Origin of the sequence: Cytobacillus gottheilii (assembly GCF_001636345.1) — a bacterium.
Taxonomy (GTDB): Bacteria; Bacillota; Bacilli; order Bacillales; family Cytobacillaceae; genus Cytobacillus; species Cytobacillus gottheilii.
The window spans coordinates 1,664,006-1,721,676 of the sequence record NZ_KV440945.1 but is presented as its reverse complement, the minus strand read 5'-3'; the positions used below and the strand labels follow the sequence as shown (position 1 = coordinate 1,721,676).

At 39.6% G+C, this 57,671-nt stretch carries 56 protein-coding genes and 1 other annotated feature (1 of these 57 cut by a window edge); of the genes, 9 read left to right on the top strand and 47 right to left on the bottom strand.

What is annotated here, in order from left to right; all coding sequences use genetic code 11:
• The 8 genes from pstB to A6754_RS08225 all read right to left on the bottom strand — a co-directional run.
• A protein-coding gene (gene pstB, locus A6754_RS08260; protein WP_066443609.1) for a phosphate ABC transporter ATP-binding protein PstB crosses the window boundary here: on the bottom strand, window positions 1-217 show its beginning. 605 nt of this gene lie to the left of the window's left edge; 217 of the gene's 822 nt are visible here — the first part of the coding sequence; its start codon is at window positions 215-217; its stop codon lies off the left edge, out of view.
• 19 nt (window positions 218-236) lie between these two features.
• Window positions 237-1,121, bottom strand: a complete 885-nt coding sequence (gene pstA, locus A6754_RS08255) for a phosphate ABC transporter permease PstA (RefSeq protein ID WP_066443607.1) — start codon at window positions 1,119-1,121, stop codon at window positions 237-239.
• A gap of 1 nt (window position 1,122) precedes the next feature.
• Window positions 1,123-2,028 carry a phosphate ABC transporter permease subunit PstC gene (gene pstC, locus A6754_RS08250; RefSeq protein ID WP_066451503.1) on the bottom strand — a complete coding sequence of 302 codons (906 nt, stop codon included), beginning with the start codon at window positions 2,026-2,028 and terminating at the stop codon, window positions 1,123-1,125.
• 159 nt (window positions 2,029-2,187) lie between these two features.
• The gene (locus tag A6754_RS08245; protein ID WP_066443605.1) at window positions 2,188-3,204 is read right to left on the bottom strand and encodes a PstS family phosphate ABC transporter substrate-binding protein; all 1,017 of its coding nucleotides are present in this window, start codon (window positions 3,202-3,204) and stop codon (window positions 2,188-2,190) included.
• 500 nt (window positions 3,205-3,704) lie between these two features.
• Window positions 3,705-5,465: a methyl-accepting chemotaxis protein gene (locus A6754_RS08240; RefSeq protein WP_066443603.1), complete on the bottom strand. Its 1,761-nt coding sequence runs from the start codon at window positions 5,463-5,465 to the stop codon at window positions 3,705-3,707.
• Between the two features lie 173 nt (window positions 5,466-5,638).
• Window positions 5,639-7,777 carry a peptidoglycan D,D-transpeptidase FtsI family protein gene (locus tag A6754_RS08235; protein WP_066443600.1) on the bottom strand — a complete coding sequence of 713 codons (2,139 nt, stop codon included), beginning with the start codon at window positions 7,775-7,777 and terminating at the stop codon, window positions 5,639-5,641.
• Between the two features lie 101 nt (window positions 7,778-7,878).
• Window positions 7,879-9,093, bottom strand: a complete 1,215-nt coding sequence (locus A6754_RS08230; protein ID WP_066443597.1) for an MFS transporter — start codon at window positions 9,091-9,093, stop codon at window positions 7,879-7,881.
• A 119-nt stretch (window positions 9,094-9,212) separates the two neighbouring features.
• The gene (locus A6754_RS08225; protein WP_066443594.1) at window positions 9,213-9,821 is read right to left on the bottom strand and encodes a superoxide dismutase; all 609 of its coding nucleotides are present in this window, start codon (window positions 9,819-9,821) and stop codon (window positions 9,213-9,215) included.
• A 343-nt stretch (window positions 9,822-10,164) separates the two neighbouring features.
• Between A6754_RS08225 and A6754_RS08220 the strand changes: the two genes are divergently transcribed.
• Window positions 10,165-10,860, top strand: coding sequence for a Crp/Fnr family transcriptional regulator (locus tag A6754_RS08220; RefSeq protein WP_066443589.1), 696 nt, complete (start codon window positions 10,165-10,167; stop codon window positions 10,858-10,860).
• Window positions 10,861-10,923: 63 nt separating this feature from the next.
• On the opposite strand, the gene A6754_RS08215 is transcribed toward A6754_RS08220, so the two are convergent.
• Together A6754_RS08215 and A6754_RS08210 are read right to left on the bottom strand one after the other, a co-directional pair.
• Window positions 10,924-11,406 (bottom strand): DUF456 domain-containing protein, encoded by a 483-nt coding sequence (locus A6754_RS08215; RefSeq protein WP_066443587.1) that lies wholly within the window; start codon window positions 11,404-11,406, stop codon window positions 10,924-10,926.
• A gap of 151 nt (window positions 11,407-11,557) precedes the next feature.
• The gene (locus A6754_RS08210; protein ID WP_180320200.1) at window positions 11,558-13,189 is read right to left on the bottom strand and encodes a Na/Pi cotransporter family protein; all 1,632 of its coding nucleotides are present in this window, start codon (window positions 13,187-13,189) and stop codon (window positions 11,558-11,560) included.
• Window positions 13,190-13,434: 245 nt separating this feature from the next.
• Here A6754_RS08210 and A6754_RS08205 point away from each other — a divergent pair, with 245 nt between their 5' ends.
• The 3 genes from A6754_RS08205 (at window position 13,435) to ispG (ending at window position 15,923) form a co-directional block, all read left to right on the top strand.
• A complete protein-coding gene (locus A6754_RS08205) occupies window positions 13,435-14,211 on the top strand; it encodes a DUF1189 domain-containing protein (protein WP_306806920.1) in 777 nt (258 codons plus the stop codon).
• Between the two features lie 116 nt (window positions 14,212-14,327).
• Window positions 14,328-14,651, top strand: coding sequence for a protein YqfZ (yqfZ, locus tag A6754_RS08200; RefSeq protein ID WP_066443584.1), 324 nt, complete (start codon window positions 14,328-14,330; stop codon window positions 14,649-14,651).
• Between the two features lie 150 nt (window positions 14,652-14,801).
• Entirely contained in the window at window positions 14,802-15,923 is a 1,122-nt protein-coding gene (gene ispG / locus A6754_RS08195; RefSeq protein WP_180320278.1) for a flavodoxin-dependent (E)-4-hydroxy-3-methylbut-2-enyl-diphosphate synthase, read from the top strand.
• A 49-nt stretch (window positions 15,924-15,972) separates the two neighbouring features.
• Here the strand turns inward: ispG and A6754_RS08190 are convergent, their stop codons facing one another.
• Window positions 15,973-16,371, bottom strand: coding sequence for a hypothetical protein (locus tag A6754_RS08190; RefSeq protein ID WP_066443579.1), 399 nt, complete (start codon window positions 16,369-16,371; stop codon window positions 15,973-15,975).
• Between the two features lie 255 nt (window positions 16,372-16,626).
• Between A6754_RS08190 and A6754_RS08185 the strand changes: the two genes are divergently transcribed.
• Window positions 16,627-17,208, top strand: coding sequence for a 5' nucleotidase, NT5C type (locus A6754_RS08185; RefSeq protein WP_066443576.1), 582 nt, complete (start codon window positions 16,627-16,629; stop codon window positions 17,206-17,208).
• A 40-nt stretch (window positions 17,209-17,248) separates the two neighbouring features.
• On the opposite strand, the gene A6754_RS08180 is transcribed toward A6754_RS08185, so the two are convergent.
• The 3 genes from A6754_RS08180 to A6754_RS08170 are packed head-to-tail and all read right to left on the bottom strand — an operon-like array spanning window position 17,249 to window position 19,344.
• Window positions 17,249-17,659 carry a Fur family transcriptional regulator gene (locus A6754_RS08180; protein WP_066443572.1) on the bottom strand — a complete coding sequence of 137 codons (411 nt, stop codon included), beginning with the start codon at window positions 17,657-17,659 and terminating at the stop codon, window positions 17,249-17,251.
• 48 nt (window positions 17,660-17,707) lie between these two features.
• Window positions 17,708-18,550: a metal ABC transporter permease gene (locus A6754_RS08175; RefSeq protein ID WP_066443569.1), complete on the bottom strand. Its 843-nt coding sequence runs from the start codon at window positions 18,548-18,550 to the stop codon at window positions 17,708-17,710.
• Window positions 18,547-19,344: a metal ABC transporter ATP-binding protein gene (locus A6754_RS08170; protein ID WP_066443566.1), complete on the bottom strand. Its 798-nt coding sequence runs from the start codon at window positions 19,342-19,344 to the stop codon at window positions 18,547-18,549. Before A6754_RS08170 ends, A6754_RS08175 begins: the two co-directional genes overlap by 4 nt.
• Before the next feature lie 232 nt (window positions 19,345-19,576).
• On the opposite strand from A6754_RS08170, the gene A6754_RS08165 reads away from it, so the two are divergent.
• Window positions 19,577-19,831: a DUF2624 domain-containing protein gene (locus tag A6754_RS08165; RefSeq protein WP_066443564.1), complete on the top strand. Its 255-nt coding sequence runs from the start codon at window positions 19,577-19,579 to the stop codon at window positions 19,829-19,831.
• 147 nt (window positions 19,832-19,978) lie between these two features.
• On the opposite strand, the gene A6754_RS08160 is transcribed toward A6754_RS08165, so the two are convergent.
• Both A6754_RS08160 and A6754_RS08155 read right to left on the bottom strand, forming a co-directional pair.
• Complete coding sequence (locus A6754_RS08160; RefSeq protein WP_066443562.1) at window positions 19,979-20,872, bottom strand: deoxyribonuclease IV; 894 nt, start codon at window positions 20,870-20,872, stop codon at window positions 19,979-19,981.
• 17 nt (window positions 20,873-20,889) lie between these two features.
• On the bottom strand, window positions 20,890-22,200 hold the full coding sequence (locus A6754_RS08155) for a DEAD/DEAH box helicase (protein ID WP_156495731.1): 1,311 nt from the start codon (window positions 22,198-22,200) through the stop codon (window positions 20,890-20,892).
• A gap of 374 nt (window positions 22,201-22,574) precedes the next feature.
• Between A6754_RS08155 and vrrA the strand changes: the two genes are divergently transcribed.
• On the top strand, window positions 22,575-23,141 hold the full coding sequence (vrrA, locus tag A6754_RS08150) for a VrrA/YqfQ family protein (RefSeq protein ID WP_066443555.1): 567 nt from the start codon (window positions 22,575-22,577) through the stop codon (window positions 23,139-23,141).
• 191 nt (window positions 23,142-23,332) lie between these two features.
• Complete coding sequence (locus tag A6754_RS08145) at window positions 23,333-24,277, top strand: 4-hydroxy-3-methylbut-2-enyl diphosphate reductase (protein WP_066443552.1); 945 nt, start codon at window positions 23,333-23,335, stop codon at window positions 24,275-24,277.
• A gap of 34 nt (window positions 24,278-24,311) precedes the next feature.
• Here A6754_RS08145 and A6754_RS08140 read toward each other — a convergent pair whose 3' ends face one another.
• The 28 genes from A6754_RS08140 to rpsU form a co-directional block, all read right to left on the bottom strand.
• Entirely contained in the window at window positions 24,312-25,427 is a 1,116-nt protein-coding gene (locus tag A6754_RS08140) for a Nif3-like dinuclear metal center hexameric protein (protein ID WP_066443549.1), read from the bottom strand.
• On the bottom strand, window positions 25,424-26,131 hold the full coding sequence (locus A6754_RS08135) for a tRNA (adenine(22)-N(1))-methyltransferase (protein ID WP_066443547.1): 708 nt from the start codon (window positions 26,129-26,131) through the stop codon (window positions 25,424-25,426). Before A6754_RS08135 ends, A6754_RS08140 begins: the two co-directional genes overlap by 4 nt.
• Before the next feature lie 212 nt (window positions 26,132-26,343).
• Entirely contained in the window at window positions 26,344-26,709 is a 366-nt protein-coding gene (gene cccA / locus A6754_RS08130) for a cytochrome c550 (protein WP_066443545.1), read from the bottom strand.
• Window positions 26,710-27,028: 319 nt separating this feature from the next.
• Complete coding sequence (locus tag A6754_RS08125) at window positions 27,029-28,168, bottom strand: acyl-CoA dehydrogenase family protein (RefSeq protein WP_066443543.1); 1,140 nt, start codon at window positions 28,166-28,168, stop codon at window positions 27,029-27,031.
• 96 nt (window positions 28,169-28,264) lie between these two features.
• Window positions 28,265-28,792 carry a hypothetical protein gene (locus A6754_RS08120; protein ID WP_066443540.1) on the bottom strand — a complete coding sequence of 176 codons (528 nt, stop codon included), beginning with the start codon at window positions 28,790-28,792 and terminating at the stop codon, window positions 28,265-28,267.
• A gap of 130 nt (window positions 28,793-28,922) precedes the next feature.
• The gene (gene rpoD / locus A6754_RS08115; RefSeq protein ID WP_066443537.1) at window positions 28,923-30,047 is read right to left on the bottom strand and encodes an RNA polymerase sigma factor RpoD; all 1,125 of its coding nucleotides are present in this window, start codon (window positions 30,045-30,047) and stop codon (window positions 28,923-28,925) included.
• Window positions 30,048-30,191: 144 nt separating this feature from the next.
• A complete protein-coding gene (dnaG, locus tag A6754_RS08110; RefSeq protein WP_066443534.1) occupies window positions 30,192-32,009 on the bottom strand; it encodes a DNA primase in 1,818 nt (605 codons plus the stop codon).
• A 41-nt stretch (window positions 32,010-32,050) separates the two neighbouring features.
• Window positions 32,051-32,488 carry a YaiI/YqxD family protein gene (locus A6754_RS08105; protein ID WP_082851645.1) on the bottom strand — a complete coding sequence of 146 codons (438 nt, stop codon included), beginning with the start codon at window positions 32,486-32,488 and terminating at the stop codon, window positions 32,051-32,053.
• A gap of 329 nt (window positions 32,489-32,817) precedes the next feature.
• Window positions 32,818-33,636 (bottom strand): pyruvate, water dikinase regulatory protein, encoded by an 819-nt coding sequence (locus A6754_RS08100; protein ID WP_066443529.1) that lies wholly within the window; start codon window positions 33,634-33,636, stop codon window positions 32,818-32,820.
• 27 nt (window positions 33,637-33,663) lie between these two features.
• Window positions 33,664-34,299, bottom strand: coding sequence for a transcriptional regulator CcpN (gene ccpN, locus A6754_RS08095; RefSeq protein ID WP_066443526.1), 636 nt, complete (start codon window positions 34,297-34,299; stop codon window positions 33,664-33,666).
• A gap of 291 nt (window positions 34,300-34,590) precedes the next feature.
• Window positions 34,591-36,663 (bottom strand): glycine--tRNA ligase subunit beta, encoded by a 2,073-nt coding sequence (gene glyS / locus A6754_RS08090; protein ID WP_066443523.1) that lies wholly within the window; start codon window positions 36,661-36,663, stop codon window positions 34,591-34,593.
• A gap of 1 nt (window position 36,664) precedes the next feature.
• The gene (glyQ, locus tag A6754_RS08085) at window positions 36,665-37,546 is read right to left on the bottom strand and encodes a glycine--tRNA ligase subunit alpha (protein WP_066443520.1); all 882 of its coding nucleotides are present in this window, start codon (window positions 37,544-37,546) and stop codon (window positions 36,665-36,667) included.
• 94 nt (window positions 37,547-37,640) lie between these two features.
• Window positions 37,641-37,821 (bottom strand) — a binding site (T-box leader).
• Window positions 37,822-37,863: 42 nt separating this feature from the next.
• A complete protein-coding gene (gene recO / locus A6754_RS08080) occupies window positions 37,864-38,619 on the bottom strand; it encodes a DNA repair protein RecO (protein ID WP_066443517.1) in 756 nt (251 codons plus the stop codon).
• A 30-nt stretch (window positions 38,620-38,649) separates the two neighbouring features.
• Window positions 38,650-38,793, bottom strand: coding sequence for a YqzL family protein (locus tag A6754_RS08075; protein WP_066443516.1), 144 nt, complete (start codon window positions 38,791-38,793; stop codon window positions 38,650-38,652).
• Window positions 38,794-38,944: 151 nt separating this feature from the next.
• Window positions 38,945-39,856 carry a GTPase Era gene (gene era, locus A6754_RS08070; protein WP_066443514.1) on the bottom strand — a complete coding sequence of 304 codons (912 nt, stop codon included), beginning with the start codon at window positions 39,854-39,856 and terminating at the stop codon, window positions 38,945-38,947.
• Window positions 39,849-40,247, bottom strand: a complete 399-nt coding sequence (locus A6754_RS08065; protein WP_066443508.1) for a cytidine deaminase — start codon at window positions 40,245-40,247, stop codon at window positions 39,849-39,851. Before A6754_RS08065 ends, era begins: the two co-directional genes overlap by 8 nt.
• Window positions 40,248-41,243: 996 nt before the next feature.
• Window positions 41,244-42,677 carry a group II intron reverse transcriptase/maturase gene (gene ltrA / locus A6754_RS08060; RefSeq protein WP_066443505.1) on the bottom strand — a complete coding sequence of 478 codons (1,434 nt, stop codon included), beginning with the start codon at window positions 42,675-42,677 and terminating at the stop codon, window positions 41,244-41,246.
• Window positions 42,678-43,352: 675 nt separating this feature from the next.
• Window positions 43,353-43,751 carry a diacylglycerol kinase family protein gene (locus A6754_RS08055; RefSeq protein ID WP_066443502.1) on the bottom strand — a complete coding sequence of 133 codons (399 nt, stop codon included), beginning with the start codon at window positions 43,749-43,751 and terminating at the stop codon, window positions 43,353-43,355.
• Window positions 43,729-44,199: an rRNA maturation RNase YbeY gene (gene ybeY, locus A6754_RS08050; protein WP_066443498.1), complete on the bottom strand. Its 471-nt coding sequence runs from the start codon at window positions 44,197-44,199 to the stop codon at window positions 43,729-43,731. The genes A6754_RS08055 and ybeY overlap by 23 nt, the downstream gene beginning before the upstream one ends.
• Window positions 44,196-46,391: an HD family phosphohydrolase gene (locus A6754_RS08045; protein WP_066443492.1), complete on the bottom strand. Its 2,196-nt coding sequence runs from the start codon at window positions 46,389-46,391 to the stop codon at window positions 44,196-44,198. The genes ybeY and A6754_RS08045 overlap by 4 nt, the downstream gene beginning before the upstream one ends.
• Before the next feature lie 279 nt (window positions 46,392-46,670).
• On the bottom strand, window positions 46,671-47,633 hold the full coding sequence (locus A6754_RS08040; RefSeq protein ID WP_066443488.1) for a PhoH family protein: 963 nt from the start codon (window positions 47,631-47,633) through the stop codon (window positions 46,671-46,673).
• Window positions 47,630-48,823 carry a sporulation protein YqfD gene (yqfD, locus tag A6754_RS08035; protein ID WP_066443485.1) on the bottom strand — a complete coding sequence of 398 codons (1,194 nt, stop codon included), beginning with the start codon at window positions 48,821-48,823 and terminating at the stop codon, window positions 47,630-47,632. Before yqfD ends, A6754_RS08040 begins: the two co-directional genes overlap by 4 nt.
• Before the next feature lie 54 nt (window positions 48,824-48,877).
• Window positions 48,878-49,162 carry a sporulation protein YqfC gene (yqfC, locus tag A6754_RS08030; protein WP_066443482.1) on the bottom strand — a complete coding sequence of 95 codons (285 nt, stop codon included), beginning with the start codon at window positions 49,160-49,162 and terminating at the stop codon, window positions 48,878-48,880.
• A gap of 76 nt (window positions 49,163-49,238) precedes the next feature.
• On the bottom strand, window positions 49,239-49,715 hold the full coding sequence (locus A6754_RS08025; protein WP_066443479.1) for a YqfB family membrane protein: 477 nt from the start codon (window positions 49,713-49,715) through the stop codon (window positions 49,239-49,241).
• 73 nt (window positions 49,716-49,788) lie between these two features.
• Window positions 49,789-50,799 carry a flotillin-like protein FloA gene (floA, locus tag A6754_RS08020; RefSeq protein ID WP_066443477.1) on the bottom strand — a complete coding sequence of 337 codons (1,011 nt, stop codon included), beginning with the start codon at window positions 50,797-50,799 and terminating at the stop codon, window positions 49,789-49,791.
• Between the two features lie 11 nt (window positions 50,800-50,810).
• Complete coding sequence (locus A6754_RS08015; protein WP_066443475.1) at window positions 50,811-52,142, bottom strand: NfeD family protein; 1,332 nt, start codon at window positions 52,140-52,142, stop codon at window positions 50,811-50,813.
• Window positions 52,143-52,316: 174 nt separating this feature from the next.
• Complete coding sequence (locus A6754_RS08010; RefSeq protein WP_066443472.1) at window positions 52,317-52,760, bottom strand: GatB/YqeY domain-containing protein; 444 nt, start codon at window positions 52,758-52,760, stop codon at window positions 52,317-52,319.
• Between the two features lie 15 nt (window positions 52,761-52,775).
• Complete coding sequence (gene rpsU / locus A6754_RS08005; protein WP_066201342.1) at window positions 52,776-52,949, bottom strand: 30S ribosomal protein S21; 174 nt, start codon at window positions 52,947-52,949, stop codon at window positions 52,776-52,778.
• Between the two features lie 213 nt (window positions 52,950-53,162).
• On the opposite strand from rpsU, the gene A6754_RS08000 reads away from it, so the two are divergent.
• Entirely contained in the window at window positions 53,163-54,095 is a 933-nt protein-coding gene (locus A6754_RS08000; protein ID WP_066451493.1) for a Na/Pi symporter, read from the top strand.
• A gap of 33 nt (window positions 54,096-54,128) precedes the next feature.
• Here A6754_RS08000 and deoC read toward each other — a convergent pair whose 3' ends face one another.
• The 3 genes from deoC to A6754_RS07985 form a co-directional block, all read right to left on the bottom strand.
• Complete coding sequence (gene deoC / locus A6754_RS07995; RefSeq protein ID WP_066443471.1) at window positions 54,129-54,797, bottom strand: deoxyribose-phosphate aldolase; 669 nt, start codon at window positions 54,795-54,797, stop codon at window positions 54,129-54,131.
• 439 nt (window positions 54,798-55,236) lie between these two features.
• Entirely contained in the window at window positions 55,237-56,580 is a 1,344-nt protein-coding gene (mtaB, locus tag A6754_RS07990; protein ID WP_066443470.1) for a tRNA (N(6)-L-threonylcarbamoyladenosine(37)-C(2))-methylthiotransferase MtaB, read from the bottom strand.
• 5 nt (window positions 56,581-56,585) lie between these two features.
• Entirely contained in the window at window positions 56,586-57,335 is a 750-nt protein-coding gene (locus A6754_RS07985; RefSeq protein WP_066443469.1) for a 16S rRNA (uracil(1498)-N(3))-methyltransferase, read from the bottom strand.
• Window positions 57,336-57,671 lie beyond the last annotated feature (336 nt).

The window sequence follows — 57,671 nt, the reverse complement described above, 5'->3', positions numbered from 1 at the left end:
TTAATGTTTTAATATAAGTAGATTTTCCGCATCCGGATGGACCGATAATCGCTGTAACATCATTTTCCTGAATCTCAAGATTAATATTTTTAAGAGCATGTGTTTCTCCGTACCAAAGGTTCAAATCCTTTGTATTATATACCATACCCTTTTTACTTTCTGTTTTATCTTTCACTGTATTAGCAGCACTATTAGCTGTAAAAGTTGAAACTGTCATGTTTGAATCTCTCCCGTCGTTAGAATCTTCTCTGGAATTTATTTCTGATCAAAACTGCTATCGAGTTCATTATGAATAACACAAGTAATAGAATAACGATTGTTCCAGCAGCAAGATTAGCATACTCTGCAACAAGGGCAGAATCTAATGTCCAGTAATATATTTGCATTGGCATTACAGTGAACTTGTCAAAAATACCGTCTGGCAGCGGAATCAGCAATGCAGGAATACCAAGAACTACTAAAGGCGCTGTCTCACCGATAGCACGAGAAAGTGCTAAGATGACTCCAGTTAATATACCCGGTAGCGCAGCTGGCAGAACCACATTTTTTATGGTTTGCCATTTAGTTGCTCCCATACCATAGGATGCTTCCCTTAAAAATTGCGGCACAGCACGAATGGCTTCCTGACTTGCAACAACCACAACTGGTAAAACAAGTAAACTCATTGTAAGCCCACCTGCTAATACTATATTACCTAATCCAAGAGCACGGGCAAAAACAGTTAAACCTAAAATTCCAAATACAATGGAAGGAACACCAGCAAGATTGGAAATATTCGTTTGAATAAAGGCTTGCAAACGGCCCTTTTTCGCATATTCCTCAAGATAAATTGCTGTTCCAACACCTAGGATCATCGTAACAGGTGCAACTACAACCATTAACCATAATGTACCAGATATTGCACCCATGATTCCAGCTTTTTCTGGATCAGTTGACAGCTTGTTTGTTAAGAATTCAAAATCAATCCAGCCAATACTGTCAGCAACCACCCGATAAATCAGGATCACTAATACCAATAGACCGAATAGCGTTGCAGCTAAGAAAACATTTTTTGCAACTGTATTTGTTGTTAATCTAGATCCCATTTTCTTTTCAACTAGTTTTGTATCAATATGTTTCATATTAATATTCCTCCCTAAATCTACGAGAAATATACTGTGCAATTAAGTTCATGATTAACGTGAAGACGAACAATGTCATAGCAACAGCATATAAACTGTAATAAAGGGTAGAGCCAGCAGGAGCATCCCCGCCAGTAACTTCAACTATATAAGCTGTCATCGTTTGCATGGACTGTGTAACGTCAAAGGTGAAATTCTTATTACTTCCGCTGGCGATTGTAACGATCATTGTTTCACCAATCGCTCTTGAAATCCCCAATACAAAAGAAGCGATAATTCCAGACATTGCTGCTGGAACAATTACTCTCCATGTAACTTCTAACTTTGTTGCCCCAAGTGCAAGGGCACCTTCTCGCATAGAATATGGCACTGAACTCATTGCATCTTCTGATAAAGATGCCACCATTGGAATAATCATAATTCCCATCACGATCCCCGGACTGAGGATATTCGTGGGCTCTAAAGAAGGAATGATTGCTCTCAATAGAGGAGTGACAAATGTAAAAGCAAAAAAACCATAAACAATCGTTGGAATACCTGCAAGAATCTCAAGTATTGGTTTCAATGCTCTTCTAACTCTTTCAGAAGCGTATTCGCTTAAGTAAATAGCTGTCATTAAACCGATTGGAATAGCCACAAACATGGCTATTGTAGAAGAAATAATTGTACCGGTTAGCAATGGGAGTACCCCGAATTCCGCATTATCTCCCAATGGCTTTAAGACAGTGCCAGTGAAAAACTCAAAAAAAGGTATAATTTTAAAGAATTCAATTGTTTCGCTTAATAATGTAAATACAATCCCTATCGTTGTTAAGATTGAAATTATAGCGATAACTAATAACACTTTAGGCATTATTTTTTCAAAAATAGCAGAAACGGAACGTGATTGCTTATTCTTCGCAACCATTTCACGTACTGCATTTTTTTCTAACTTGTTATTCAAGTTGTGAAACCCCCTTCACCAAAACCATTCATCCAATTTGGTATTTCATACTTAATCAAACAGATAGGAAGATGAGACTTAAGAGCCCCCATCTTCCTATCACCTTTGTTTAATAGATGTTTATTATTGTAAACCTTCTAAAGCTTCAATGTTAGCTTGGATCTCTTCTTCTGGAATTGGAGCAAAACCAGTTTCAGATGCTACAGTTGCAGCATTTTCCATAGCGTAGATTGCAAAGTCAAGAACTTGTGCTTTTTCTTTTGCCATTTCTGGGTTAAGGTAAGTGAATACCGGGCGAGTAAATGGAGAGTAATCAAACTCTTCGCTTTCACCAATTGTCTCTAAGCTTGGAGCAACCGCGCCATTACCGAAATCAACAGATACAGCAGTTAACTTATCAGTGTTGCTTTCATAGTAACCATAACCAAAGAATGCGATAGCGTTTTTATCTTTTGAAACTAGATCAACTAGAGTAGAGTAATCTTGCTGAAGGTTAACACCTTCTACTAAATCTTGACCTTCAAGAATTTCATCAAAGAAGAACTCATAAGTACCATGGTTTTCGTTAGGTCCCATTGTAACGATTGGCTCATCTGGGAAAGATGGATCAACGTCAGACCAGTTTTTCACGCCAGAGCTTGCAAGGAAAATATCTTTAACTTGTTGCTCAGTAAGTTCAGTAGCCCAGTCATTTTCTTTGTTGATAACAACTGTTAAGCCATCTAAAGCAACTTTTAACTCTAAAGGTTCAAAGCCAACTTCTCCTGCTTTTGCAATTTCTTCGTCTTTGATTGGACGAGAAGCATCATTGAAATCAGTTCCGTCTTCAATTAAGAATTTTTCAAAACCAGCAGATGTACCTGCACGGCTAACTTCAACAGAAACATTTTCTTCTTCGTTAGTCATATAGTTTTCAGCCATTTTAGCCATGAATGGATAAACAGTACCAGAACCGTCGATTACTACGCTTCCTTCTAGTGCAGTTTCTTCGTCAGCAGGAGCTGGATCTTCAGTATTGCCATCTGTTCCGCCTGCATTATCTTCGGCAGGTTCTTCTGTGTCTCCGCCACCGCAAGCAGCAATGATTGTCATTACAGCTGCAAGCAATAGTAACATGCTAAGTTTCTTCAAGCTTTTCATCTTCTTAATTCCCCCTAAGAGTTATCAATGTTTTGTCCTACAAGTAATAGAATAAAGGTGTTCTGTTAATCCCGTTTTAATCAAATGTAAATGTTTTGTAAACTTCGTTGATTGTTGTGTAAATATGTCGAAATCCGGTAATAATATGATATTTAGGCAGTAAATTAAGTCGAAGATTGACCTATTAGCAAAGTTTTTAGTATAAAAGATGGTTGCTAAATTGCTAGAACTGAACCTGGCCTATGTAAAACAAACAAGAATAGTATTCAATTTGATTACTCATATTGTTTTCAGGTTGAATAATTTTATGCATTTCCTCATTTAATCTGCTTAAAAATTATATTCACTAATACATAAGAGCTAATTTCCCAGAAAAAAAGACCCGAAGCCTTAGACAGAAAATCTCCTTTTAAGATATCTGCTAAGTTTACGAGTCTATAAACAATTGTATCACTGATGCCCTGCATCTTTCTGATCCGTAACCATTTTAAACAGTTTTACTATATTTTGAATTTATTAAGTACAATTTGCAGCTGTGCAGCCATGTCATTGAGCTTTCTCGCAGAATTATTTATTTCACCGCTAGAAGCCAGCTGCTCTTCCGCTGATGTTGCAACAGTCTCAGAGTAGGAGGAGTTAATTTTGGCCATTTCGGTCAAAACATTCACATTCTCAGCGACCATTTCTGTACTGTTTGAGAATTCGGCAGTCATATCATTCATGGAAAAGATCGTTTTGTTCATTTCTGTAATGGACTGACTAATATTCTGAAATGAGGCACCAGCTTCATTAACAGCTTTAGTACCATCCAAAACTTCATCTGTACTTTTTTTCATAGCAAGTGATGTTACTCGTATTCCATTTTGAATTTGAGAAATCAGGTCCGTTATTTGATTGCTAGACTCCCGAGATTGTACAGCAAGCTTTCTTACTTCATCAGCAACTACCGCAAAACCTCTGCCATGCTCGCCAGCACGAGCTGCTTCAATGGCTGCATTGAGTGCTAATAAATTGGTTTGTTCTGATATATTCGTAATCACATCTGTAATGGTTCCTATCTTTACAGAGTTCTCCCCCAGTTCATCTATATAAGAGGAAACGTTATGAACTGATTCATTAATTTGCTGCATCTTCGAAATAGAATTTCCGACTACATCATTCCCCAGCCTTGACATGTCAGCTACCTGATCGGCAACAGAATCCAGTGTTTGGACAGATGCAGTTAAGATTTGCAGACGATCTTGCAAGTGTTTTATTGTCTCAATTATTTCATTCACTGTATTAAGCTGCTTGCTTGATGATGCGGCGACTTCTTGGATGGACCCTGTAATTTGCTCTGTGCCTTTCATTGTTTCAGATGAACTTGCTGTCAATTCGTCAGCAGAATCGAGCACATGAGAAGTTGTTAAAGTAGCCTGGTGAATCAGCTGTTTTAAATCAGACACCATCCTATTAATTGAAGATGTTAGATCTCCAAGCTCGTCCTTTGAATAAATCTTAATCTCCGGCTGACTAAAGTCACCCTCTGTAATAGTTTGAATTCTTTCAGAAATACGTTTAATTGATAAATGTATAGACCTTGCAAGTAAAATACCAACTAATATAGAAATAATCGCCATCACAACAGTTAGAATCACTGTCATAAAGGTAACTTTTTTCCCATTTGCCACTATCGTACTGCCCAGCTCAGATACATTGTTTTGCTTTTCATCTGCTAACTGTTTCAAGCTTGCCATTGTATCTTGAGCCTGTTCCTGTTCAGCTCCAAGATTTAATAAAGCTTTATGCTGGTCTCCATCATCATAAACTCCAATGACATTGCTTCGCATAAGATCAGTCCAGCGTGCTCCATAGCTAATCAGCTTATGTATTTCTTCTTCGGTATCTTTCCCTTCCATACGCTGAAGAAGCTCTGTTTCAATCTTTTCACTTTCTGCTGCATTTGCTTCAAAATCTTCAATCGATTGCGGTGAACCCTCGAGCAAATAATTCGTCACAAGGCGCAGTCGCTCGGACATATTAAATCGAATATTTTGCATCAAGTTCAATTCCACAGATTCTGCCAGTATTAATTCTTCCGCAAGTTCATTAGACTTAGCAGTATTAACAATGGAATAAGCGGCAAGACCTCCTGAAATGAGCAGTACTAAACAAAAAGTTAGAATAATTTTTCTTTGGATGGTCATTTTGAATGGAATGGAATATGTCCGATTTCTCGTCTTCTGGTACAAATGTGCTAATTTCTGTTTAATAAATTGCAAAAAGACACGCCCTCTCGCTAAAGTTCCCCTTCCATTATCACAGCTTTTTATTAAGATATTGTAAATTCAATGTGAATTTTATATAAACACAGGCTCTTTGACCTATTTTCTTTTAGGTCTAAAAATCCATATAACAGAAAAAACCGCTCCATAGGCAGGAGCGGCTCTTTCCATTATTCTTCTTCTGTATCTTCTTCAGTAATTTCAGCGTCCTCTGTATCAGAAGCTTTCTTATCATTTGCTTTCAAGTCAAAGTACGCATCCATTACACGGTTTCCAATTTTCAAATTGGCTCTATGATCCACACTTCCCTGATAGGCCCATGGTACCAGAACTGCCATTGCTACTTCAGGATTCTCGGCTGGAGCATAGCTCACAAGACTTAAATTCATAACCTCTGGCGGTTCTTTTCCATAATTACTGCGCAACGGTCCATCATAGAAGGCTTCAGCTGTACCCGTTTTTCCTGCAGGTTTATATGCTTTACTGCCAAAAAAGGAATATGCTGTGCCATCTCTTTCTTGCATAACTCGTCTAAATCCTTCTTGGACTAATTTCATCCATTCTGGCTTAGCATCAATGCGATTTAAAACAACTGGAGAAATTTCTTGAACAAGCGGTCCAAGCTGGTCTTCTTCCATAACAGGTTCACGAATTTCTTTTACCATATGAGGCTCCATCCGATTGCCTCCATTGGCAATCGTCGAAACATATTGTGCAAGCTGCATGTTTGAATACGTATCGTACTGTCCGATGGAAAAGTCAAGCATGAAACCAGGCAGACTGCTCGCACCTTTAAATCCCGTTTGCTCGTTAGGCAAGTCGATGCCTGTTCTAACACCTAGACCAAATTGAGCAAAGGAATCACGAAAAGTACTAAAGCCCTCTTCAGTGTTCAATGGAAGCGGCTGATTCGGCTGATATCTCCCTCCGCCAATTCGAATAGCTGTTTCAAACATATAAACGTTTGAAGATACCTTTAAAGCATTCACATCGCTAATCGGACCAAATGTTTTCCATGATTTTTTGGGAGGTGTGTTTTTAATAAGCAATGGTCTGTCAGTAATGACTGTCCCAGGACTTATAACTCCCTCATTGTATCCAGTTAATATGGTTGCACCTTTGACAGCAGATCCAACATTATATGTTGTCGTAATATTGCCTAAAGCATCATCCTGCAATTCTGTTTTGCCTGTTTGCTCGTTTTTAACAAGCCTTTTTCCGGCCATCGTTAAGATTTCCCCTGTGTGAGGGTCCATTAAGACTACATACGCACGATCAAGCAAAGTCGTGCCAGGTGATGTTTTCGCTGCACGAAGTTCTTCTTCTATAATCTTTTCCACTTCAAGCTGCAGTTCCATATCTGTACTCAAAACAAGATCTTTTCCTCTCTGTCCCTCGCTGATCGGAATAGTTTCCAGTACATTGCCGGCTTTATCCGTTACATTTTTAACCTTTGCCTTTTGCCCGTGAAGCACCTCTTCATACTGAAGCTCAATATAGCTTTTGCCAACACGGTCATTACGGCTGTAATCTCTAGCCAAATAATAGTCAAGCTGTTCTGCAGGCACTCCTTCATCAGAAGAAGTAACCTTTCCCAACACAGATTTTAATGTGTTGTTATAAGTGTAAGCTCTTTCCCAATCCGTTGTAGTATCAACGCCAGGCAATATTTGCAGATTTTCACTTACAATCGCAAATTCTTCATCTGTAACATCTTTATTCTTAACGATTTGCGGTGTAAGGGCATAGCCGCTTGAAAAATCACGGTATATCGCAAGAATTTCAATATCTTCAGGTGTTAATTCAGCAAGATCACCTTCTGTAATACGATCTAACTGCAATTGGTACACTTCATTATTGAGTTCAGTGCCCTCATATTTTTCTGCTAACGCATCTGATTCTTTCTCTGACACTTTTTCTTTCGCACGCTCTGGATTTTTTATGATCCAATAATCCTTTTGATCCCGCTCCGTTACCTTTTCTGTATCTTTGTCAATCATCTTAGCCAGTCTTTCGGCAACTTCAAGCATCTCTTCCTGACTCGCACCATTATTAGTATAAGTAATTGCATTTTGCGGTGTATTATCAACAATAATTTGCCCTGTTCGATCATACATCTTCCCGCGCGGAACAGGGTTGTTTACCGTAACATCCTCAGTCCGTTCAATTTCCCGCTTATAATCGTCCCCATAAACAATCTGTACAAATCCTAACCGCAGAATTAAAACAGAAAATAGACCAAATACAACAAAGAAGAGTAAATTCAGACGAAAAGGAACATGATTCTTCTTTTTATTCTTTCTGTTCAAAATGTAACCACACTTCCCCTAAAAAGTTTCTAGTCTTATTTTATAAGAAGTGAGAAAAAAATTCTATTAATAACTAGTCTTTTTCGATGTAATGTTTTCCATTAAGCAGCCAGGTTCACTTTATGAATAAAATAATAAATAAGCGTATGTCCTGTTCCTAGTATGATGATAAGTACAGGAATGCTATTTTCGGGTTTAAAAATGGAGATCCCAGCTAAAAATGCCAGCACAGAAACAACTCTGCCTATATTTAAATATAGCTCTCTTACCACAATATACTCAATCCTCATCTCCCTGGCCTTCCAGGCTGTGCCGATTACATCATAAGTCATAGAAACGTAAGGAACAAACAGAATCGGATATCCTACCGCAATAATAGCCGCATAGATCATTAATTTAGGGAATGTAATGTTTGCCAAGATAAAAAAGATGCTCACATACAACAGAATTCCACCGATTAATATCGCTTTCTTCCTCTGATGTTTCCTTAGCATTCTAGAGACAATATAATAGGCAACAAAAGAAATGCCTGAATTGACAAGACCAAAAGTTCCGAGAGCAAGCTCACTTCCTGTTGAGATAAAAACAAAGACTGAAACGAGAAAGGCAAATGTTCCTTCGCGCAGCCCCTGAAAAAAGTGGGCATTCGTAATCATACGCCAATTAAAGCTATTTTTTCTCTCCTTGAGGATTCTGGTAAACCAGTACCTTCCGCTTGCGGGTCTCCTTTTTAAGAAGAAGCTTAAAATGACTGCCACTAAAAACAAGGTTAGTGAAATACCGAAAATTATAGAGTATCCTGTAAACTTTTCCATCTTCGAAATGATGAATCCGGCAGCAATTGGTCCAGCCATTCCTGCTACAGAATTTAAAATACCGAGAAACCCATTAAAAAAGTCGCGATTTTCCGGTTCAGTAATCTCAAAGGTTAACACATTAAATGCAAGCCAATAAAAACCATAGCCTACTCCAAGCAAAGCGCCTAATAGAAGCAAATACGCCGATGCATTTCCACCTGCAATCAGTACTGCCAAATAAAAGATGCCAAGAAAAATAACTCCGATTCGAAGAACAATTACACGATCAATCTTTTTCGCCCATCTTCCAGCAATGGTAAATGTAATAAGCTGTAAGACAACAATGGATAAATTGTATAATCCGAGGTCGAAATATTCTCCTGATTGTTTCCAAAGGAATATATTCACAAAAGTATTTGAAAGGGCAATACTTAAAGAATACAATCCTCCAATCAGCAGCAATAAAGTTAAATCCCTTGTTACCTCTATATCACCTAGTATCTTTTTAAATCTGCTCATAAAAAAACTCCCCTTTGGTTCTAAGGGTAGTTTTTAACATAGGGCAATGCATTATGCAAAATTGCCCTTTAGAATTTAAAAAGCACAGCAGAAAATCTGCTGTGCTTGATTTAACGTTATTATTTTGCAGCGCTATAGCGTTTAGAAACTTCATCCCAGTTTACAACGTTCCAGAAAGAGTTGATATACTCAGGACGACGGTTTTGATAGTTTAAGTAGTATGCATGCTCCCAAACATCTAATCCTAAGACTGGAGTTTTGCCTTCCATTAATGGAGAGTCTTGGTTTGGTGTGCTAGTCACTTCTAACTCACCATTGTTTACTGCAAGCCAAGCCCAGCCAGAACCGAAACGAGTCGTTGCCGCTTTAGCAAACTCTTCTTTGAAAGCATCAAAGCTGCCAAACTTGCCAGTGATTGCATCTGCAAGCTCACCAGTTGGCTCTCCGCCTGCATTTGGAGCAATTACTTGCCAGAAAAGAGAGTGATTAGCATGGCCGCCGCCATTATTGCGTACAGCAGTACGAGCTGACTCAGGAACTGCATCAAGGTTAGAAATTACTTCTTCTACTGATTTAGAAAGTAGCTCTTCGTTCCCTTCTAACGCATTATTTAAGTTTGTCACATATGTGTTATGGTGTTTTGTGTGATGGATATTCATTGTTTCTTTGTCAATATGAGGTTCTAAAGCATCGTATGCGTAAGGTAATTGTGGTAATTCAAAAGCCATTTTAAATTCCTCCCTATGTATATGAATAGTTTCAGTCTCAAAGCCACTTTATTTTAAGAAACTTCAAGAACTTCAAAGTTAGATTACCAAAGATAGCCTGTTCTTTCAAACAAAACGCTTTGCTGACAAAGTTAAAATACCCCTTTTTTTCGCAAATATTCTCTTAAAAGCATGAAAACGAGCAAATTTCGCTAAATTGTCAAATATCTACTAAATGTTTACACGGCAATATTCTATGCAAAGAATCGTTCATAAACAAGGTAAAACAGCACCTTAACTGTATTGACACCATGACAACTTTTGCTTTAAATCGAGATATAGCATCCAATAAGGAAGTGACAAAATGTCTGATTTTAATATCTCATTTTACAGCCTGCTGATTCAGCAGTTTATAGCAAATGAAAGAGTCGTGCATATCAAGGCAGATACAATTCTTTTCCAAGAAAAAGATCCTGTTGATTATATTTACCTGCTCATGTCCGGTAACCTGGCACTGGGCAGGCACCATATTAAGGGCAAAGAATTTATATTAAAAATATTAAAGGACGAAGAAATTATTATTGAGTACCAATTATTTAAAGATAATCCTTCCTATCATTTTTTTGTCAAGACGCTAAGCGACTGTGAACTTCTTAAAATTAAGAGAGAACAATTTGAGGAATACCTTTTAAATGATAAGAAGCTCCTGGCGAGTTTAACCTCCTGGCTCAGCACCCGTTATCTAAAAGCGCAAATGAAATGCCAAGACTTAATCATCAATGGAAAAAAGGGCGGACTATACTCAATGCTGATCCGTCTCGCTAACAGCTATGGAGTTCGAACGGAAGAGGGAATTTTAATTGACCTTATTCTTACACATCAGGAGCTGGCAAACTTAACATTTGGTACTCGCGAGGTTGTGCAGAGACTTCTGAAGGAATTACGTGAAGATGGAATTATCTCCTATGAAAATCAAAAATTCACTATAAAAGATATGTCTCATTTAAAAAGAGAAGTGGACTGTCAGCACTGCCCAATAGAAATTTGTGGGGTTAACTAAATACTTTAAAATGCAAAAACAGGCAGCGTCAGCATACAGCTGACGCCTGCACGCTTTTCACATTTACAAGACGACAAAAAAGAAATAAATAATCATAATCGCTTGAATAATTCCTTTTGTCACGACACTGCTGACAAAGCCAACAACTGACCCAAATCCGATTTTCGCAGCTTCTTTCAAGTTCTTTCTATGAACAGCGACTTCAGCAATAACGGCACCTAAAAATGGACCAATTAATATCCCCAGAACTGGAATAACAAACGGACCAACTAATAAGCCAATCGTACTTCCCCAAATGCCGGCTTTGCTGCCGCCATATTTTTTTACACCAATTAAATTTGCTGCATAGTCTGCCGTAAAAAGCAAAATGACAAAGAGAATTTGAATACTCCAAAACAGCCAGCTAAACGGTTCAAAAGAAAATAAAAATCCATAAAGCACAAAACCTGCCGCTATAAAAAGAACACTTGGAATAATGGGATATACAAGTCCTACAAATGCAATAACAAATAAGACACCAATAATAATCCAATTGATGGCCTCCATCTGATCAGCTCCCTGCCAATAATATCCGATTTAAAATCTTCCTTATTGTACTATTTCATTCATCACTTGAAAAGTAAGCAGTAAAAAAAGTGCACATAAAAAAGCAAGAGGACCCTCCTCTTGCTTTTCAAGTAATAAGTATTCACCTTTTTTACTTTGCTTCACCAAGTATAGCTTCAGCAATATTGACGGCATGATCTCCAATTCTTTCGAGATTGCTGACAATATCTACATATACGATCCCTGATTGACCTGTGCATAATCCTTCGTTTAAGCGCTGGATATGCTGCTTGCGGAGTTTTCTTTCCATCTGGTCAATTTGTTCCTCTTTTTTGACTACATCGATGGCAGCGTCTTTATCTTTATGATCTAATGCCTGAAGCGCTTCTTTCACAGTAGAAATAGTTAAGCCGAACATCTCCTGCAAATCATTCATCGCTTTATCTGTAATGGACACTTTATTCGCCTTTTTAAATTCGATCAATTCAATAATATTCTCAAAGTGATCGCCAATTCGTTCAATATCACGAACTGTGTCCATCAGCATGGTATGTTCTTCAGATTCATGTTCTGACAGTGAGCTTGTCGACAATAATACGAGATAATCTGTAATCTTTCTGTCCAGATTGTTAATGGCTTCTTCAAGCTGATAAGCATTATCAGAATGCTTTTGATGTCCATTTGTCAGGAAATCTTGCGTTTCTTCTAGCCCTTTAACAGAAAACTGCCCCATCCTTAATACTTCTTCTTTAGCCTGTCCTAAAGCAATCGACGGCGACTGCTGAATGAATACAGGATCAAGATGCTTGGCTTTATATTCAATAACTGAATCTTCACCAGGTATAAGCTTTGTTACGATATACGCCAACACAGCTACAAACGGAAGCTGAATAAGAGTATTCGATATATTAAAAATACCATGCGAGAATGCAATCGTCATTTGCGGATTCAGACCCAGAGCAGATTGTAGAACTTCAATTAAATAGGTAAATGGTGTTAATAAAATCAAGAAAATGGTCGTTCCAACGATGTTAAAAATAACATGGACAGCTGCAGCTCTTCTTGCCGCAACAGATGCACCGATAGCAGCTAAAACAGCTGTAATGGTTGTACCAATATTATCACCAAATAAAACAGGCAAGGCCGCGTCCAAACGAATTAAATCTTCTGCAAATAAGCCCTGCAGAATTCCGATTGTTGCACTGGAGCTTTGAACGATAACAGTAAATACTGTTCCCACCACTACACCAAGAATTGGATTGGAACTCATGCTGACAGTTAAGTCATGAAATGCCTCTAAGCTTCTCAACGGCTTCATTCCGCCACTCATCAGCTCTAAACCATAGAACAATGCTCCAAAGCCAAATAATATTTGACCAATATTATTGACCTTTTTATTTTTTATAAAGAATATTAGAATTGCACCTACAGCAAGAATAGGCAATGCGTATTCACCGACATCAATTCCAATAATAAATGCTGTAACAGTTGTTCCAATATTTGCACCCATGATGACACCAATTGCCTGACGCAGTGTCATAAATCCGGCACTTACTAAACCAACCGTAATAACAGTTGTTGCCGAACTGCTTTGTATTAAAATCGTAACAAGTATACCCGCTAATACCCCCATTAACGGATTCGTTGTAAATCTGTCCAGTAAATCTCTTAATCGATCACCAGCGGATTTTTGGAGTCCATCCCCCATCGTTTTAATACCGTAAAGAAAAATCCCGAGTCCTCCAAGAAATTGGAATATCATTTGCTGAACATCTAGTTCCAAAAATTTCAACCCCTACTTTTAATAATCAATCGACAATATTCTTCAAAACCCCTTACAATTATTATGGGTGTACAACCAAAAGTAAAGAATTATTAAGTTAAATTTACATTAGCTTAACATTTGGTGTTTATATTACAAAATGATTACAAACGTTTCATTATTTAGACATTTCCATTTACTTGTACATCATTAATGAACAAGCTAGAATAGGCAGTGAATACGAAAAAGGGTGTGTTTACAACTAAATGAAGATGAATATTTTTAAACAGTTTATTAAAAGCTTATACTCTCCAAAAGATATTAGTTTATTCCGCTTTCAAGGAATTGGAAAAACCATTTTGTATGTATTTTTCCTCACTTTTATCGCTGTCATTCCGACCATTTATTTTCTTAGCACCTCCATTGTGAATAGTGTTGAAGAAATCAAAAACAGCATTGAGAATGAATTTCCTGACTTTTACATTGAAGATGGAGAGCTTCACTCAGATGAAAACAAACCAATAACAATTCCTGCAGATGATATGACCATCCAATTTGATTCCACTGGAACAATAACGAGTGCAGATATTCGTTCTGACCAAAATACGGTTGCATTGTTAAAAGATGAATTTGTTTTTGTTGCTGGCGGCCAAGTACAAACCTATGATTACAGCATGCTGACTGGAATGACCTTCTCTAAACAAGAAGTTACTGAATATTTAGCGGCAGCTGATTCATTCTTAGTTATTGTACTTCCGATTATGGCTATTTTTATTTATCTGTTCTCAGCTGGCCTGCGATTTATTGAGGTATCTATTCTTGCTTTAATTGGCCTCTTGATCAAACGCATGCTAAACCGCAATTTGCAATATCGCCACACTTGGCGCATGTCTGCATACAGTATAACATTATCAACTGTTTTCTTTACCGTAATGGCTTCACTGCAAACCGTTGTCCCTAACGGAGCAATGATCAGCTGGCTTGTGGGAGTTATTGTGCTGCTGCTTGCAATTAAAGAGGTCCCTCAGCCAAAAAAATCTTAACATATTTGATAAAAACGCGCATTGCGCGTTTTTTTGCTGTTTTTAATGAATAAATGGAAAAGGACGGGCATACATATTGGATAAGCACGAATATTATTCCTGGGGGGCCATCCAATATGAAGAGACTATCAGCTTTCATCCTATCCATTCTTTGTATTTACGCTATCTACTTTGACTTAACCAAAGGTACACTTCCAGATCAGAATAAAGAGATAGCCGTAGAAGCCTCTGCAGCGGATCATCAATCAGCAGGCCTTGAATATTTTGAAGAGCAAGTCGGTCCAGGGGAAACTGTTTTAACTATTATGGAAGCCGAGCTGGGCGGTCCTGTTCCTGTTGCTATCGAAACGGTTGTAAATGATTTCCAAACCTTAAATAACGGCATACAGCCTGAGCAAATACAAAATGGGAAAACTTACAAATTCCCTTCTTATAAATAAACAAATAATATTAAGGCAGTGTTAAACATAAGAGTTTCATTGCATCATTCTTGTCAACTTCAGTCTTTCATTGATACAATAAAGTGAACTTTCTTTTCATAGTTCTTTAAATTTATGAATAAAAAAAGGAGCGAATCTCCATTGACTGAGATGATACATCGTACAAAAACGAGACCAGTAAAAGTTGGTCCTTTAACTATTGGCGGAAGCAACGAATTATTTATACAAAGCATGACAACAACAAAGACACATGACGTTGAGGCAACTGTTGCAGAGATCAAACGTCTTGAAGAAGCAGGCTGTCAAGTTGTCCGTGTAGCATGCCCTGATGAAAGAGCTGCTAATGCGATTGCTGAAATTAAAAAGAGAATTAATATTCCACTTGTTGTCGATATCCACTTTGATTATAAGCTTGCTTTAAAAGCAATCGAAGGCGGAGCAGATAAAATCCGAATCAATCCTGGTAACATCGGCAGACGCGAAAAAGTAGAAGCTGTTGTTAAAGCGGCAAAAGCTAAAGGAATTCCAATTCGAATTGGTGTAAACGCAGGTTCTTTAGAAAAAAGAATTCTGGAAAAATACGGCTATCCAACAGCTGATGGCATGGTAGAAAGTGCCTTACATCACATCAAAATTCTTGAGGATCTTGATTTCCACGATATTATCGTGTCGATGAAGGCTTCAGATGTAAATTTGGCTATTGAAGCTTATGAAAAAGCGTCTATGGCTTTTGATTACCCGCTTCACCTTGGCATCACAGAGTCAGGAACCCTTTTTGCCGGTACTGTAAAAAGTGCTGCTGGCCTAGGAGCCATTTTAAGTAAAGGAATTGGGAATACCCTTCGTATTTCTTTAAGTGCTGACCCTGTTGAAGAGGTAAAGGTAGCAAGGGAACTGCTAAAAGTATTCGGTCTTTCTTCTAATGCTGCAACACTTATTTCATGTCCTACATGCGGTCGTATTGAAATTGATCTAATTTCAATCGCAAACGAAGTGGAAGAGTATATCTCAACAATAAAAGCTCCAATCAAAGTAGCTGTTTTAGGCTGCGCTGTTAACGGTCCTGGTGAAGCTCGTGAGGCTGACATAGGCATTGCAGGTGCCCGTGGAGAAGGCTTGCTTTTCCGCAAAGGAGAAATTGTTCGTAAAGTACCTGAAGCAACCATGGTAGAAGAATTAAAAATAGAAATTGATAAAATTGCTGAAGAATACTTCGCAAAACAAGCCGAAGAGAAAGCAAAAGCTGAAAAAGAAGAAATCATTACTCAATAAACAAGAAAAGAGCCCGGCTCCAAAGCCGGACTCTTTTTTTATCTGCTGTTTAAAAGAATGGCAATATGAACAGACCTATAATAATGGATACTGCTCCAATTCCTATTGCCCATCCTCCGAGGGTTTTAGAACCCTTTCTGCTTGCAACAAAGCCTAAAACAATTCCCGCCGCTCCCATTAAAACCGGCCAGATGAATAGGGAAAGAATTGAAAGGATTAGGGCTGTATAACCAACACCTTTTCCTTCGCCTGCTTTAGGCTGATCCTTAACCTCTGATCTGCTGCTGCGGTTATAAGTTGTGACAGGAGCAGCAATCTCTGCTGCTGTTTCTTCGGTAAAGTCTCCCGCTCCATAGGCACCATATTGCTTTACTTCTCCAACTTCACCAATATCTGTGCCATATCGATGATTTGTTTTTCCATCGAATTTCTGATCTTGATCTGCCATCAAAATCCCTCGCTTTCCTTATCACTGCTGAAGTGTATCAGGTGAAGCAGTTATTATTATGGCCAATTTTGATCGTTTTACAATGCTAAATACTGGCTGTTTATCCACTTTTGAGCCAATATGAACTGAGTTCTTTCGCGTTTACAAATCATTTGTTAAGATATGAGAGGTACTCATGTCTTAAGATGCCATTTCTAGTCATGAAACGACAACCCTTATAAGGGTTTCTACTACATATAAAAGGAGCAGTACACAATGAAGAAACGTTTTGGGATAGACATTGATGGCACAGTTACCTGTCCAGCCTCGATGATTCCGTTTTTAAATACCTCTTTTCAGTTGAATTTAACGTTAGAGGATATTAAGCAATATGACTTAATGCCGCTTGTTAATGTAAGCGAAGAAGAATTTGCAGAGTGGTTCACCACAAATGAACCGGTGATTTACGAGGAATCCCCAATGGCAGAAGGTGCCGGGGAAGTCTTAACTAAGTGGAAGGATGAGCATGAATTATATTTTATAAGTGCTAGAGGGAGCCATCTGCTTGAGGTAACCAAGAAATGGTTCTTAGATAAGGAACTAACCTTCCACCATATTGAATTAATCGGCAGCCATGATAAAATTGCAGCAGCAAAAAAACACAATGTGGATATATTTTTTGAGGACAAACACGATAATGCCGTAATGATCCATGAGCAATGTGGAATTCCTGTACTGCTCTTTGATACTCCATACAATCGAGATCCAATTCCAGAAGGAGTAATCCGTGTATACAACTGGCAGGAAGCAGAGGACTGGGTGAAAAATTGGCTTGCTGCTGATAAAGTTTCCCGATAAAAACAAAACAGCATTAACCAAACGGTTAATGCTGTTTTATTCAGCTGCACTCCGGGCATTTCCCATAAATCTCAAATTTATGACCCGAAATATCGTATCCTTTTAAGTTTTCGCTCAAGCCTTCCATAGGACAAGTGCCAATCTCTTTCGTCTTGCCGCAATCTAAGCAAATGAAATGATGATGATGGTGATGATGTGAACACGTAAAGCGGAAATGTTTTTCACCTGAAAGCTCGGTCATCTCAAAAATATCCAGCTCCGCAAATAGAGACAGATTTCGATAAATGGTATCAAAGCTAAGTCCCGGATAGTTGTCTTTCATATGTTCAATCACATCTCGTGCCGTTAAATATTTATTACTGGCAGCAAAGAGCTCAAGCATTTCTTCTCTTTTGCCAGTGATTTTATAGCCTTTTTCTTTTAAAAGATCAAGTGCTTCTTGTGTATTCATAGTAATCACCTCTAAAAAAGCATTTCAATAACCTATATCTATCATATATTAAGCAGACCTTGCTGCCATCATTTTTTTTGAAAAGATTGTTAAGATTAAAATACAGACAGCAATGACAACAATCACTCCGCCTGGTGCCAAATCTGCGTAATAAGAAATAACCAGACCGCCAATGACGGATATCTCTCCAAATAGTATAGAATAAAATATCGTTTGTTTAAAGCCTTTTGCAATTCTCATACTAGCCGCAACCGGAATAGTCATTAAAGAAGACACTAATAAAATCCCCACAATCCTCATAGAAGCAGCAATAACAAGAGCAACCATTACAATAAAAATAAAATGAAGACTTTTCACTGACATTCCGGATGCTTTTGCGTGCTCTTCATCGAATGAAAGCAGAAATAATTCTTTATATAAAAGAACAACTATTAGGATCACAAACACACTTATAACTAAAATGGTCCATAAATCCAGTCTGCTAACAGCACTGACACTGCCAAATAAATAACTGAATATATCTGTGTTAAAGCCGTCCGCCATTGAAATAAAGATCACACTTAGCCCAATGCCCCCAGATAAAATAATGGGAATCGCGAGTTCCTGATAATGTTTGTAGACACCGCGCAGCTTTTCAATGAACAAAGATCCTCCAACAGAAAAAACCATTCCCATATACAGGGGATTAAGTCCTGACAATCCAAGAAACTTTTTTTCCAGAAGCAAGCTTGCTGCTATTCCTGCTAACGTGACATGACTAAGCGCATCCGCAATAAGAGAAAGCCTGCGCACCACAATAAATACGCCTAACAGAGGCGCTATAATCCCAATAATGATTCCTGTAAGAAAGGCATTCTGCAGAAATTCATACTGCATTAATCCATCAATCATGCATGGCCACCTCCATGATGGTGATGTTGATGACCGTGATCATGGGAAAGAATTTGAACATCATGTCCATAATATAATGACATATCTTTCATATCTAATTGTTCAAACTCCTCAGTTTCTCCGTGAAAATGAAGTTTTTTATTCATGCATGCAACATGGGAAACTTTATCAGAGACAGCCCCAATATCATGGGTAACCAATAAAAGTGTTATTTGAAGCTCTTTATTTAAATGTTCCAGCATGGCATAAAAGGATTCTACATTCTGTGCATCCACGCCAACTGTTGGTTCATCTAAGATCAGAATTTGCGGGTCGCTGACCAGTGCCCGCGCTATAAACACACGCTGCTGCTGCCCCCCAGAAAGTTCTCCAATATTACGATCTTTAAATTCCAGCAAACCGACAGATCCAATCGCCTGCAGTACTTTTTGCTCATCAGACTTTTTCATAAAACGGAAAAGGCCGATCTTTGTAGTCAGTCCGCTTGAAACTACTTCATATACAGTGGCAGGGAAGCCAGTGTTAAACGAATTTGCCTTTTGTGAAACATATCCAATTTTATGCCATTCCTTAAACCTGGCAATATCCTGGCCAAACAGCTTAATTTTGCCACTTTGCAATTTTAAAAGGCCCAGCAGAAGCTTTAATAAAGTTGATTTACCAGACCCGTTTGGACCTACAATTGCTAAAAAAGAACCAGCCTCTACTGTCAGCTGAATATTCTCGAGCACATTTTCTTTTTCATAACGATATGAAACATCATCTATTACAATAATGGAATCTTTATTCCCCATCTAAATCACCTATTATTTAAGAATCATTACGATTTTTAACAAACCGTAGTATACCCCATGCTCTTTTAAAAGTAAAGAAAACCAGCCGAATGGCAGAAGCGCATACCGAATCACTTCGCTTCCTTATATTTTTTCTAATTCCAAGTTCCTATTTTAGCTATGCAGCACCTGCACGATAAAATTTGTCACGATTTTCAAGCTTATGTCATAGAGTACATTGGGAGGGATGACATTGAAGCTGTTTGAAAACATTATTAATCATAAATTAAGTAATATTACTGGTGCCGAATTATTAAAATATGCGAATCAATTCCAAATTTCCGTTGCAAAAGCAGATGCAGAGAAGATTGCACAATATTTGCGAGGTAAAAAAATTAATATATTTAACGATACTGACCGTGCAAAAGTTATTAAAGAAATTGCCAAAATCGCTGGTCCTGATACTGCGAAACAAGTAAATAAATTATTTTTAATGTTTTCCAAGTAACCCAATACTTACTTAAAGAATGGCATACGCAGTCTGATACGGTTTTATATCGTATTTTAACATGTCTTTGATGCAAGCCTGCTTCGTTCTTTAATACTTTCAAATGCCAAAAAGAGGAAGCCGTATAAGACGGCCTCCTCTTTTTCATTATGAACCTTGAATATCAGTGAGCAGATTTTCATTAAAGGACTGTTCTCTCAGCATAGCGATTTCATGCTTATAAGGTGCCTTTTTGCTGTTTTTATCTTCTCCTACAAACGGTGTCTCTAATATTTTGGGAATATGAGACAGCTGCGGATGATGAACAATATAATTTAATGCTTTAAATCCGATATGGCCAAAGCCAATATTTTCATGACGGTCTTTACGAGCGCCTCTTTCGTTTTTGCTGTCATTAATATGAAGCACCTTTAATCGATCTAAACCGACTATTTTATCAAAGCTTTCCAGTACACCATCAAAATCTTCGACAATATCGTATCCAGCATCATGAGTATGGCACGTATCAAAACAAACGGATAAATGCTCGTTATGGGTGACACCCTCCATGATCATCGCCAATTCCTCAAAGCTTCTTCCGCACTCAGATCCTTTTCCAGCCATTGTTTCCAAAGCAATCTGAACCTGTTCTTCCCCATTCAGGACTTCGTTAAGACCTTCAATAATCTTTTTAATCCCCTCTTCCGCTCCAGCACCAACATGGGCACCTGGATGAAGAACGATTTGTCTCGCGCCTAAGGCCTCTGTACGATCAATTTCTGATCGCAAGAAATTTACACCAAGCTCAAATGTTGCAGGGTTTGTGGTATTGCCGATATTGATGATATACGGAGCATGAACAACAATATCAGCCATCCCGTTTGCTTGCATATGCTTAAGACCTTCTTCAATGTTCAAGTCTTCGATTTTTTTTCTGCGTGTATTTTGCGGTGCGCCGGTATAAATCATAAACGTATTTGCACCATAGGATGCCGCTTCCTCACTAGCTGCCAGCAGCATTTTTTTCCCGCTCATTGAAACATGCGAACCAATTTTAAGCATCTTCTTCTCCCCCCAGCTTACTTGCGTTTAATTCTTCTTTCGCGTTTTTTAATCTTATCCATTTCCCACTTCATTTTCTTTTTATAGCCTGGTTTTACTTTTTTCGGCTTTTGGACAAGCGACTGTGCCTTTTTGTCTGTATCGTCTGTTTGTCTTTGGCGATTTTTCCGCTTATTGCGATCGTCCAATTCAGTCCAATTGCCATTTTGCAGATCAACATGCTTAAAAGTAATACCCATTTTTTCCAGCTTATTTAACGCATCCTCGTTTGCTGGATCATAGACAGTCAGAGCAATTCCTGAAAAGCCTGCTCTCCCCGTACGTCCCACACGATGAATGTAAAAATCAAGATCTGTTGGAAGCTCATAGTTAATGACATGGCTAATTCCCTGAATATCAATTCCTCTGGCAGCTAAATCAGTCGCCACGATATATTGGAATTCTAAATCAACAATCTGCTTCATCATTTTTTTGCGTTCACGCGGATTCAGGTCACCATGAATTCTTCCGACCTTTAACCCCTTGCTCATGAGCCCATCTGCCACTTCATCTGCTTTTTTCTTCGTATTTGTAAAAACGATCGCTAAATACGGGTTATATGCCTTTAAAGCTTCAAATACAAGGTTAACCTTGTTGCGGTGGCGTGAAGGCAGCAAAACATGTTCAATTTTGCTGGCAGCCATTTGTTTCGGCTCAACATGCACAAATTTAGGATTTTCCATATATTTCTTTAAAAATGGCTTTAATTTTTCTGGAATAGTCGCTGAAAAGACAAGCATCTGAAGCTTCTCCTGCATTCTTGCCGCGATCACATCTACATCTTCAATAAAGCCCATATCCAGCATTAGATCTGCTTCGTCGACCACAAGCATATGTGCTGTGTGCACGAACAGCGCATTCTCTTTAACCAAATCTGAGATTCTTCCAGGTGTTCCAATTACAATATGAGGCTGGTTTTTTAACTTCTCGATTGTTCTTTGCTTGTCCGTACCGCCAACATAGCAGCGCGCGGCAATTTCTTCGCCTTCCTTACAATGCTTCGTGATCTTTAGGACTTCCTGATAGATCTGATTGGCAAGCTCCCGTGTAGGAGCCGTGATAATTGCCTGCAGCTCCTTTTTAGAAGGGTCGATTTTTTGCAGCATTGGCAGGACATAGGCAAGAGTCTTTCCTGTTCCTGTCTGAGACTGCCCGATTGCACTTTCCCCTTTTAATATGGATGGGATCAGCCTTTCCTGGATTTCCGTTGGCTCATAAAAACCCAAATCCTTAATTGCATCATTAATAAACGGTGTAAATTGAAAACGTTCAAATTTTGTTGACATTATATAAACTCCTTAAGGTTCAATTCTTCCAAAAACACTTCAACAACATATAATGGCTCTGTAGACACTTCTGAATTACGTTCAGATGCAATTCAGGAGGCTATCAGCGCTTTTCTTTATCCAGCTTCATCGGCTAGCCGATGAAGCATTTCTGGTCATCATGTTATTATAATAAAGTTTTGTGTAAATAACCACCTATTCATTGCATATATATTTATGTTGGTCTATTTCTTGTTTTTTTAACAAGAAAAGCTTTTTTTCCGCTGAAACCTAAACCATTCTCATATTGGCGCATAGTTTATTAAAAAGCAGTCATCTATCACAATAGACGATTCACTCTAATTGCGAATAGAAGGTTTGTGAAAGGGGGAAAAGAAATGTTTCCAGGACAACGCGGTCCTTTTCAGGGAGGAATGCCACGCAGTCCGTTTATGGGCCCAATGGGCGGGCAGCCTCAAATGGGGCAGATGATGAGGGCACCAATGCGCGGCCAAGGCGGCGGTGGCGGTGGATTACTTGCAAAAATTCTTGGCGGTGGCGGCAATAAAGCTGGCGGAGCAGCCGGGCTTTTGGGAAGCAGAGCAGCTGGCGGTGCTGGTGCAGCTTCAGGCGGAGGCTTTTTGCAGACATTGACAAATCCTGCTGCCATTAGCGGATTCCTTAATAACACCCAAAAGGTGCTTCATACTGCTAATCAAATCGGGCCAATGGTACAGCAATACGGACCAATGGTAAAGAATCTGCCCGCCATGTGGAAGCTCTACCGAGGACTAAAAGATATGCCAGATGCAGATGATACAGTGGAAGAAACAGAAGTAAAACCGGTGAAAAGCAAACAGACGAAAACTTCACAAAATATTGAATTTGCAGGTGAAGAATCTGTTGAATTTACTCCAGATAAAAAGGAAAAAAAAGGTACATCTTCACCTAAATTATATATTTAATTGCATCCACCCGCTTTTGGCGGGTTTTTATTTTTATTCAAAGATATACACCTCACTAAGCTGAAATAGACGATCTTTGAATTATTGCTGTATGTTATTATATAATAGTGTAGTATTGATCGGTATCACATATCTTCAGGTTGGAAACAGCGATCTGAGAGATAGAACGTTTCACTTGGGGAGGAAATAATATGAATCTTATTAAAATATCACCTCGCGGCTATTGTTATGGAGTTGTTGACGCAATGGTGATTGCGCGCAACGCAGCCCTAGATAAAACGCTGCCGAGACCTATATATATACTGGGAATGATTGTCCACAATAAACATGTAACAGATGCCTTTGAAGAGGAAGGGATTATTACATTAGACGGAAAAGACCGGGAAGAAATTCTGGAGAAGGTTGAAAAGGGAACCGTCATTTTTACAGCTCATGGTGTCTCTCCACAAATTCGCAAACGAGCGAAGGAAAAAGGATTAGTAACGATTGATGCGACTTGTCCAGATGTCACTCGAACACATGATTTAATTCGAGAGAAAAAAGACGAAGGCTTCCAGATCATTTATATCGGGAAAAAAGGCCATCCTGAACCTGAGGGTGCGATCGGTGTTGCACCAGACATTGTTCACCTTGTTGAAACCATTGAAGATGTGAACAAGCTAGATCTGCTGGGTGAGAAAGTGCTTGTAACCAATCAGACAACGATGAGCCAATGGGATGTTGGTCATGTAATGGACCAGATCAAGGAAAAATTCCCACACGCTGAATTTCATAAAGAAATCTGCCTGGCAACACAGGTCCGCCAAGAAGCTGTTGCTAAACAAGCTGGAGATGCAGATGTTGTCATTGTTGTCGGAGATCCGAAGAGCAATAACTCTAATCGTCTCGCTCAAGTATCCGAAGAAATTGCAGGCACTAAGGCATATAGAATTGCTGATCTTTCTGAGCTTCAAATTGACTGGATTAAAGACGCTGAGACAGTAGGGGTAACATCTGGTGCTTCTACTCCTACACCTATTACAAAAGAAGTAATCAACTTTATTCAGCAATTTAATCCACTTGACGAGTCTACATGGGTCACAGAAAAACAAGTTCCGCTCAACAAAATACTGCCAAAAATTAAACAAGTAAAATAATAAAGGTGCCCTGAAACAAGGGCACCTTTTTCCTTTATAAAAACTGGAATGGATCTGTATTCAGAGCGGATGGGAAAATCTTTACATTCCAGCCTTTTAATTCAGCCATCTCAGTAAGCTTTTGTGAAACCCCTTTTTTCATGACTTTTTCAATATTATGGCCTGGATCAACGATATTTAAGCCTGCAAGCATCGCATCATGTGCAACATGGTAATACATATCGCCTGTTACATAAACGTCTGCTCCCTTATGTTTAGCAGACATGTAGTACTTGTTGCCGTCACCTCCGAGCACTGCGACCTTCTTAACCTTATCGTTCAGGTCACCAACGACTCTTACCCCTTTAACCTCTAAGCGGTCCTTCACATACGCTGCAAACTGCTCTAACGTCATTTCTGCTATTTCACCGATCCGGCCGAGACCAAGTGTTTCTCCTTTATTGGCAAGTTCATACAAATCGTATGCTACCTCTTCATAAGGATGAGCTTTAAACATGGCCCGCAGGATACTTTTTTCTAGGTTCTCTGGAAAAATGGTCTCAATGCGTTCTTCAGCAACAGATTCAAGAATGCCTACTTTCCCGATATGAGGATTTGCATCTTCATTCGGCAAAAATTGCCCCATCCCTGAAGAAGAGAAGGTACAATGGCTGTATTTACCGATGGCTCCAGCGCCAGCATCACCCAAGGCTTGTCTTAAAGAAGCTGCATCTTCAGCCGGAACATACACAACCAGCTTTTTTAAGACAGTTTCATATGTAGGGTACAGCACTTCTGTATTTTGAAGACCAAGCGCTTCAGCCAGAAGATCGTTAACACCGCCGACTGCCACATCTAAGTTCGTATGAGCAGCATATACAGCAATATCATGCTTAATTAATTTTTCAAGCAGCCTGCCAGCAGGCGTATCCATATTTATTGCTTTTAGCGGTCTAAAAATCGGAGGGTGATGAGCAATGATAAGCTGTACATTATTAGCGATTGCTTCGTCCACAACCTCTTCGACAACATCTAAGGCAATCATCACATTTTCCACCGTTCTGCTCAAACTGCCAAGTTGCAGACCGATTTTATCGCCTTCCATCGCATAAGATTTCGGAGAGTATTGTTCAAATAGGCCAATGATTTCCTGTCCGTTCACTTTTTTCATTGCTGTATTACCTCCTCTGTGTAGTGGATTTTTTTCTGCAGTGCTTGTTTTTTCTCTTCATTTTCTTCACTGCCGGAAGCTTTTTCTAAATTCACAAGGATTTTGCGCCAGTTCGCTAATTCCCCTTCCCACTTCTTCATAAACGCAGGAGATTTTTCATTCATTAAAAACGGCCCAAAGAGCAATTCCTTTTCTAAGTGATGATATGGTGCTTCAGGATCACCTTTTTCTGCCACAAGAATTTCATAGATCTTTCCATCTTCTTCTAAAATCTCTTCAGCTATAAGCTTCCAGCCATTCTTTAACAGCCATTCACGAATGGCGATCGCGCTAATATTAGGCTGCAGAACTAATCGTTCTTTTCCTGTAAGCTTATCTTTGCCATCTTCTAAAATAGAGGCAATTAACGGACCTCCCATGCCTGCAATAGTAATGCAATCAACTTCACCAGCTTCAATTACTTCTAAGCCGCTGCCTTTGCGCACAGCAATCCTATCTCCAAGCCCTTCGTTCTGCACCTGCTTCTTTGCTGATTGAAATGGACCTTCTACCACTTCACCGGCAACCGCCCGTTTGGCAAGTCCTTTTTTCACCGCATAACAAGGCAAATAGGCATGATCTGAGCCAATATCCGCTATTGCCGAGTCTTCTATTATGTAATTCGCAACTGATTCAAGCCGCTTTGATAACTTATCCGTATTCATTATGCCACCACTTTACTATGTAGTTCGTCTGCTAAGCAGTCCTGTTTCAATCCTATAAATGATCCCTTCTCTTGTCAACCCGCCGCCCGTACATACGCTTTGGAACGCAAAAAAGCCCTTCACGAGAAAGGACTTTTTATTTTGTATCAGGGCAGACAGCATTGCACACTGCGATAAGCTAGTCAATGCCTGTCCAAATGATATTCTTAGTCTTACTGCAATTCAGAAAGCCACTCTGCCATAGCTGTTTCATTTCCGGAAACTAACCCGCCAGGCATAGCGCCTTTACCATTTGTTAAAATGTCAACGATTTCATCTTGGGACAGCCTATCACCAACACCCGTTAATGCAGGACCTGCACCACCTTGATATTGATCACCGTGGCAGCCGATACAGCTTTGCTGGTAAATTTCCTCAGGATTTGCTTGAGCAGTTTCCTCAGTTGTTTCTCCACCTTCGCCGCTAAGCTCCGCTGCAAGATCTTCATTGTCACCGATTCCTTTAAATGAAAGCAAGAACATAGCACCAATTCCAATGACCATTATAAGGACGAAAGGAATAATTGGATTACGGTTCATCATTTAACCCCCCTTATGTAAGAAGCACATTCAATAAAGTTAAGCACATACAAACAAACTCTATTTTACTTGAAAATGACGTGAAGGAAAAGACCTAAAGTGAAAGTTGTCACTACTTATTCATAAATTTGACAAAAAAAACTTGCCTAGCGGCAAAGTCTGCAGTACTTACCACCAGGCTTAGCTGCACTTGTACCACATTCCTGGAGGAGCTACTGCGCTCGTGATTTTATCTTTGCTGCTCATTTATAATTTTGTTCGTACAAAAAACTCTACCGTTACCAGTAGAGTTTTCAATTTCCATAAAAATATACAAATTTCAGCAGCCGATTTGACGGGCTATTACCATTCTTTGAATTTCAGAAGTCCCCTCGCCGATTTCTGTCAGTTTCGCATCGCGCATATAGCGTTCCACATGATATTCCTTCATATAGCCATATCCGCCATGAATTTGAACAGCTTGATCAGCTACCTCCATGCTAATTTCCGAGGCATAAAGCTTACACATTGAAGCTTCCTTAGAGAACGGCTTCCCCTGATCCTTCAGCCATGCAGCTTTATATACCATATTTCGTGCTAATTCGATTTTAAGGGCCATATCAGCAAGTTTAAATTGAATCGCCTGAAAATACGAAAGGGAACGGCCAAATTGCTGACGCTCTTTAGCATATTGCAAGGCTTTTTCATAGGCAGCCTGAGCAATGCCCACAGCCATAGCCCCAATTCCAATTCTGCCGCCATCAAGTGTGATTAGAAACTGTTTAAAGCCTTCACCTTTTTTCCCGAGCAACTGCTCAGTCGGTACCCGGACATCTTCTAGCACCAGCTCAGTCGTGTTAGACGCATGCAGGCCCATTTTTTCATAATTATCGATAATTTTAAACCCTTTAGCTTTTGTGGGGACAATAATGGCACTAATTTCCTTGCTTCCATTATGTTCACCAGTTACTGCAGTAAGTGCCAAATGTTCTGCATAGCTAGCATTCGTTATATAACACTTATTCCCATTAATGATATATTCGCCGTCTACTTCAATCGCTGAAGTCCTTGTTCCTCCCGCATCTGATCCAGCATTAGGCTCAGTTAATCCGAATGCGCCAAATGATTCTCCTGTACAAATTGGGACTAAAAATTTCTGCTTCTGCTCCTCAGTGCCAAACAAATTTAATGGAGCACCACCTAACGAGATATGAGCAGAGTATGTAATCCCTGTGGAAGCGCAAGCCTTGCTCAATTGCTCTGTTACGATGGCAAAGCTAATTGTGTCTGCTCCTGCTCCCCCATACTCTTCTGGAAAAGGCAGCCCCATTAGTCCTAAGTCCCCCAATTTCTTAAATATTTCTTCAGGAAATGCTTTCGTTTTGTCCCGCTCAAGTGCTCCAGGAGCCACTTCTTCTTCCGCAAACTCCTTTATCGTTTTATAAATCATTTCTTGTTCGGATGTAAAATCAAAATTCATCTGCATCCCCCTTAGTGTTTTGTATACGCTTTCATTATCATTATATAGGGGAATGGTGAATTTTCTCAACATTTAAAAATTTTTAAAAATAGAATATTATATAAAGATAGAAACAAGCACGGTTACAATACCCAGTCCACCAGAGATCGACAAATACACAAGGCGCCACTTCCAGCCAATAAGAATCCAAATAAGGCAATTGCAAATTAGGTTGATATAGAGGGGCAGCGATTGATTCGGAAAAAATGCTGCCGTCAGGTCAACAGAATAAAATAGCAAAATCAATGCCGAAGTTATAATGGGAATATGTAAAATGATTTCTTTTCTAGAAAAATAAAAAAATAAGGCTGCACCTAAAAAAATAAATAAAATAGCAAAGGCAGTTTGCAAAATGATAGATAATTCAGTAAAATATAATAAAAACACAGACATTGGAATAAGCAGCAAGAAAAGAAGGTTAGCACTTTTCAGAAATTTCCCATTAACGTCTTTTCTATCTTCCTTCGGCTGATTCCCTTCAGTGTAAAAGGCAAGTAAATAATCACAATACTGTTCAGGCAAAAGCCTGTTCTTCTTCCAATAATTAATTTCGTTAATAATGATGCTTTTCCTTTTATGCTGCATGATGTACACACCCAATCTACTTTAGCTGTACTGCTTCATTTTTTAAAAATAAAAATAGTTTACTTCTATTGTAAGAAGTAAACTATTCTAAGGCAATCATAATTTTTTATTGATCAATAGGTGAATTTTCCTATTCTAAGAAGTCCTTAAGTCTTTTGCTTCGACTAGGATGTCTAAGTTTGCGAAGTGCTTTTGCTTCAATTTGGCGGATACGCTCACGAGTTACCCCGAATACTTTGCCGACTTCTTCAAGCGTTCGTGTACGGCCGTCGTCAAGACCAAAACGAAGTCTAAGCACATTTTCTTCACGATCCGTTAATGTATCAAGAACGTCTTCGAGCTGTTCCTTCAATAATTCGTAGGCGGCATGCTCAGAAGGTGAAGTTGCATCCTGATCTTCAATAAAGTCGCCAAGATGTGAGTCATCCTCTTCACCAATCGGTGTTTCAAGTGAAACAGGTTCTTGAGCAATCTTTAGGATTTCACGTACCTTTTCGGGTGTTAAGTCCATATCTTCCGCAATTTCTTCTGGTGAAGGTTCACGGCCAAGATCTTGAAGCAGCTGGCGCTGTACTCGAATTAACTTGTTAATCGTCTCAACCATATGCACAGGAATCCTGATCGTTCTTGCCTGGTCTGCAATCGCACGCGTAATAGCCTGACGAATCCACCAAGTAGCATAGGTGCTGAATTTGAATCCTTTACGGTAATCAAATTTTTCAACAGCTTTAATAAGACCCATATTTCCTTCCTGAATTAAGTCCAGGAATAACATACCGCGTCCGACATAACGCTTGGCGATACTAACTACTAGGCGCAAGTTGGCTTCTGCAAGACGGCGTTTTGCTTCTTCATCGCCTTCTTCAATGCGGTTTGCCAATGAAATTTCTTCCTCTGCAGTCAGTAGGTCAACACGGCCAATTTCTTTCAGATACATGCGGACTGGATCGTTGATTTTTACCCCAGGAGGTACACTTAAATCATTAAGGTCAAATTCCTCTTCACCTTTGGCAAGTTCCTTTACGTTTGGATCTGCGTCGTCATTATCACCGACAAGTTCAATTCCCTGATCTCCAAGGAACTCATAAAACTCATCCATTTGGTGTGAATCCAACTCAAAGTTGGCTAATCTTTCTGCTATATCGTCATAGGCGAGAACACCAGTCTTCTTTCCTACCTCTAACACTTGTTCTTTTGCTTGTTCAAGGGTCAATTCTGAATCAACCTCTTTTGAACGGGCCGATTTTTCAGCCATTTGTCCCCCTCCTTCCAAAAATCACACACCGCGATTGTGAACCGCAATGTCTTCATACCATTAATGCCATATAGAAATGAGCTTTCACTCAAAACTTCTTCTACTGTGTTTCCGTAATTGATAAAATATATATTAAACAGCTGATTATAATGACTTTTGCAGCTGAATAATTTCCATGCTGATTAATGCAGCTTTGACATAATCCTTTTGCCTTTCAGCTTCTTTTGCCTCAGCCTTTTTTTCTTTTATCTTTAACATCTTTTGATAATTCAACACCTGCTTAATATAATCAGACAGCTCTTGTTCACTTACTTCATCATTAATGGTCACTAAAGCAATCTCAGCACAAATCTTACGAAGCTTATCATCGTTAATAAAATGTATAAATGCACTAGTATCTGGCGAATGACCGCTTTCAAAGTACCCTAATAAATAAGTGAAAATCGCCTGGTGTTCATCGATATTAAAGGTATTTTCACCAAGAAGGTTTTGAACCTTAAAAGCAATGTCTGCATCCTTCATCATATGAGAAATGAGATTTCTCTCTGCAGTATGAAAAGCAGGCCTGATTTTAGAGGAAGCTGGAACTGGATTCAACATGACGGGTGTATTTGAGCGTCCAGCATGCTCTTTTTGAGCTTTGCTGCTGGAGTGCTTCTTTTCCATTCCCGCAAGCTGTTCCTTCAGCGCATCGAGTGAAACAGAAAATTCCTCTGCCAATTGCCTTATATAGAGGTCTTTCTCTACAGCTTTATCAAGCTTGGCAATCTCCTTTAATACTTCTTCTATATAAAGAAGACGATCTCCTTCATCCTGCAGCCTTTTCCCCCTGCGCAAATAAAGAATTTTAAAGGCCATGAGCGTCAAACTTCCATCAATTACTTCATTTCTGAATTTTTCGGCCCCGTTTGCCTGAATATAGTCATCAGGATCTAATCCATCCGGCATCATTGCCACTCTAATTTGAAATCCTGCGTCAGAAAGCATGGTTGAGGCTCGAAAAGCAGCTTCCTTCCCAGCATTATCAGAATCATAACAAATGGTGATGGATTGTACTTGTTTTTTTAATAAGGCAATATGCTCGTCAGTTAGAGATGTTCCCATTGTGGCAACACCGTTTTCTACTCCAGCACGATCGGCTGCAATCACATCTGCAAACCCTTCAAACAGAACGGCTCTCTGCATTTTTTTCATGTGAGCTCTTGCCGATTGAAAATTATATAAAATTTTGCTTTTATTAAAGATTGGCGTTTCTGGACTATTTAAATATTTAGGATCATCGTCCCCTAGTGCTCTTCCAGAAAATGCAATCGTATTTCCGTTTCGATCATTAATCGGAAACATGATTCGATCACGAAAACGATCGAAGTAGCTGCCATCTTTTTCCCGTTTAATGATTAGTCCGGCACGCTCCATTAACCCTTCAGGAAACTTTCTTTTTGTTAAAAACTTATAAACAAAGTCCCAAGAGTTTAGACTGTAGCCAATTTGAAACTTATCAATTGACTCTCTTGTAAAGCCCCTATTCAGCAAGTACTCTAAGGCATGCTGACCGTCTTTTGTATTTACGAGCAAATGATGGTAGAATTTACTTAATAGCTGATGTGCTTCAACCATCTGCTGAAAATCAGGTGACATGGACTTAGCCGCCGCCGCCGGAGCTTCAATATCGAGTTTCACATTGCCTTTTTCAGCAAGTTCCACTGCAGCTTCCTGAAAGGAATATCCTTCAATGTCCATTAAAAACGAGAAGGCATCCCCAGCTGCGTGACAGCCAAAGCAATTATAAATCTGTTTGTCTGTTGATACAGAAAATGAAGGTGTATTTTCACCATGAAAAGGACATAATCCAAAATAATTGCGGCCCTTTTTAGTGAGCTGGACATATTCGCCGACTACATCAACAATATCTACAGACCTGCGAATTTCATCAATTTTTTCTGATGCAATAAGATCTGCCATAAGAACAACTCCTACTAGTTCTAAGAGGTATTCTATAAAAGTTATGGAATCCCTTCAACTTTCGACAAAATTTTTGTTAATGTGTTAATAAAATGTATTCGATCCTGTTTCGTAAAAGGTTTAGGGCCTTTTCCATAGATCCCTTTTTTGCGTGCTTTAGCAGAGAGGTATCTCATATCAAGCATCGTCCGGATATTTGATTCTTCGTACAGCGTTCCTCTAGGAGACAGCACATACATGTTTTTAAGAAGCAAAGTAGAAGCCAGCCCGATATCCTGAGTAATGACAATATCGCGAGATGATGTATGGTTCATTATGTAGAGATCGGCTGCTTCCTGATCACAATCAACGAACCTCCATTCTGCTTCCTGAGCTTCATTCTTCATGTGAGCATATGAAGCAACAAATACAACTTTAATTGAAAAAGCTTTTGCAATTTCGACAATTTCATCTTTAACTGGACAAGAATCTGCATCCACAAAGATGGCAGTTGTGCCTAATGACTTATTAATTCTACATCACTCCGCATTTTCCTTCTTACTGGCTTAATTTTTCAAAAGGGATATTTGTCGAATTTTTTTTCGGCTGGTTCCTTGACATCTTCCTTTAAATAGTTTATTCGTTCACTCTCAACTCTAAACCTATTTAGAAGACATTTTTATCACAATTTTTTATTATAGTACATAATTGCTGGTTTTTCCATTAATAAATAGATGATAATTGCAAATTTCGTCATTTTTTTTAATTTAGACGACTTGATCTTCCAAACTGCTTCACTTCATTAAAAAGAGCACATAATGAATATGTGCTAAGTAGCTGGAAATCTTTTACGATAATGATTCAATATAACATTGGCTGTTTCTTCCACGGCTTTATTTGTTACATCAATGACAGGGCATTGCAGTCTGTTCACAATGTTTTCAAAGTAATTGATTTCATTTTTGATTCTTTCAATATTTGCATAGCTTGCATTATCACTGAGCCCCAATGAAATGAGTCTTTCTCTTCTAATATTATTTAATTTTTCCGGGCTTATTTTTAAGCCGTAGCATTTTTCGGGCTGAACAAGAAATAACTCCTCTGGCGGGTCCACTTCAGGCACAAGCGGAACATTGGCGACCTTAAGTCTTTTATGAGCCAAGTATTGAGACAGAGGTGTCTTGGAAGTTCGTGAAACGCCAACCAGAACAATATCTGCTTTTAAAATCCCTCGTGGATCTCTTCCATCATCATACTTAACAGCAAATTCAATGGCTTCGATCTTTTTAAAATAATCCTCATCGAGTTTACGGACTAATCCTGGCTCATATAAAGGCTCCGTCCCGCAAAATGTCTGAATTTGGTCCATAAGCGGCCCAATAATATCACAGGCATAAATCCCTGCATCCTGTGCTGAAACATTCATATATTGGCGGATTTCCGGCTTTACCAGGGTATATGCGATCATTCCATTATCCAGTTTGGCAAGTGAGATTACTTCGTCAATATGTGTTAGCTCCTCAACATATGGAAACCGTTTTATAATGACATCACCGCCATTAAATTGACTTGTAGCTGCTTTTGTTACGAGTTCCGCTGTTTCACCTACAGAATCTGAAACAACATAAATTATTGGCATCTTCCCCATTCTTGATCCCCATCTCCTTTGTCCAAATTACTTTTCTCCAGCAAGTGCAACAAATGCTTTTGTCAAATTGGTTTTGGTAATTCTTCCTAATACTTCAAGACCTTCGTCTGTTTCTTTAACGATCGGCAAGGAGTCAATTTGCTTATCAATCAGCTTCTGAGCCACATCGAGCAATAAATCATCTTTCTTGCAAACAGTAATATTAGGCATTCTTGTCATAATGATATTGACCGGAATGGCCGATAGCTCCTGTTTGCCTATGCTGGCTCTTAATAAATCCTTTCTGGAGAGAACACCCACAAGCAGTGATTTTTCATCTACAACAAACAATGTTCCAACATCCTCTAAGAACATCGTTACAATGGCATCATATACGGACACATTTTCCTTAACCACCACTGGGATTGACTGATAGTCCTTCACAAACAGCTTCTGCATGTTTTCCGTCAGAAGCTGCGCTCCCGTTTTCCCTGTATAGAAATAACCCACCCGGGGTCTGGCGTCGAGGTAGCCTGCCATTGTTAAAATCGCCAAGTCAGGCCTTAATGTAGCTCTGGTTAAGCTTAGCTGTTCTGCTATATTTTCACCGGTAATAGGGCCATTTTCCTTAACGATTTCCAGAATTTTTTCCTGTCTTTTATTCAGTTCGATTTCACTCACCACCTATCTATGTACGTGTATACGATTCAATAAGACATACTATTATAGAAACATTATATACTATTTGGACAAAATGAACAGAATAGATTCCTTTTAAAATGTGAATAAAACAGCTCAATTTAGCAATGTGAAAGAGCTTGTCGCTAAGACAAGCTCATCCAACAGTTTTTTTCATGCTTTTTCACATAAGACTAGTTTGAGGTACTCTTCACTTATCAGCACTCGCGCTATTTTCAGAAGCCAGAATTTCTTTCTCTTCAAAAAGAGCTTCTGCTAAAAAGTGGAACTGCATCTCTATTTCACAATAATCTCATTTACATTTGCAAATTGACGAATGATCTCCGCAAGCTTAGCCATTTGGCTTAAACGGTTTGAACGGATGTTTTCCTGTTCTGCCATTACCATTGTATGTTCAAAATAACCATCAATAGCAGGCTTTAATGAAACAAGCAAGTCGTATAAACTTTTCTCATCTGCAATGTTCTGCAGCTGATTACGAACTTCCTCATATTTGTTATACAATTCTTTTTCATAGTTATTCTCAAATAAACGCTCTTCTACTTCTCCAACATGTACTGCTTTTGAAGAGATATTTAATACACGGCCAAGCGCTTCCATGTTTTCTTTGAAATCCGGATTTTGTTTCTCTTTTTCCAATACTTCTGCACGCTTAACCAATGAAGGCATCGAACCCAGTTCATTGCCAAGAACAGCATCAATGAGATCATAACGAACGCCGCGCTCTTGTAAGATATGCTTGATGCGCAGTTTAAAGAATGCAGAAAGATCTTTTTGTATCTCTTCTAAAGCTTTTTTCGCGATATTATCTTCCTGAACAAGCTCTAAAGCAAGATCAATAATCGTTTCAAGCGGCAGTACCCATTGTTTATTTAAAAGAATTTGCACAATGCCTGTTGCTTGCCTTCTTAAAGCATATGGATCCTGTGAACCACTTGGGATAATGCCAATCGCAAAGCAGGCAGCAATCGTATCGATCTTTTCAGCGATCGATAATAATGCTCCCACATTGCTTTCAGGCGTCCCGTCTTCAGCATTTCTAGGCATATAATGCTCATTAATAGCTTTGGCAACAGCAGGATCTTCACCCTTTTGCAGCGCATATTTTTCACCCATAAAACCTTGCAGTTCAGGGAATTCATATACCATATGTGTCACAAGGTCAAATTTCGCAATCTCCGCTGCACGATCTGCCTGTACAGTTTCATTTTCATTAAAGGATAATAACCCTGCCAGCTTGTTCGTTAACTTGCGCACTCTTGCTGTTTTTTGTGATAACGTACCAATTTCCTCATGGTACACAATGGATTCCAGCTTTTTAAGCGAATCGCTGATCGCTGTTTTTTGATCTTCATTGTAAAAGAACGCTGCATCAGACAGTCTTGCTCTTAATACTTTTTCATTTCCTTTTGCAACATTTTCAAGATGCTCATGCCCGCCATTTCTCACTGTAACAAAGAATGGAAGGAGATCTCCATCTTTTGATTTAACAGGAAAATAACGCTGATGTTCTTTCATCGATGTAATAAGAACTTCCTGTGGAATCTGCAAAAACTCTTCCTCAAACTTTCCAAAAAGAGCAGTTGGATATTCAACCAGGTTAGTAACTTCTTCAAGTAGATCTTCATCGACTGGAATGACCCAGCCATGCTCTTCCTCAAGCTGTTTTAGCTGGTTGCGGATGCCTTCTTTTCGTTCATCCGAATTAACAAGCACATACTGAGACATTAATGTTTTTTCATAGGCATCTGGGCTGGTAATTTCCATGCTTTCACCCAGGAAGCGGTGACCCATTGTCCAATTGGATGTCTGTACACCTGCAATTGAAAATGGAATGATTTCAGATCCAAATAATGCGATGATCCATTTTATCGGACGGATATATTTAAGCTCTTCATCTGCCCAGCGCATATTTTTAGGAAAAGATAAGGACGTAATAACATGCTGCAGCTCAGGTAAAAGCGAACTCGTTTGCTGGCCTTGAATAAACTTTCTCACATGAACATACTCAACACCATTAATTTCTTTATAGAAAATATCTTCGACTGTTGCTCCTTGCCCTCTGCAAAATCCAATGGCAGCCTTCGTCCATTCGCCATTTTCGTCTTGGGCGATTTTTTTGGCTGGCCCCTTTGCTTCTTCATGTACATCCTCTTGTGCTTCACTGATGCCTTCCACCATTACAGCAAGACGGCGAGGTGTTGAAAAAGCCGTAACATGATCAAAATCAATCTTTTTTTCCATCATCCAAGCTTGAATTTTATCAGAAAGCTGATTCATTGAATTTGTAACAAATCTTGCGGGCATTTCTTCAAGACCAATTTCTAAAAGGAGATCTTTTTTAGACATCTTAATTTTCCTCCTTTGCTTGCAGGATTGGGAATCCTAACTTTTCACGCTCTTCATAGAATGTTTTTGCTATTTTTCTTGCCAAGTTCCGGCAGCGTCCAATATATCCCGTTCTTTCTGTGACAGAAATGGAGCCTCTTGCGTCTAATAAATTAAACACATGTGAGCATTTCAGTACATAATCATATGCAGGATGCACAAGACCTACATCCATTTGACGATGTGCTTCTTTTTCATAAATATTAAATAAGTTAAAGAGCATATCAGGGTCGCTTGTTTCAAACGTATATTTAGAATGCTCGTATTCCGGCTGCAGGAAGATATCTCTTACAGTAAAGCCATTTGTCCATTCCAAATCAAATACATCTTCTTTATCTTGAATATAAGAAGCTAAACGCTCAATTCCATAGGTAATTTCCACAGATACGGGCTTACATTCAAGTCCGCCCACCTGCTGGAAATATGTAAATTGGGTAATCTCCATGCCATCAAGCCAAACTTCCCAGCCTAATCCAGCACATCCAAGAGATGGATTTTCCCAGTTATCTTCAACAAAACGAATATCATGCTTAAGCGGGTCGATTCCTAATGCCTTAAGTGAATCAAGGTACAGCTCCTGAATATTATCTGGAGAAGGCTTCATAATCACCTGGAATTGATGGTGCTGATAAAGGCGGTTAGGATTTTCACCGTAACGTCCATCTGCCGGACGGCGGGAAGGCTCCACATATGCGACATTCCAAGGCTCAGGTCCAATTGCCCTTAAAAATGTATACGGACTCATTGTGCCCGCTCCTTTTTCCACATCATAAGCCTGCATTAGAATGCAGCCTTGCTCTGACCAATGCTTTTGCAATGTCAGAATCATGTTCTGAATATTCATCTCACATCTCACCCTTTTTATAAAATTGATGTTAGACAACAGGGACTTAATCGTCAAAAAACTAAAAAACTCCCGTCCCTATGCCTAAATACGGCATAGGGACGAGAGTTAACCCGCGGTTCCACCCTATTTGCCAAAGCAAAAGCTTCAGCCTCTTTCAACGTTCATGTCGCTCGTAAAGTGCCCTTCCTTAATCCTTCTATCACCTAGCTCACACCACCCTAGGTTCGCTTTTATAGACTGAATTAAGTACTCCTCTTCGTCATCGCAACTATTAATATTTGAATCATAGCGAAAATCATTTTTAAAGTCAAATATTACTTTAAGAAGCCATCGAATTTCTCCATTTGATTCAAAAACTTTTTTGATTTTAAATTTAAGCCAGAGTTTTCATCATAATAGGCTGTAATGATTTTCTTCAGCTCTGCCTTTGTTTCTTCTTTAACTGATATATCTCCGAGTCTCGATAAATCAAAATAATAAAACAGCCGTAACAATCGGACTGCTGCCGGGGATAGTTTGTAATGGTATGGATCCTTTTCAAGGCAGCGATGGCAGATAAGACCGCCCTCCCGAATGGAAAAAGAGAAATGCCCATCGGTGCTTCCGCAAACCGCACACTGATTTAGCACCGGATATAAACCGAGCGTATTCAGTATTTTCATCTCAAAAATATTCATAATAATGTCGGGATCATAGCCTTCATTAATCAGATTCAGCGATTGAAATAATAGCTCAAATAAGAATGGATTTGGCTTTCGATCTTCAACACTTCTATCTAAGAGTTCTACAATGTATGCAGCATAAGCCGTAAGGAAAATATCTTCCTTAATCGATCGCATCGAGGAAATCATTTCTCCTTGCTGCATCGTGCCCAGCCCGCTTCCTCTTTGCATAAGAAAATATCCATATGTAAAAGGCTGGGTGACGGCGGAGAGCCTGCTATTCGGCTTTTTCGCTCCGCGTGCCATCATCCCAACCTTTCCCCATTCGCGCGTATATAAGGTAACGATTTTATTGCTTTCTCCATAATTCGCTGTTCTAATGACTATGCCTTCACATTTTTCAAGCATATTCGTCACCATCCCTATATTTAGACAATCCTATGAGATGGGAAAATCAACCTCTGCTAGCTCTTCGTCCTGATTTCCGGGTATATCATTTGTTTCCTTTTGCAATTCCTTAAAAAGAAGATATGTGTCAATATTACCTGTTTGCGAGAAAACCTTCCAGGTAAATTCCATCATCGATAACCCCACCTTTCCGTATTTAACTAGCAATGCAATTATGATTCCTTAACCTTATCATAGCCTGTCTTTTGAAAATCATAAGACGAAAAATTTGTAAATTAAAATCGTTCATTGAACATGAATAACGTTAATAATGTAGATAAGAGAATTAGTATTCGTCTTCTCTAAAACCGAAGTCACGCAGCTGTGTCATCTTATTGCGCCAATCCTTTTGCACCTTAACCCAAAGCTCGAGGAACACCTTAGATCCGAGCAGATTTTCAATATCCAATCGTGCCCGCTGTCCGATCTCCTTCAGCATTTTCCCTTGCTTGCCGATGACAATACCTTTTTGCGAATCACGCTCAACAATGATGGTAGCCATCACATGAACAATGTCCTTGTCATCTTTCTTTTTCATTTTGTCGATCACCACTGCAAGTGAATGAGGAATTTCTTCACGTGTCAGATGAAGAGCTTTTTCCCTAATCAACTCAGAAACAATAAAATGCTCTGGATGATCGGTAACCTGATCTGCAGGATAGTATTGCGGACCTTCCGGCATATATTCCTTCAGCTGCTCTAGAAGAGTTTCAACGTTATTTCCTTCTAAAGCTGAAATCGGCACAATTTCTTTAAAATCATACTTTTCTTTGTATGACTCTATTACCGATAAGAGCTGGTCAGGGTGAATTTGGTCAATCTTATTGATCACAAGAAAAATAGGTGTTTTAACGGATTGGAATTTTTCGATAATAAACTCTTCGCCTTTTCCAAAACCTTCTTCGGCATTTACCATAAAAAACACAACATCTACGCCTTTTAGCGTATTCTGGGCCACCTTCATCATGAAGTCTCCCAATTTATGCTTTGGTTTATGAATACCCGGTGTATCGATAAAGATAAACTGGGCATCCGCCGTTGTTAAAACTCCCTGCACTTTATTTCTTGTTGTCTGTGGTTTATCGCTCATAATGGCAATCTTTTGACCAATAACTCTGTTCAGGAAAGTCGACTTTCCGACATTTGGTCTGCCAATAATGGAAATAAACCCTGATTTATGCTTTTGTTCGTTATTCATGTAAATCCTCCGGTGAAAATGCGCCAGGCAACAGCTCTTCTACTGAAAGCTCTTTAATAGCTCCATTTAAATTAGTTAGTATGATTTTTGTATCTTTGCTGCAAAGTTCAGAGATTACTTGGCGGCATGCACCACAAGGAGCAACAGGCCCATCTGTATCTGCTACAACTGCAATTGCTTTAAATTTAGTAATTCCATCAGAGTATGCCTTAAAAAGCGCTGTTCTTTCTGCGCAATTGGTCATACTATATGCTGCGTTTTCAATATTGCAGCCATGTATAACGGTACCTTCATCCGTAAGGAGAGCGGCGCCAACCTTAAATTTAGAATATGGTACATATGCTTTTTCTCTTGCTACTTTTGCTTCTTCGATTAATTGTGTGATTTCCACTATACATTCTTCCTTTCAATACCAAGACCGAAGCCTTACACTTATTTTACATCATTTCAAGAGCAATTACATGGGTTGTTGTCAAATTGTAATAAAAAAATTGAAAATTCAGTTAATGAATTAGCCCTATTTGTTTGCTGTTCTGTTATTTTAGCCGATTTAGGCAACGGTTTCAAATAGGTTGTAGCTGTGTTTACAAAATCTTTGCGGTTCTTTAACAAATGGCTAGGAGGGCGTGGTGATTTTGCTCGCCATCTTGCTTGATGGATTCATTTCATTTTGGGGGCGGGAATCACTTATGGTTCCTATTTGGTTAAAAGAGCGCGGGTTGGGCTTTAATTGTGATCGGCATGCCAGTATCATGGGTAATGTGGGCTTGTTTTGGTTTGTTTTGTGACACAGTTTACTAGTTTCTGAATAATAGGGCTGTGTTTCCGCTCTTTTCGTGACACTATTCAACATTATCTGGATATTAGTGGCGTGTTTCCGCTCTTTTCACGACACTATCCACCAGTTTCTGGATATCAGGGGGTGTGTTTCCGCTCTTTTCACGACACTATCCACCAGTTTCTGGATATTAGGGGTGTGTTCCGCTCTTTTCACGACACCATCCACCAGTTTCTGGATATTAGGGGTGTGTTTCCGCTCTTTTCACGACAATATCTACCAGTTTCTGGATATCAAGGGTGTGTTTCCACTCTTTTCACGACACTTTCTACCAGTTTCTGGATATTAGAGGTGTGTTTCCGCTCTTTTCACGACACTATTCACCAGTTTCTGGATATTATGGGTGTGTTTCCGCTCTTTTCACGACAATATCTACCAGTTTCTGGATATCAAAGGGTGTGTTTCCGCTCTTTTCACGACACTACGCCCCTGCTTTCTCTTCTTTAACCACCCCAAATAAAGTAGGGAAACCACTTACATGGCTTCCCCCTTATCAAACCGTACATGCCTTATTAAGGCATACGGCTTACCCATATGTTTATAATGTTATCAAGAGGATGCATTCCAGGCATTTTGCATCTTGCTTAGACGGTGTGAAGAATAATATTCTTCACCTTTTTCTTTTGCGCGTCTAATTCTATTCTTCACACGGTGTTTGGATTTCTTTGTTATGTCATCCATGTACTGTTCTTTCGTGTAACCATAAGCTTTGTTTAGATAAAGCCAGTAGGTGGGAATGAGGTTGATTTTTAGAAAGAATACATTATTCCATCTGCTTTGCATCTTCATTCCTTTCCTTTGAGAAGGATGCTTATGAATAAAAGCCACTCTCAGTCTTCTTCTTATATATCCATCTAGGGCTTCTAGAGTTCTCCGAACCCATCTCGTTTTACAGTTACTTTTAAGACCCAGATCTGCATTCTCTTTAATCGCCGAAATAATAGTGACATAATAATTCACTTTTCCTCTTATGATGGGATTCACCCGTTTGATCCATTCTTCCTTACTTAAAGTAAGGTTCTTTCTTGTCTTCTCTTTTATTTTAAGACGAAAGTCTTTAATGGATTCTGCTTTAGGTGTTACGTGAAAGACAGGCTTTTTGTTGTTCTTTCCTTCTCTCCAGTGGTGGAAAGTGAAACCTAAGAAATCAAAGTTATCTTTTTGAAAGTCTACAACTTTTGTTTTCTCCTTGGCAATTTCTAATCCTAATTCTTTTAGCTCGTCTTTCGTTAAGGCGGCAGCCTTTTGTATGTCATCATTTGTTTTGGCGAAAAGAAGAAAATCATCTGCGTAACGAACAAAACGTATTCCATGCAGATCCCATATCCAATCCATTTCATTGAGATAGACATTCGCAAGGAGTGGTGATATTACTCCACCTTGCGGTGTTCCGTAATCCGAGTGTAGTCTTTTCCCTTCTTCCATATATCCTGCTTTAAGCCATTTCTCGACCAAATTCAAGGTTGTCCGGTCTGAAACATATTTCTTTAGCACTTTTATCAATTTCTCATGAGGGATATTGTCAAAGAATCCTTTGATATCACAGTCATATATGTGATTATATCCTTGTTCAATATTCCACAAGATGATCTGTAAGGCTCTTTTGACTCCTCGATTTGGACGATATCCCACTGACCAGCTATGGAAAAGTTGTTCTTCAAATTTAGGTTGAAGAACATTGACTACGCTTTGTTGCACAATACGGTCCTCTATTGTTGGGATTCCTAATGGACGCTTCTTTCCATTTTTCTTTGGAATATAGACTCTGCGAACAGGTTGAGGATGATATGTTTTTGATTTCAACTTTCCAAGAAGATTCATGATATTGTCATGCAGGTTTCGTTCATAACTTTCAATTGTTTCACCATCTATTCCGCCTGCACCCTTATTTGCTTTCACTTGCTCAAAGCTTTTCGTGAGTTTACGGTCGAATAGAAGTTGTCCATAAACACTGTGTAATTTAAATTTCCACTCTTGATTCATTGCGTATTCCTCGCCTTTCCTTGATGTACTTTCAAGCAGTTTTACCTCAGTAACTTCATTGTTGGCATTACATCTTGTTCATGGCTTGGAGCCATAGGTCGTTCCCCTTCCGTTCACTTAATGTTATGGTCATTAAGTTACTTCCGTACTATGAGAACGTCTGACTTCTCCACCCGTTCTTTGTCATTTCGGATTGCCCTTATAGACGAGAACCCAGCCTGTTTGGTAAGGTGGAGACCTCACGGGGTCATCGCATTTTCCTTCAGAACATACCCTGCACCATCACATGATAAGTCACATTTCCTTGTTCTGACTTCTAAAGGAAATGCCTCTTAGTGGGTTTCCTCACTTTTCGCAAAGTCACCAACTTATCCCGCCGCCGTGCTTCACACTTCTTGCATTAGGGTCTATTCTTTCACCTGCGGGTCTCTCGATTTTCCGCATCTCCTTCAGACAACACCTCACAATGTCGCCCTAGATTAGGTTTCACGAGCTAGGTCAGTCTCCTCGGGTATGGATTTTCACCATCTGGAATTCTAATTTGGTTATCGTTGAACTAGTCGTTTCATCACGATGACGTCTCTATCCGATAAAAAAAAAATTGAAGGGTACTGACTTAGTCAGCACCCAATGCAACTGCCCGTCGCACAAAAAGACTGTCAAAAATGACAGTCCTTACAACCCCATACTAACTATAATTTTCGGCAAAAAGATGATGACACCGATCACAATAGCGGTTATAGCATAGACAAGAACAGCTGCTGCTGCAATGTCTTTTGCCTGCTTTGCCAAAGGATGATACTGGTCAGTTACCAGATCAACCACTCGTTCCACAGCGGTATTCATAAGCTCGAGTGCGATCATGCCTCCAATGACGATGATCACTACGAGCCATTCAGCCTTGCTGATGGAAAAGATAAATCCGCTAACCGTAATCAGCGGCATAACAGCAAGATGGATCTTCAAGTTACGCTCTGTTTTAGCTGCAGAAACCAGCCCCTCAGCAGCATAAGAAAACGATTTGGCTACAGCCTTAATCCACTTATGTTTTTTACCTTTCGAGGCCGAATTCATCCAGCAAAACCTTCTGACGGGAAAACATCATTTTTTCGTCTTCTTCCGTCTCATGATCATAGCCAAGCAGATGTAAAAAACCGTGAAGGGCAAGAAATCCTAACTCCCTCTGAAAACTGTGGCCATAGTCCTCTGCCTGCTCTTTTGTTTTTTCAACCGAGATAATAATATCCCCAAGCACTCTGGGCATTTCAATACCCAATAGAGCTACTTCGCCTTCTCCCAGTTCTTCCATAGCAAATGAAATCACATCAGTCGGCTTGTCTTTGTCCCGGTATTCTCGGTTTATTTCTTGTATTCTTTCATTCGTGACAAATGTTACGGATACTTCCGTTTCATTTTCCACCTGTTCCTTAACAGCTGCAAAATTTAACAGCCTTTCGACTTGCTCTTGATCCTGAGCAGAAATCTCATTTGTTTCATCTAAAAAATCAATATTTAAACTCATGCTTCTTTCACCTTCTGTTTCGTCATTTCTGGATATTCAATACGGGAATGGAATATTCCATTTAATGTTTCACTAAATGATTGTGCTACAATGTCAAGCTCTTTTAATGTTAAATCACATTCATTCAGCTGGCCGTCCTGCAGACGATCGGCAATAATCTTCTTAATCAGATCCTCAATTTGCTCTGGTGTCGGATTTGACATGGACCTTACTGCTGCTTCAACACTATCAGCAATTCCAATAACTGCTGCTTCCTTTGTCTGCGCTTTTGGACCAGGGTAACGGTAATCCTCCTCTTTCACATCCAGGCCCTTCTCTTTCGCCTTAAAGTAGAAGAATTTTAGCATGGTGGTTCCGTGATGCTGTTCGGCAATATCAACAATTTCTTTCGGCATTTTATGCTTTCTCAGCAATTCAGCACCATCGGCTGCATGTGCAATAATAATATTTTTGCTTGTCTGCGGCGGCAGACGATCATGAGGATTTTCAATATTCATCTGATTTTCAATGAAAAACTGCGGCCTCTTTGTTTTGCCGATATCATGATAATAACAGCCTACCCGTGCAAGAAGGCCGTCTGCCCCAATTGCCTCACAGGCTGAATCAGATAAGTTAGCGACCATTACACTATGGTGATAGGTCCCAGGCGCCTCTGTTAAAATTTTTCTTAGAAGCGGATGGTTCGGATTTGAAAGCTCAATCAGCTTCATCGCTGAAAGCATGCCAAAGCCGGTCTCGAAGAAGGGCAAAAACCCAATCGTTAAGACAGCTGATGCAATGCCGGAAATCAGAGCAGCAGCAAAATAGAAACCATATTCAAGCGGATCATACTGGCCATTGCGCAAAAACAGCAATGAAAAGATCACGATAATATTTACGATCGATACAAACAGACCAGCCTGCAAAATTTTAGAACGGTGATTATGATTCGTTAAGAACAGAATGCCTGCCATTCCGCTGCATAAAATGTAAATTCCTGCCGTGACATGGAGTGTGCCTGTGATTCCTTCATTAAAGATAATACAGCCGCACACTGTACTTATAATGGTAAAAAAGATCGCCAGCTTTTCATCAATCAATATCTTAATGAGCATGACTCCCATTGCTGCAGGGAATATGTAAACAATTTCAGAGTAATCGAGATCATGAAAAAAGCTAATTGCTTTCATCAGCAATGTGGATAGAATAAGAATCAAACTAAACAGCAATAGCTGGCTTTGCTTCTTTTCTTCACTCACATTATGCTCGTGGAAATAATAGTAGATAGCTCCTAAAATAAGGACAATCATGAGCAATAAGCCAATATAGGATTGAATCGAATTTTCATTATCTGTCAGTCCTACAAGATCCAGCTGTCTATAAACATCCCTGCTAATAAGCTGGTTTTGCTCTACCAGGATTTGGCCTTGCAGTATTTTTACAGGCTCTACACTTTCAACCGCCTGCTGACGCATTTCCTGTGTAGCTGCAGGGTCATAAAATTCATTTTGATAAACAGCATACCGTCCAAGTTCAATGGCTGCAGTCTTTAATCCCGTGCTCATACTTGTCAGCTTAAGTTCTTCCTCAAGCCTTTTCTTTGCATTTTCGACTTCATCAGCAGGAATGCGTGATTGCATCACATTATTGATCGTCGTTACCGTTAAATCCTGAGCTATGCTTAACTCGTCCTGCCCGGCCTGCAGAAGCGCGCGCAGCGATTGATCGGATACTTCCTTTGTTACACCCTCAGTAAGCTTTTCTTTCATCAAGGAAAGCTTCTCATCTATTGTGGGCTCTTCAATCTCAGCTGCTTCGTCATCCGTACTTTCAGCTAATTCCTCTGCAGCTCTTTCCCTATCGGCCATATCTTCTTCAATTTCATCATTCACTTCAGTAGCCGAACTAAAAATGGATGTGACAAGGTCAACTCGATTTTGAGCAATTTCCTTTTTGACCACATAAACATCCTGTACTTGGTTCTCCGCCTCTTTTTTCTTTAATTCAGTGCTTTCCTTATCTTCAACCGTAATAGGAGATCGGATGGTTTGCTCAGAGACTGAAAACAAACTCAAATTTAGCATTTCTGGTCTCACATTCGCGAACATAGAAAAGTATAAAACAATTCCTAAAACAACAAACAGCAATAATTTAAATATTTTAACATTAAGCAAATTTCTTATTTTAGCCATATTCCGCTGCAGCTTTTCCAAAAAAAGATCCCTCCTACCATACCACAATATGACGGTTGCGCTATAACTATAATTATGTAAAATAATATCAGCTTTTTAGACAAATTTCATTAAAATGCCAGAAAGTTTTCATAGTTCGTTACTAATAGGGTAACCTATCCTGATAGATAATAGCAAATTATACCAATAGGATATCTGAATTCGGAATAGAGGACAATGATTCATTAAACTTGGTGAGCGTTATCTTCTGCTTTTTTTCAGCAAAAAAACAACCGCCAGTCTCCTGGCGGCATTAGCTCACTACTGTTCAGATTTTTCATAAGCCTGGATAATCTTGGCTACAAGCGGATGACGAACAACGTCACTTTGCTCTAAATGAATGAACGAGATTCCTTGAACACCTTTTAAAATATCCTCACCTGCGATCAGTCCGGATTTAACGCCTTTTGGCAGGTCAACCTGTGTTCTGTCACCTGTTATGACCATTTTTGATCCGAAACCTAAGCGGGTTAAAAACATTTTCATTTGAGCAAGTGTTGTATTTTGTGCTTCATCTAAAATAACAAATGCATCATCAAGGGTACGGCCCCTCATATAGGCTAGAGGAGCAATTTCAATCGTTCCCCTTTCAATCAGCCTCTGAGTATGCTCTGTTCCTAAGATATCATGCAGAGCATCGTAAAGAGGTCTCAAATATGGGTCGACCTTTTCCTTTAAGTCACCAGGCAAAAATCCAAGGCTTTCACCAGCTTCAACTGCTGGTCTTGTTAAAATAATGCGTTTGACCTGGCCCGTTTTTAATGCACTGACAGCCATGACAACCGCAAGATATGTCTTACCTGTACCGGCTGGGCCAATACCAAAAACAAGATCATGCTTTCTGATTGCATTAATATATTGACGCTGTCCTAACGTTTTAACACGAATGGATTTGCCTTTTGCGTTTTTCGTAATTTCTTCTTCATATAAGTCGCTGAAGTATTCAAGTGTTCCCTTTTTCGCCATTTCAATGGCATACACGACATCTCTCCCGCTGATGTTAATTCCTTTGCGAATTACATACAGAAGCTTATCAAGTATGTTTCCTACAAGCTCTACTCTTTCAGCAGTTCCTGAAACATATACCGATTCGCCGCGGGTCACCACAGAAACCTCAAGCTCTTCTTCAATTAATTTAATATTGTTATCAGAGTTGCCGAGCAGTGCAATTGCTTCATTTGGATTTTCAAAATGCATATTCATAGTTTTTAAATCTTCTGTCATTCTGCATCTCCTTGGGTAAATGGTTGTCCTTGTGCAATATTCTCAATAATTTGGAAATGTATTGATAGTGTAACTTTACCATTGTCTGCAGATTGGTGCAAAACTTTTTCACCTTTTATCTTAGCATTGTCATCAAGCAGTGATTTTATATCCTGCCGCGCCATTTCTTTTGCTACTTCTACGGCTTCTTTATTTGTATACGTCCTAGTAATTGTCTGCCGCTCGCGGAATGTCTCATTCTGATAAGATAGCGGTAAATTCCAGGATAAAAAGCGGAGACTCTTTTTATTCTCTTCTTTTTCGTGCTCTTTAAATTCGATTTTGCCAAATCCCCATATAGGAATCTTCCAAGAGCCAATTTCAAGATAGTGTTTTTCCTTCTCATTGCCGTTAAAGACTTGGAAGGTGCTGTTGATTGGCAATGTGACCGTAGACTTGTACCAAGTTTCGCCAAAAACTTCTCCTTTAGCAGATACGACCTCTGGCTCTTCTTCTTTGCCAACCAAACCGGAAACAAGTAATTGTCCTGGAACGACCCGATCATGAATACTGACGACTGGCTGTCCTTCTTCAACGAACATGTTTTCAATAATGGCTTTCTTTTTTGCAACTAGATGCTGCGGACCGAGCGCTTCTATTTTTTCAGGCTCATTCTTTTCAACGACTTGAAGATGGTAGGTTGTCCCTTTTAATTCCACACCAACCCATGTTATTTCTTTTACGTTATTTGTCAGACCTTTTTGAATGGCTTCCACATTATCGATAAAAAATTGAAGCTTACCTGTTTTAACACCCATTGCCTCCAGCTCTTTCTGAATTTTATATTCAGTTGCCGGATTTGCCCCTTTAATTTCGATGCCCCATACCATATTGGAAAGCAGGGTAATTACCACCAGAAACAGAAAAGCTCCGATTAAAAAACCGCTATTTCTGAGCATTCTAATCGCTAAGAAAGGAATACCCTCTCTTTGCTGAAACTCTAATTTACATTCACTATCACGTGCATACTTCCGAATCTTTTTTGCATCCCTAAGATTCATTTGAAAGGTGATAGCACTCGTGCCATGACTCCTGACATTCCAGATATGTATTTTATCTCTTGTTAAAGAATTGATAAAACGCTCAATTCCTTTTCCATATGCCTTTACCGTCACTACTCCTTTATAAAATTCAATCCATTGATTCTTCATAGCGCTCCTCCTGATCCATGATTTGCAGCCCACAGGGTGACTTCAAGCCACCTCTCAATCCGGGAGATAGGTGACTTGATCAATTTTCCCCTCAAGCATGATCTCTTCTGGCATTATTGTCTTTATGACAAAAGCCTTCCCTTTCACTAATAACTGTCCCTGCTTAAGCAAAAGCCTAATTTCCTTATCTGAAAATGAAAGCAGACCTCGGTGATTTTCAATATATATATGGATTTGTCCAATCATTGTTATTCGGGGTAAATCCATCATGACATCTTGAGGAAGCTCCATATTTTTTGTCATCCAGCTCCGCAGCACGGTCCCCCATTTTTTTGCCATAAAAAAGAACCCCCTTTCATCTCATATGTATGAAATGAAAGGAGGTTCTAGCACATTTTTCGCCAATCAAGCGCTGTTATTTTCTTTTCACTGACCGATGAGGATTCATCGCTCTTGGAGGACCTAAAATTTCAGACCAAATAATCGCATCTGCAAGCTTTTGTTTATCTGGAGCCAAAGCTTTGGCTTGCGCCTGTGTATTCGTATTTGCTGTATTCTGAGCAGGCATACGTTCTCTGATTGCTGCTGTTCGCCGTTCTGCATACCGCTGCTTTTGCTTTAAAGCTTCCAGCTCTTCATCAGCCTTTTGTCTTGTTTCAGCATATTGCTGCTCCATTTGAGCAGCAGCCCGCTTTGCACGCGTTTCAAGCTCTTCTCTTTTTCGTTCAATAGGAGATGCTTGTGCCGGCTGCTGTGGCTGAGTCGGCCGGCTGACAGGCCGCTGCGCTGGTTTTCTGCGTTTCTCTTCTTCTTTTTTTCCTTTTGTAAATAGAGAACTAATAAAACCAATTATCGCCAAAAGGATAAGCGGGTTTTCAAATAAAAATTCCATAAAACGATTCCTCCCTTCCAAAAGGGAAATTCTTTTCATCAGCCGCCCTCTAAAAGGGCAGCGCTAAGAACCATTAATCTTTTTTATTGTTCGGATCTTCAGATATTTTACCAATCGAATCTCTCATATCTGTATCTGCAGAGATATTCTTAAAGTTTAAATAATCCATTACACCCATATTGCCGCTGCGCAATGCTTCTGACATAGCAAGAGGAACTTTCGATTCGGACTCAACAACCTTCGCACGCATTTCTTCGACACGCGCTTTCATTTCCTGTTCTTGCGCTACAGCCATTGCACGGCGCTCTTCAGCCTTCGCTTGAGCGATCTTTTTATCAGCTTCAGCCTGCTCTGTCTGAAGCTCGGCACCGATGTTTTTGCCGATATCAACGTCCGCAATATCAATCGATAGAATTTCAAAGGCAGTACCAGCATCTAAGCCTTTAGAAAGAACAGTTTGTGAAATCATATCAGGATTTTCTAGAACTTTTTTATGATTATCAGATGAACCAATTGTGGAGACAATCCCTTCCCCTACACGGGCAACAATTGTATCTTCACCAGCACCACCGACAAGGCGGTCAATATTGGCTCTAACCGTAATACGTGCTTTTGCTTTCACTTCAATTCCGTCCATTGCCACACCGGCAATAAATGGTGTTTCAATTACTTTCGGGTTTACACTCATCTGTACTGCTTCTAAAACGTCACGTCCAGCCAAATCAATAGCCGCACTTCTTTCAAAACTTAATTCAATATTTGCACGATGTGCTGCAATAAGCGCATTCACAACACGGTCTACATTACCACCAGCAAGATAATGACTTTCCAGCTGATTTGTTGTCACATCTAAACCTGCTTTATGCGCTTTAATCAACGGATTGATGACACGGCTCGGAATAACCCGGCGAAGTCTCATCCCAATTAAAGTGAAAATACTTACCTTCACCCCGGCTGCTAATGCTGAAATCCACAGCATGACTGGTACGAAAGTGAATAGAACTGCCAAGAGAATGACAGCAAGTACAATCAGCACAATGGTTAAAATACCACCTGTTCCTAGTACTGTTCCAAGTTCAAACATGTAAGTTCCTCCTATTTATCTAAATTAGTTAATTCCCTAACTACAATGCGCGAGCCCTCAGCTTTAACGACCCGAACCTTTGCATCTTTCTGAATAAATCCACCTTCACTTACAACATCTATTCTTTCATTGCTTATTACAACAGTACCTGCTGGACGCAATGCAGTCAAAGCATATCCCTCCGTACCAATTAATTCTGTACGATTAGTATTGGACACATATCCTTTTTCTGTGTTTGTAGAGTCGGTTAAAATCATTTTTCGAAAGAATTTCATCTTTTTACCAAACACCTTTACCAATAAAATAGAAACCAAAATTGCCGCCGAAATGGCTATCAAAATAGAAATTCCCATATGGACAACGTTTCCAGATGCCATAAACAGACTGGCTATAATAGCCCCTGCTCCAAGCAGTCCGGCAATGCCGCCCGGGAGGAAAAACTCTGCGATTAACAGGCCAATCCCAATCACAAAGAGGATTAAGGTTTCATATCCGGCAAGGCCGGCAACAAGGTGTCCGTAGAAGAATAGCAATAAGGCGGACAGACCCATAAAACCTGGGACTCCAAACCCTGGTGAATATAATTCCACCACCAGCCCAATACTTCCAATTGACAGCAAGATCGGGATAATGACCGGGTTTGTTAAAAATCGAGCCAGTTTCTCTGAAAAACTTTCTTCCATGCTTCTGATCTCAGCATTTTCAAAACCAAGCTGCTGGACTAATTCATCCATATTGGCAACGGTAGCTTCAGAATAGTTCACTTCTAATGCCTGATCTGGTGTTAAGGTTAACAGTTCATCATTCCCAAGTCCGAGTTCAGGTATTTCAATAGATTCGTCTGCCATTGCCCGTGCAACGATTGGATCTCGATTTGATTGCTGTGCAGCACTCTCCATAGCAGAGAACCAATAAGACTCAGCCTTCTTCCCAGCTGTGTTGCCTGATTGATCGATGATGGCAGCTGATCCCATTGTCGAACCTGGCACCATATAAATCTCATCGGTATTTAATGCAATATAAGCACCTGCTGATAATGCTTGTTTATTAACAAATGAAATCGTTTTAATATCTGTGCTGGTTAAAAGCTTTCCAATTTCTCCAGCAGCATCCACGGCCCCGCCTGGCGTATTGAGTTCAAAAATAATGGCATCAGCGCCTTCTTCCTCAGCTGTATGAACGGCTCTGCTTAAAAAGGCATATAATCCTTTTTCGACCGTTTCTTCCACTGGAACCGTGTAGACGATATCATTATTAGCACTTGTTCCATTGACAGGAATAAGCATGAGAATAAAAGCAAAAAGGAATGAAATAACAGCGATATGTTTAAAAACGGATCTCATTAATCCTCCCTCCTTTCTCATTCATAATCTTATCCTTGGTTGTTATACGGTTTAGGATACTAAAAGGTTTCAATTATTTTCATTTAATTAAGGAAAAACTCATGTATTTATAAAAACTTCGCTAAATAGCCAAAAAGACCGGAAGCATTAAGCTTCCGGTCTTTCGAACTCGTTTTATGAAAGGTGTTGTTGTACAAGTTTATTAATGATTGAACCGTCTGCTTTGCCTTTAACCTTTGGCATAATAGCGGCCATCACTTTGCCCATATCGGCTTTAGAAGCAGCCCCAGTTTCTTCAATCGTTTCTTTAACGATTTCAGAGAGTTCTTCTTCAGTCAGCTGTTTAGGCATATATAATTCTACATACTGAAGTTCAGTACGAATTTTTTCAACAAGATCTTCACGACCTGCTTTTTCAAATTCATGGAGGGAATCCTTGCGTTGTTTAACTTCGCGAGAGAGGACAGTAAGCTCCTCATCACCGGACAGCTCTCTGCCAAGCTTGATCGCTTCGTTTTGAATGGAAGCTTTGATCATCCGGATAACGGTTAGCTTATCTTTTTCTTTATTCCTCATCGCTTGTTTCATATCCTCATTTAAACGCTCGAGAAGACTCATTTCATTCACCCTCTCTTAAAACTTGCGCTTTCTTGCAGCCTCAGACTTTTTCTTACGTTTGATACTAGGTTTTTCGTAGAATTCGCGCTTTCTTGCTTCTTGCAAAGTACCAGTTTTAGAAACTGAACGTTTGAAGCGACGAAGAGCATCTTCAAGCGATTCGTTTTTACGAACGACGGTTTTAGACATTCTCTTTCCCTCCCTCCGAGCACAACACACTTACATCAACAACATGGTTTATTCCATGTACCTTGCAATTATAATATAACACTGTATGAAGGTCAACTGAAATTAGCACTAGCTACCGTTTGTTTTTTATTTTCTTCCTAAAATAATTTATGATCACCATGGCATGTCCCTCGATACATGTCCATATGATGAGTGTTAAGGGGGGATTTTATGCTGCTGCAGCTGCTATTATTTATACTTCTTATTGGCTTATTTATTTTTGGAATGACGATCCTCAGAACAGGTTTATTTAATCTTTCCGGAAGTTCCATTCATAAAGTGCTGACCATTTTAACATATACTCCCTGGAAAGGGATGCTTACTGCCATTATTTTAACAGCTGTATTGCAGAGCAGTTCTGCTCTGATGATTATGACCATTGGACTTGTTTCTGCAAGATTGCTGACGTTTCCGCAATCCATCGGCATTATTTTAGGAACCAATATTGGAACCACTTTTACTACGGAACTTATTACCTTTAATATTGAATCCCTGCTGATTCCATTTGCATTAATTGGGGCTTCTGCGGCATTATTTCCGCAAAAAGCAGTGAAAAGTGCTGGATTTGCATTCTTAGGCATTTCGGCCGTTTTTGCGGCAATGCGGGGCTTCGAATTTCTTGCCATATCTTTAAAAGAGAATTCCTATGTAACGGACATTCTTCTAACATTAGATGATCACCATTTATATAGTATTTTTGCAGGGATTGTGCTAACAGCCGTCATTCAGTCAAGCACAGCTGCTACTGGCATTGTGATGGGTTTTATGTCGGCCGGGCTAATGGATTTGGATACAGGAATAGCGATCATGCTCGGTTCCAATATTGGCACATGTGCCGATGCTTATCTGGCTTCCATTGGAGCAGGACGCGCTGCAAAGCTTACAGCGTTTGCTCATATTTGGCTAAACTGCGTGGGAGTTGCTCTGTTTTACCCGTTTATTTCGATGCTGGCAAGTGCCGGTGAGGTTCTATCTTCTTCACTCGATACGCAGCTTGCCCATATCAGTGTGCTATTTAATGTGATAACATCCTTGCTTGTATTGCCTTTTGCACACCAGTTTGCCTCCTTTATAGAGAAGCTGCATGGAGGAAAACCTGTGAATTAAAAAGAGCCGCCCAATGGACGGCTCTTTTTTCTATTAATAATCTGAATCGCTTGTTAAGCCTTGTACAATTGCGGCACCTGAGCTAGCACCGATTCTTGTTGCACCTGCATCGATCATTTTTTGAGCATCCTCTGCACTGCGTACTCCGCCAGATGCTTTCACACCAAGATCGGGTCCAACTGTTTTTCTCATTAATGCAATGTCCTCGACCGTTGCTCCGCCTGTTGAAAAACCAGTGGATGTTTTAACAAAATCAGCACCTGCTTTAACAGATAGCTCACACGCTTTTACTTTTTCGTCTTCTGTTAGAAGAGATGTTTCAATAATCACTTTTGATAATGCTTTTCCTTTTGCCGCATCAACAACCGCTTTGATGTCTTTTTCAACAAGGTCATAATCGCCGCTCTTTAGTGCGCCGATATTGATGACCATATCCACTTCCGTTGCACCGTTTTCAATCGCGATGCTTGTTTCAAAAGCTTTTGTCTCAGATGTTGAAGCACCAAGCGGGAAACCAATTACAGTACAAACCTTTACTTCTGTTCCGCTCAAAAGGTCGCTTGACAGCTTAACCCATGTTGGATTTACGCATACAGATGCAAAATTATATTCTTTTGCCTCTGCACAGATTTTTTCAATTTGCTCTTTTGTTGAGTCAGCTTTTAATAATGTATGATCAATCATTTTTGCTACATTTGTCATTAAGTATTGCTCCTTCCGGAAACTAGTTGTACGTACCTCTAATATGATACCATTGTCCATAAAAAAATTACAGTGTATTTTTGAAAAATTGCAATCGGTTCCAACTATATTATTGCCCATACTGCTGCTTGGCATGATTTTTTTATCTTTTAAGGAGATCAAATCGGACAATGATTACCCGTTTTCCTGCGGGGGATGGTGGTTTCCATTATGATCTGTACGAAAAGAGACTCAAAAATGTGCTAATAGGTCCTTTTGTTGTCCTCTTTAAGTAAAAAAGCGCAAATATCGCCCTTCCCAGAGAAATATCCGCCGTTTGAGAGGTTTTTCCACCGTTGAGAATTTTTATCCGCCGTTATTTTCGCTTTATCCGCCAAACGCTAAAATACATATTTCACTGCCCCCCCCAAAAAAAAGAACCGCCCCAAAGGGCAGTTCTTTAAACAGCAGCTTCTTCCACTTCATCAAGTACGCGGACAAATTGTCCTTCGTTGTATGGATAGCCGGATTTAGTAATTTTTACTTTGACGATTTGGCCGATCATATCTTCGGTTGCTGGCAGAACAACTTTTAGGTAGTTGTCAGTGTAGCCAACATACAGATTGCTGCCTTCGTTTTCTTTGAATGCTTCTTCTGGGATTACTTCGAGTACTTCGCCTTCAAATTCGCTTGCATATTCCTTCGCAAGCTGATCCGATAAGGCAATCAAACGGTGTACACGTTCATTTTTAATTTCCTCATCAATCTGGTCATCCATTCGAGCGGCAGGCGTGCCTGTTCTCTTTGAATATGGGAAAACATGAAGCTCAGAGAATTTATGATCTTTCACGAAGTTATATGTTTCCATAAATTCTTCTTCTGTTTCACCAGGGAAACCGACAATAACGTCAGAAGTAACTGCAAGACCAGGAAGCACTTCTTTTAAGCGATCCAATCTTTCAGCGAAAAATTCCATTGTGTATTTACGGCGCATTCTTTTTAGAACTGTATTAGAGCCTGATTGAATCGGGATATGAAGGTGTCTCACGATGACGTTGGACTGATCGATCACTTCGATCACTTCATCCGTGATTTGGCTCGCTTCAATGGAAGATATACGCAGTCTCTTTAAGCCGCGGACTTTTGCTTCCAAGTCTCTTAAAAGCATTGCAAGATTATAGTCTTTCATATCCTCGCCATATCCGCCTGTGTGAATGCCTGTCAGGACAATTTCTTTGTAGCCTGCATCGACAAGCTGCTGTGCCTGGCGAATGACTTCTTCCGGATCTCTTGATCTCATAAGACCACGTGCCCAAGGAATGATACAAAACGTACAGAAGTTATTGCAGCCTTCCTGGATTTTAAGAGAGGCTCTTGTGCGATCGGTAAAAGCAGGCACATCAAGCTCTTCGTATACACGGCTTTTCATAATGTTGCCGACTCCGTTAATAGGCTGGCGTTCTTGCTTATATTGTTCAATGTACTCCAGCATTTTAACGCGGTCCTGAGTTCCTACGACAATATCAACTCCAGGAATCGCCATGATTTCAGCTGGAGAAGTTTGTGCATAACAGCCTGTTACACAGATGACAGCATCCGGGTTTCTGCGGATCGCTCTGCGGATCACTTGACGGCTTTTTTTATCGCCGGTATTGGTTACCGTACATGTATTAATCACGTAAACATCGGAAATATGCTCATAATCTACCCGGTCATAGCCGGCTTCTTTAAATAATTGCCAAATGGCTTCTGTTTCATAATGGTTGACTTTACAGCCAAGTGTATGAAAAGCTACTGAAGGCATTTTATTCACCCCATTAATTCAAAATGATAGGAAACGGCCGCTAATGCATATAACGGGGCCGTTTCTGTTCGTAATATTCTAGGTCCAAGACCGCAAGTAATAAATCCTTGTTCTTGAAGAGCTGTAACTTCTTGTTCAGTCAGTCCGCCCTCTGGACCAAACACGATTAACAGTGATTGTCCTCTTTTAAGCTGATGTAATGTTTGGGAAAGCATCGAAGCTTCTCCTTCTTTCGCACTTTCCTCAAATGCAATTAACTTTTGATCGTACGATTCTGCTAATTTGATCAGCTCTTTTAATTGAACTGGAGCAGTAACCTCAGGCAAAATCGTGCGATGAGACTGCTCTGCAGCTTCTTTGCTAATTTTATTCCATCTATCAAGCTTTTTATCTGCTTTTTTAGCATCCCATTTGACAATTGAACGGGCTGATATAAAAGGGATAAATTTATATGCACCAAGTTCTGTTCCCTTCTGGATGACGAGCTCAAGCTTATCCCCTTTAGGCAATCCGCTCACAATCGTTACTTGTACAGGCAGTTCTGGTGAACCTTCTATCCATTTTACTATTTTTGCCGTTATTTTTTCATCGGTAATTTCTGCAATTTCACATTCTGCGCTGATTCCTTTTGGGTCAACGCAAATAATGGAATTCCCTGGTGCCATTCGCATAACTTTGCTTATATGGTGCTGGTCGTCTCCAGTAATGATAAAGAATTCATTTTGAGCAGGTTCATTTACAAAATAGCGCTGCATAAGGATCCCTCTTTGTCATATAAAAAATATAGATGGTACACAAACTTTGTTACTGTTTAAAACATAAGAAGCTGGATTTGCACTTCAGGGTACTCGCTTTCCGCGGGGCGGGTGGTGAGCCTCCTCGGCGCTATCGCACCTGTGGGGTCTCACCTTCCCACTCCTCCCACAGGAGTCTCGCACCCTTCCGTTCCAATCAACTAGCATATTATTATTGACAAAACAACTCGTTAGAAAAATGAAATTCCTGCGGCCATAATGTCAGATTGAAAGAACTACGCAAAAAATCACCTAATCTACATAAGGATAGGGGCAGCTGTTTACCAGGCAACCCCT

Bases quoted from the DNA above. Each gene is read 5' to 3' on its own strand.
- A6754_RS08170 (WP_066443566.1), bottom strand. From the start codon at position 19,344: ATGGGGAATAAAGATTCCATTATTGTAATAGATGATGTTTCATATCGT.
- cccA (WP_066443545.1), bottom strand. From the start codon at position 26,709: ATGAACCGTAATCCAATTATTCCTTTCGTCCTTATAATGGTCATTGGA.
- A6754_RS08120 (WP_066443540.1), bottom strand. From the start codon at position 28,792: ATGCAGCATAAAAGGAAAAGCATCATTATTAACGAAATTAATTATTGG.
- mtaB (WP_066443470.1), bottom strand. From the start codon at position 56,580: ATGCCTTCAGTAGCTTTTCATACACTTGGCTGTAAAGTCAACCATTAT.
- glyQ (WP_066443520.1), bottom strand. From the start codon at position 37,546: ATGAATATTCAGAACATGATTCTGACATTGCAAAAGCATTGGTCAGAG.
- ybeY (WP_066443498.1), bottom strand. From the start codon at position 44,199: ATGAGTTTAAATATTGATTTTTTAGATGAAACAAATGAGATTTCTGCT.
- A6754_RS08135 (WP_066443547.1), bottom strand. From the start codon at position 26,131: ATGAATACGGATAAGTTATCAAAGCGGCTTGAATCAGTTGCGAATTAC.
- A6754_RS08225 (WP_066443594.1), bottom strand. From the start codon at position 9,821: ATGGCTTTTGAATTACCACAATTACCTTACGCATACGATGCTTTAGAA.
- vrrA (WP_066443555.1), top strand. From the start codon at position 22,575: ATGTTTCCAGGACAACGCGGTCCTTTTCAGGGAGGAATGCCACGCAGT.
- pstC (WP_066451503.1), bottom strand. From the start codon at position 2,028: ATGGTTGCGAAGAATAAGCAATCACGTTCCGTTTCTGCTATTTTTGAA.
- A6754_RS08100 (WP_066443529.1), bottom strand. From the start codon at position 33,636: ATGGGGAAGATGCCAATAATTTATGTTGTTTCAGATTCTGTAGGTGAA.
- A6754_RS08145 (WP_066443552.1), top strand. From the start codon at position 23,333: ATGAATCTTATTAAAATATCACCTCGCGGCTATTGTTATGGAGTTGTT.
- pstA (WP_066443607.1), bottom strand. From the start codon at position 1,121: ATGAAACATATTGATACAAAACTAGTTGAAAAGAAAATGGGATCTAGA.
- floA (WP_066443477.1), bottom strand. From the start codon at position 50,799: ATGTTTGAACTTGGAACAGTACTAGGAACAGGTGGTATTTTAACCATT.
- A6754_RS08205 (WP_306806920.1), top strand. From the start codon at position 13,435: ATGAAGATGAATATTTTTAAACAGTTTATTAAAAGCTTATACTCTCCA.
- A6754_RS08175 (WP_066443569.1), bottom strand. From the start codon at position 18,550: ATGATTGATGGATTAATGCAGTATGAATTTCTGCAGAATGCCTTTCTT.
- A6754_RS08140 (WP_066443549.1), bottom strand. From the start codon at position 25,427: ATGAAAAAAGTGAACGGACAGGAAATCATTGGCCTATTTGAACAATAC.
- glyS (WP_066443523.1), bottom strand. From the start codon at position 36,663: ATGTCTAAAAAAGATCTCCTTTTAGAAATTGGTCTTGAAGAAATGCCC.
- A6754_RS08075 (WP_066443516.1), bottom strand. From the start codon at position 38,793: ATGATGGAATTTACCTGGAAGGTTTTCTCGCAAACAGGTAATATTGAC.
- era (WP_066443514.1), bottom strand. From the start codon at position 39,856: ATGAATAACGAACAAAAGCATAAATCAGGGTTTATTTCCATTATTGGC.
- A6754_RS08245 (WP_066443605.1), bottom strand. From the start codon at position 3,204: ATGAAAAGCTTGAAGAAACTTAGCATGTTACTATTGCTTGCAGCTGTA.
- ispG (WP_180320278.1), top strand. From the start codon at position 14,802: ATGATACATCGTACAAAAACGAGACCAGTAAAAGTTGGTCCTTTAACT.
- deoC (WP_066443471.1), bottom strand. From the start codon at position 54,797: ATGACAAATGTAGCAAAAATGATTGATCATACATTATTAAAAGCTGAC.
- A6754_RS08010 (WP_066443472.1), bottom strand. From the start codon at position 52,760: ATGAGTCTTCTCGAGCGTTTAAATGAGGATATGAAACAAGCGATGAGG.
- A6754_RS08025 (WP_066443479.1), bottom strand. From the start codon at position 49,715: ATGGAATTTTTATTTGAAAACCCGCTTATCCTTTTGGCGATAATTGGT.
- A6754_RS07985 (WP_066443469.1), bottom strand. From the start codon at position 57,335: ATGCAGCGCTATTTTGTAAATGAACCTGCTCAAAATGAATTCTTTATC.
- A6754_RS08185 (WP_066443576.1), top strand. From the start codon at position 16,627: ATGAAGAAACGTTTTGGGATAGACATTGATGGCACAGTTACCTGTCCA.
- yqfZ (WP_066443584.1), top strand. From the start codon at position 14,328: ATGAAGAGACTATCAGCTTTCATCCTATCCATTCTTTGTATTTACGCT.
- yqfD (WP_066443485.1), bottom strand. From the start codon at position 48,823: ATGAAGAATCAATGGATTGAATTTTATAAAGGAGTAGTGACGGTAAAG.
- A6754_RS08125 (WP_066443543.1), bottom strand. From the start codon at position 28,168: ATGAATTTTGATTTTACATCCGAACAAGAAATGATTTATAAAACGATA.
- yqfC (WP_066443482.1), bottom strand. From the start codon at position 49,162: ATGGCAAAAAAATGGGGGACCGTGCTGCGGAGCTGGATGACAAAAAAT.
- A6754_RS08180 (WP_066443572.1), bottom strand. From the start codon at position 17,659: ATGAATACACAAGAAGCACTTGATCTTTTAAAAGAAAAAGGCTATAAA.
- ltrA (WP_066443505.1), bottom strand. From the start codon at position 42,677: ATGAATCAAGAGTGGAAATTTAAATTACACAGTGTTTATGGACAACTT.
- A6754_RS08220 (WP_066443589.1), top strand. From the start codon at position 10,165: ATGTCTGATTTTAATATCTCATTTTACAGCCTGCTGATTCAGCAGTTT.
- dnaG (WP_066443534.1), bottom strand. From the start codon at position 32,009: ATGGCAGATCTTATTGCATCAGAAAAAATTGATGAAATTCGCAGGTCT.
- A6754_RS08230 (WP_066443597.1), bottom strand. From the start codon at position 9,093: ATGAGCAGATTTAAAAAGATACTAGGTGATATAGAGGTAACAAGGGAT.
- A6754_RS08160 (WP_066443562.1), bottom strand. From the start codon at position 20,872: ATGCTTAAAATTGGTTCGCATGTTTCAATGAGCGGGAAAAAAATGCTG.
- A6754_RS08040 (WP_066443488.1), bottom strand. From the start codon at position 47,633: ATGACAGAAGATTTAAAAACTATGAATATGCATTTTGAAAATCCAAAT.
- A6754_RS08215 (WP_066443587.1), bottom strand. From the start codon at position 11,406: ATGGAGGCCATCAATTGGATTATTATTGGTGTCTTATTTGTTATTGCA.
- recO (WP_066443517.1), bottom strand. From the start codon at position 38,619: ATGCTTGAAAAATGTGAAGGCATAGTCATTAGAACAGCGAATTATGGA.
- A6754_RS08055 (WP_066443502.1), bottom strand. From the start codon at position 43,751: ATGAATTCGGCCTCGAAAGGTAAAAAACATAAGTGGATTAAGGCTGTA.
- rpoD (WP_066443537.1), bottom strand. From the start codon at position 30,047: ATGGCTGAAAAATCGGCCCGTTCAAAAGAGGTTGATTCAGAATTGACC.
- rpsU (WP_066201342.1), bottom strand. From the start codon at position 52,949: ATGTCTAAAACCGTCGTTCGTAAAAACGAATCGCTTGAAGATGCTCTT.
- A6754_RS08015 (WP_066443475.1), bottom strand. From the start codon at position 52,142: ATGAGATCCGTTTTTAAACATATCGCTGTTATTTCATTCCTTTTTGCT.
- A6754_RS08190 (WP_066443579.1), bottom strand. From the start codon at position 16,371: ATGGCAGATCAAGATCAGAAATTCGATGGAAAAACAAATCATCGATAT.